The 57,671-nt window shown below is 47.1% G+C and carries 44 protein-coding genes; 28 read left to right on the forward strand and 16 right to left on the reverse strand.

Annotated elements, in window-relative coordinates:
- The first annotated feature begins 78 nt into the window (after positions 1-78).
- The 5 genes from urtA to urtE all read left to right on the forward strand — a co-directional run bounded on the left by urtA (position 79) and on the right by urtE (position 5,696).
- Entirely contained in the window at positions 79-1,344 is a 1,266-nt protein-coding gene (urtA, locus tag MK185_15530) for an urea ABC transporter substrate-binding protein (GenBank protein MCH2042040.1), read from the forward strand.
- 65 nt (positions 1,345-1,409) lie between these two features.
- A complete protein-coding gene (gene urtB / locus MK185_15535) occupies positions 1,410-3,038 on the forward strand; it encodes an urea ABC transporter permease subunit UrtB (GenBank protein MCH2042041.1) in 1,629 nt (542 codons plus the stop codon).
- An 11-nt stretch (positions 3,039-3,049) separates the two neighbouring features.
- Complete coding sequence (gene urtC, locus MK185_15540; GenBank protein MCH2042042.1) at positions 3,050-4,225, forward strand: urea ABC transporter permease subunit UrtC; 1,176 nt, start codon at positions 3,050-3,052, stop codon at positions 4,223-4,225.
- Positions 4,222-4,986, forward strand: coding sequence for an urea ABC transporter ATP-binding protein UrtD (gene urtD, locus MK185_15545; GenBank protein MCH2042043.1), 765 nt, complete (start codon positions 4,222-4,224; stop codon positions 4,984-4,986). Before urtC ends, urtD begins: the two co-directional genes overlap by 4 nt.
- Positions 4,987-4,997: 11 nt before the next feature.
- Positions 4,998-5,696, forward strand: a complete 699-nt coding sequence (gene urtE, locus MK185_15550) for an urea ABC transporter ATP-binding subunit UrtE (GenBank protein MCH2042044.1) — start codon at positions 4,998-5,000, stop codon at positions 5,694-5,696.
- Positions 5,697-5,700: 4 nt separating this feature from the next.
- Here urtE and MK185_15555 read toward each other — a convergent pair whose 3' ends face one another.
- Positions 5,701-5,940: an accessory factor UbiK family protein gene (locus MK185_15555; GenBank protein MCH2042045.1), complete on the reverse strand. Its 240-nt coding sequence runs from the start codon at positions 5,938-5,940 to the stop codon at positions 5,701-5,703.
- A 336-nt stretch (positions 5,941-6,276) separates the two neighbouring features.
- Here MK185_15555 and MK185_15560 point away from each other — a divergent pair, with 336 nt between their 5' ends.
- From MK185_15560 to MK185_15570, 3 genes are all read left to right on the forward strand, one after another.
- Complete coding sequence (locus MK185_15560; protein ID MCH2042046.1) at positions 6,277-6,981, forward strand: TorF family putative porin; 705 nt, start codon at positions 6,277-6,279, stop codon at positions 6,979-6,981.
- A gap of 81 nt (positions 6,982-7,062) precedes the next feature.
- Positions 7,063-7,401, forward strand: a complete 339-nt coding sequence (glnK, locus tag MK185_15565) for a P-II family nitrogen regulator (GenBank protein MCH2042047.1) — start codon at positions 7,063-7,065, stop codon at positions 7,399-7,401.
- A gap of 84 nt (positions 7,402-7,485) precedes the next feature.
- A complete protein-coding gene (locus tag MK185_15570) occupies positions 7,486-8,751 on the forward strand; it encodes an ammonium transporter (protein MCH2042048.1) in 1,266 nt (421 codons plus the stop codon).
- Positions 8,752-9,567: 816 nt separating this feature from the next.
- On the opposite strand, the gene MK185_15575 is transcribed toward MK185_15570, so the two are convergent.
- The gene (locus MK185_15575) at positions 9,568-9,753 is read right to left on the reverse strand and encodes a hypothetical protein (GenBank protein MCH2042049.1); all 186 of its coding nucleotides are present in this window, start codon (positions 9,751-9,753) and stop codon (positions 9,568-9,570) included.
- 272 nt (positions 9,754-10,025) lie between these two features.
- Positions 10,026-10,877 carry an SIS domain-containing protein gene (locus MK185_15580; protein ID MCH2042050.1) on the reverse strand — a complete coding sequence of 284 codons (852 nt, stop codon included), beginning with the start codon at positions 10,875-10,877 and terminating at the stop codon, positions 10,026-10,028.
- Between the two features lie 207 nt (positions 10,878-11,084).
- Between MK185_15580 and uvrD the strand changes: the two genes are divergently transcribed.
- From uvrD to MK185_15605, 5 genes are all read left to right on the forward strand, one after another.
- Entirely contained in the window at positions 11,085-13,316 is a 2,232-nt protein-coding gene (gene uvrD / locus MK185_15585) for a DNA helicase II (protein MCH2042051.1), read from the forward strand.
- 30 nt (positions 13,317-13,346) lie between these two features.
- The gene (locus tag MK185_15590; protein ID MCH2042052.1) at positions 13,347-14,279 is read left to right on the forward strand and encodes a pseudouridine synthase; all 933 of its coding nucleotides are present in this window, start codon (positions 13,347-13,349) and stop codon (positions 14,277-14,279) included.
- Between the two features lie 21 nt (positions 14,280-14,300).
- Positions 14,301-15,422: a TRAP transporter substrate-binding protein gene (locus MK185_15595; GenBank protein ID MCH2042053.1), complete on the forward strand. Its 1,122-nt coding sequence runs from the start codon at positions 14,301-14,303 to the stop codon at positions 15,420-15,422.
- Between the two features lie 53 nt (positions 15,423-15,475).
- Positions 15,476-15,790: a hypothetical protein gene (locus MK185_15600; GenBank protein MCH2042054.1), complete on the forward strand. Its 315-nt coding sequence runs from the start codon at positions 15,476-15,478 to the stop codon at positions 15,788-15,790.
- 459 nt (positions 15,791-16,249) lie between these two features.
- The gene (locus MK185_15605) at positions 16,250-16,573 is read left to right on the forward strand and encodes a hypothetical protein (GenBank protein MCH2042055.1); all 324 of its coding nucleotides are present in this window, start codon (positions 16,250-16,252) and stop codon (positions 16,571-16,573) included.
- Positions 16,574-16,669: 96 nt separating this feature from the next.
- Here the strand turns inward: MK185_15605 and MK185_15610 are convergent, their stop codons facing one another.
- From MK185_15610 to hemB, 3 genes are all read right to left on the reverse strand, one after another.
- A complete protein-coding gene (locus tag MK185_15610; protein ID MCH2042056.1) occupies positions 16,670-19,558 on the reverse strand; it encodes a ricin-type beta-trefoil lectin domain protein in 2,889 nt (962 codons plus the stop codon).
- A gap of 202 nt (positions 19,559-19,760) precedes the next feature.
- Positions 19,761-21,869, reverse strand: a complete 2,109-nt coding sequence (gene ppk1 / locus MK185_15615) for a polyphosphate kinase 1 (GenBank protein ID MCH2042057.1) — start codon at positions 21,867-21,869, stop codon at positions 19,761-19,763.
- 287 nt (positions 21,870-22,156) lie between these two features.
- Positions 22,157-23,167 (reverse strand): porphobilinogen synthase, encoded by a 1,011-nt coding sequence (gene hemB, locus MK185_15620; protein ID MCH2042058.1) that lies wholly within the window; start codon positions 23,165-23,167, stop codon positions 22,157-22,159.
- Positions 23,168-23,581: 414 nt separating this feature from the next.
- Between hemB and MK185_15625 the strand changes: the two genes are divergently transcribed.
- A complete protein-coding gene (locus MK185_15625; protein MCH2042059.1) occupies positions 23,582-24,079 on the forward strand; it encodes a thioesterase family protein in 498 nt (165 codons plus the stop codon).
- 54 nt (positions 24,080-24,133) lie between these two features.
- Here the strand turns inward: MK185_15625 and MK185_15630 are convergent, their stop codons facing one another.
- From MK185_15630 to MK185_15645, 4 genes are all read right to left on the reverse strand, one after another.
- Positions 24,134-24,793: a cupin domain-containing protein gene (locus tag MK185_15630; GenBank protein MCH2042060.1), complete on the reverse strand. Its 660-nt coding sequence runs from the start codon at positions 24,791-24,793 to the stop codon at positions 24,134-24,136.
- A 316-nt stretch (positions 24,794-25,109) separates the two neighbouring features.
- Positions 25,110-25,835: a hypothetical protein gene (locus MK185_15635; GenBank protein ID MCH2042061.1), complete on the reverse strand. Its 726-nt coding sequence runs from the start codon at positions 25,833-25,835 to the stop codon at positions 25,110-25,112.
- A 38-nt stretch (positions 25,836-25,873) separates the two neighbouring features.
- A complete protein-coding gene (locus MK185_15640; GenBank protein ID MCH2042062.1) occupies positions 25,874-26,188 on the reverse strand; it encodes a hypothetical protein in 315 nt (104 codons plus the stop codon).
- Positions 26,189-26,278: 90 nt separating this feature from the next.
- Positions 26,279-27,274 (reverse strand): branched-chain amino acid aminotransferase, encoded by a 996-nt coding sequence (locus MK185_15645; protein ID MCH2042063.1) that lies wholly within the window; start codon positions 27,272-27,274, stop codon positions 26,279-26,281.
- 739 nt (positions 27,275-28,013) lie between these two features.
- Here MK185_15645 and MK185_15650 point away from each other — a divergent pair.
- From MK185_15650 to MK185_15670, 5 genes are all read left to right on the forward strand, one after another.
- Complete coding sequence (locus tag MK185_15650) at positions 28,014-28,625, forward strand: SRPBCC family protein (GenBank protein ID MCH2042064.1); 612 nt, start codon at positions 28,014-28,016, stop codon at positions 28,623-28,625.
- Positions 28,626-28,885: 260 nt separating this feature from the next.
- Positions 28,886-29,182 carry a hypothetical protein gene (locus tag MK185_15655; GenBank protein ID MCH2042065.1) on the forward strand — a complete coding sequence of 99 codons (297 nt, stop codon included), beginning with the start codon at positions 28,886-28,888 and terminating at the stop codon, positions 29,180-29,182.
- 33 nt (positions 29,183-29,215) lie between these two features.
- On the forward strand, positions 29,216-30,046 hold the full coding sequence (locus tag MK185_15660) for an alpha/beta hydrolase fold domain-containing protein (GenBank protein ID MCH2042066.1): 831 nt from the start codon (positions 29,216-29,218) through the stop codon (positions 30,044-30,046).
- A 305-nt stretch (positions 30,047-30,351) separates the two neighbouring features.
- The gene (locus MK185_15665) at positions 30,352-30,687 is read left to right on the forward strand and encodes a hypothetical protein (protein ID MCH2042067.1); all 336 of its coding nucleotides are present in this window, start codon (positions 30,352-30,354) and stop codon (positions 30,685-30,687) included.
- On the forward strand, positions 30,684-38,363 hold the full coding sequence (locus tag MK185_15670) for an FG-GAP-like repeat-containing protein (protein ID MCH2042068.1): 7,680 nt from the start codon (positions 30,684-30,686) through the stop codon (positions 38,361-38,363). The genes MK185_15665 and MK185_15670 overlap by 4 nt, the downstream gene beginning before the upstream one ends.
- 1,007 nt (positions 38,364-39,370) lie before the next feature.
- On the opposite strand, the gene glnE is transcribed toward MK185_15670, so the two are convergent.
- Positions 39,371-42,316, reverse strand: coding sequence for a bifunctional [glutamate--ammonia ligase]-adenylyl-L-tyrosine phosphorylase/[glutamate--ammonia-ligase] adenylyltransferase (glnE, locus tag MK185_15675; protein ID MCH2042069.1), 2,946 nt, complete (start codon positions 42,314-42,316; stop codon positions 39,371-39,373).
- Positions 42,317-42,488: 172 nt separating this feature from the next.
- Here glnE and MK185_15680 point away from each other — a divergent pair, with 172 nt between their 5' ends.
- The 4 genes from MK185_15680 to MK185_15695 all read left to right on the forward strand — a co-directional run bounded on the left by MK185_15680 (position 42,489) and on the right by MK185_15695 (position 48,315).
- Positions 42,489-42,998 (forward strand): hypothetical protein, encoded by a 510-nt coding sequence (locus tag MK185_15680; GenBank protein ID MCH2042070.1) that lies wholly within the window; start codon positions 42,489-42,491, stop codon positions 42,996-42,998.
- Positions 42,999-43,006: 8 nt separating this feature from the next.
- Positions 43,007-45,109 (forward strand): PPC domain-containing protein, encoded by a 2,103-nt coding sequence (locus MK185_15685; protein ID MCH2042071.1) that lies wholly within the window; start codon positions 43,007-43,009, stop codon positions 45,107-45,109.
- A gap of 70 nt (positions 45,110-45,179) precedes the next feature.
- Complete coding sequence (gene mrcB, locus MK185_15690) at positions 45,180-47,549, forward strand: penicillin-binding protein 1B (protein ID MCH2042072.1); 2,370 nt, start codon at positions 45,180-45,182, stop codon at positions 47,547-47,549.
- 220 nt (positions 47,550-47,769) lie between these two features.
- A complete protein-coding gene (locus MK185_15695; protein MCH2042073.1) occupies positions 47,770-48,315 on the forward strand; it encodes a hypothetical protein in 546 nt (181 codons plus the stop codon).
- 15 nt (positions 48,316-48,330) lie between these two features.
- On the opposite strand, the gene MK185_15700 is transcribed toward MK185_15695, so the two are convergent.
- The 5 genes from MK185_15700 to MK185_15720 form a co-directional block, all read right to left on the reverse strand.
- A complete protein-coding gene (locus MK185_15700) occupies positions 48,331-49,818 on the reverse strand; it encodes a methyl-accepting chemotaxis protein (GenBank protein ID MCH2042074.1) in 1,488 nt (495 codons plus the stop codon).
- Positions 49,819-49,901: 83 nt separating this feature from the next.
- Positions 49,902-50,519, reverse strand: a complete 618-nt coding sequence (locus MK185_15705; protein ID MCH2042075.1) for a hypothetical protein — start codon at positions 50,517-50,519, stop codon at positions 49,902-49,904.
- Between the two features lie 17 nt (positions 50,520-50,536).
- On the reverse strand, positions 50,537-51,838 hold the full coding sequence (hemL, locus tag MK185_15710) for a glutamate-1-semialdehyde 2,1-aminomutase (GenBank protein MCH2042076.1): 1,302 nt from the start codon (positions 51,836-51,838) through the stop codon (positions 50,537-50,539).
- Positions 51,839-51,942: 104 nt separating this feature from the next.
- Positions 51,943-52,365 (reverse strand): protoporphyrinogen oxidase HemJ, encoded by a 423-nt coding sequence (gene hemJ, locus MK185_15715; protein ID MCH2042077.1) that lies wholly within the window; start codon positions 52,363-52,365, stop codon positions 51,943-51,945.
- A gap of 47 nt (positions 52,366-52,412) precedes the next feature.
- On the reverse strand, positions 52,413-54,143 hold the full coding sequence (locus MK185_15720) for a chloride channel protein (protein MCH2042078.1): 1,731 nt from the start codon (positions 54,141-54,143) through the stop codon (positions 52,413-52,415).
- A 173-nt stretch (positions 54,144-54,316) separates the two neighbouring features.
- Between MK185_15720 and argC the strand changes: the two genes are divergently transcribed.
- Genes argC through MK185_15745 form a run of 5 tightly spaced genes read left to right on the forward strand, consistent with a single transcriptional unit; the run spans position 54,317 to position 57,542 of the window.
- On the forward strand, positions 54,317-55,348 hold the full coding sequence (gene argC / locus MK185_15725) for an N-acetyl-gamma-glutamyl-phosphate reductase (protein ID MCH2042079.1): 1,032 nt from the start codon (positions 54,317-54,319) through the stop codon (positions 55,346-55,348).
- A gap of 37 nt (positions 55,349-55,385) precedes the next feature.
- Positions 55,386-56,129, forward strand: coding sequence for a hypothetical protein (locus MK185_15730; protein MCH2042080.1), 744 nt, complete (start codon positions 55,386-55,388; stop codon positions 56,127-56,129).
- A 3-nt stretch (positions 56,130-56,132) separates the two neighbouring features.
- Entirely contained in the window at positions 56,133-56,561 is a 429-nt protein-coding gene (locus tag MK185_15735; protein MCH2042081.1) for a polymer-forming cytoskeletal protein, read from the forward strand.
- A gap of 53 nt (positions 56,562-56,614) precedes the next feature.
- On the forward strand, positions 56,615-56,962 hold the full coding sequence (gene erpA, locus MK185_15740; GenBank protein ID MCH2042082.1) for an iron-sulfur cluster insertion protein ErpA: 348 nt from the start codon (positions 56,615-56,617) through the stop codon (positions 56,960-56,962).
- Between the two features lie 22 nt (positions 56,963-56,984).
- Positions 56,985-57,542 carry a hypothetical protein gene (locus MK185_15745; GenBank protein MCH2042083.1) on the forward strand — a complete coding sequence of 186 codons (558 nt, stop codon included), beginning with the start codon at positions 56,985-56,987 and terminating at the stop codon, positions 57,540-57,542.
- Positions 57,543-57,671 lie beyond the last annotated feature (129 nt).

Consider the following 57,671-nt stretch of genomic DNA (forward strand, 5'->3'; position numbering starts at 1 on the left):
ATTTAAATAATCCGCATAAAAGGATGAATGATCATGAAAAAAGCTGGAATGAATATTCTGAAAACTGCTGGAAAAGTAATGGCAATCAGTGCATTGGCTGCAGGTGTAAGTCTGGCCAACGCTGCAGATACGATAAAAGTTGGGGTTCTGCACTCCTTATCTGGAACAATGGCAATTTCTGAAACGACATTAAAAGATACTGTTTTAATGATGGTTGAAGAACAGAATAAGAAAGGCGGATTATTAGGAAAAAAACTGGAAGCTGTTGTGGTTGACCCGGCTTCTAACTGGCCTCTGTTTGCGGAGAAAACCCGTGAGCTGTTAGAGAAAGAAGATGTTGATGTAATTTTTGGTTGTTGGACTTCCGTGTCCCGAAAATCAGTTTTGCCAGTGGTAGAAGAGTTAAATGGCTTATTATTTTACCCGGTTCAATATGAGGGTGAAGAGTCTTCTTATAACGTCTTTTATACCGGTGCAGCGCCAAACCAACAGGCGATACCTGCGGTCGATTACCTGATGGATGAAGTGGGTGCAGAGCGTTGGGTGCTGGCAGGTACCGACTATGTGTATCCACGTACGACCAACAAAATTCTCGAAAGCTATTTGAAATCAAAGGGTGTTGCAGAAAAAGACATCATGGTGAACTACACACCATTCGGTCATAGCGATTGGCAAACGATTGTTTCTGATATCAAAAAATTTGGTAGCGCGGGTAAGAAAACAGCCGTTGTTTCAACAGTAAACGGTGATGCTAATGTGCCTTTCTATAAAGAACTGGCGAACCAGGGCATCAGTGCTGAAGACATTCCAGTCGTTGCTTTCTCTGTGGGTGAAGAAGAATTATCTGGTTTTGATACCTCACCGCTGGTTGGTCATCTGGCCGCCTGGAACTACTTCCAGAGTGCTGATTCGGAAGTGAATGACCAGTTTATTGAGCAGTGGCAGGGCTACACCAAAGACGATGATCGTGTGACCAATGATCCGATGGAAGCCACCTATATTGGTTTTAAAATGTGGGCAAAAGCGGTTGAGAAAGCCAAGAGTGAAGATGTGGATAAAGTTCGTGCCGCTATGTACGGCCTTGAGGTACCTAACCTGACGGGTGGTGTGGCGAAGATGAACGAAAATCATCACCTCTCTAAGCCCGTTCTGATTGGTGAAATTCAGGATGATGGTCAATTTGATATTGTTTGGAAAACCGATGAAGTGGTTAAAGGCGATGCCTGGACCGATTACCTGCCAGAATCTGCCAATCTGATTTCTGATTGGACAGCACCGGTTAGCTGCGGCAACTACAACACAGTGACGAAAACCTGTGGTGGTGGCTCTGTTGCTGCAGAATAAGCGATAGCTTATTGAACTCTATGCCGGGCTGAGTGTTAGCCCGGCGCTTTTACACGGATACTCCCATGCGACACTTCTTTCCTGCCAGAATTTCCCTGGTGCTGGCATTACTATGCTTTTCTGTAGCTCAGGCTTGGGCTATTGATGATTCATTAGAAGCGATTTCACAACAATTGGTAAAAGCCAGTTATAAACAAAAAGCCGGCATTATTGATTCAATATCGGCCTCCGGTGACGAATACAAAGTAACGATATTGAATGCTTTGGTTCGTTCTGATTTATATTACCGAAAATCCGATCAATTACTTGTTTTGGTTGATTCATTCAAATCAGAGAATGGTATTGTTACTGCCTTCGGGAATCAGACTGTTGAAAATACCGGTAAGCGAAAATTCAAAAAAATCGGTGTTAATAATGCTCTGCGTAAAAAAATACGGTCAGCACTCGCACTGGTGCGAATTTCCAGCGGTACGGAACAACAACGCTTTGATGCCGCGCGAGACCTGTTGAAAAATAGCAAAACAGTGAATAGCGAAATACTGCAAAGTCTGATTAATCAGGAAAAATCCAAAGAAATTGTCGACATTCTAAGAATTAATTTAGCGATTAAACAACTGGCCAGCGATAAAGAAGATGTTCGCCTGTCTGCAATCATCGCAATGGAACGATCTTTGTATCCGGAAGTCCGGGTAGCATTGAGTCAGTTTATTAACGAATTCAGCGATGAAGAAAAACAAAGCCGTAGCGCAGAATATGTCTTGGCTGAAAAAACAATCGATAGCATTGATCAGCTGCTGAAGATCAACAGTTATGCTGAAAATCTCTATTTTGGCCTCTCGCTGGGTGCTGTACTGCTGTTAGCCGCAATCGGACTTGCGATTACTTTTGGTGTGATGGGTGTTATTAATATGGCCCATGGCGAAATGATTATGTTGGGCGCTTATACCACTTACGTCATACAGCAACTGATGCCGGAATCAACAGGACTATCCCTGGTGGTTGCTGTGCCTGCGGCGTTTTTGGTGAGCGGATTGGTTGGCGTATTAATCGAGCGTTCGGTTATTCGTCATTTATACGGCCGCCCACTGGAAACGTTATTGGCGACATTTGGTATCAGCCTGGTGTTACAGCAAGCGGTACGCTCTGTTTTTGGCCCGTTAAACCGTGATGTTGTTACACCGGACTGGATGGCAGGCACCTTTATGATAAATCCAGCGCTTGAGCTCACCTACAACCGCTTATACATCATTATTTTCAGTTTGCTGGTGCTCGCGGTGCTTGCTCTGGTGCTGAAACGTACCTTGTTCGGTTTGCAGATGCGTGCCGTCACTATGAATCGTCCAATGGCAAACTCAATGGGAATCCGGACCGGTTGGGTCGATGCACTGACATTTGGTTTGGGATCGGGCATCGCCGGTATTGCTGGTGTTGCTCTGAGTCAGCTGACCAATGTGGGTCCGAATTTAGGTCAGGCCTATATTATCGACTCCTTTATGGTGGTGGTATTTGGTGGCGTTGGTAATTTGTGGGGCACTCTGGTCGCAGCGATGTCACTGGGTGTTGCGAATAAATTCTTCGAACCGATTGCTGGTGCTGTTCTGGCAAAAATCCTGGTACTGGTATTTATAATTTTGTTTATACAAAAGCGACCTCGCGGCTTATTTGCGCTTAAAGGTCGGGCGGTAGAGGGTTAAGTAAGGAGATTATGATGAATACACTAAAACTTGGACCGCTCACCTCTGTGCTGGCAAATGATCCTGCCGGACAACGTCTGGTCAAAGCTATTCTGATACTCGCAGTGATCATTCCATCTTGTAATTTGGTATTTCCGGAAGGATCGCTGTTTCACGTTTCGACTTATACCATGACTTTGTTAGGCAAATATCTGTGTTATGCCTTATTAGCGTTAGCGGTTGATTTAATTTGGGGATATTGCGGAATTCTCAGCCTGGGTCATGGAGCATTTTTCGCGTTAGGTGGTTACGCCATGGGGATGTATTTGATGCGCCAGATTGGTGACCGTGGTGTTTATGGTAACCCCGAACTGCCTGATTTTATGGTGTTCCTTAACTGGACGGAATTACCCTGGTATTGGTTTGGTTTCGATCAGTTCTGGTTTGCCGTCATTATGATGTTGGCCGCTCCCGGTATTCTTGCCTTTGTTTTTGGTGCTCTGGCGTTCCGGTCCCGGGTAACAGGCGTGTATTTGTCGATTATTACTCAAGCGCTGACTTATGCCCTGATGCTGGCGTTCTTTCTCAATGACATGGGATTTGGTGGTAACAACGGTTTAACCGACTTCAAAGATATTCTCGGGTTTGATTTGCAGTCTGATACCACGCGCGCAGCCTTGTTTGTTGCTTCTGCGTTAGCACTGGTCCTGGGATATTTGATCAGTCGTTTTATTGTGGATTCGAAATTGGGCCGGGTGCTGGTTGCGGTTCGCGATGCGGAATCCAGAACACGCTTTATGGGTTACCGTGTTGAAAACTATAAGTTATTCGTATTTGTCGTCTCATCCATGTTGGCCGGCGTCGCAGGTGCGTTGTATGTTCCTCAGGTCGGTATTATTAATCCTGGCGAATTTGCGCCCATTTTCTCGATCGAAATCATTATTTGGGTAGCGGTAGGGGGTCGGGGTTCGTTATACGGAGCTGTGATTGGCGCCTTTCTGGTGAACTACGCCAAGACCTATTTTACCGGTGCTTTTGCAGAGTTGTGGCTATTCCTGCTAGGCGGATTATTTGTATTAACGACGTTATATCTGCCGAAAGGCGTGGTTGGCTTATGGCATCAGTTTAACGAAAAACGCGCTGAAAAAACGATGCCGGATAACGACGATGACACTGTGACCGAATTGGCCAACGGAGGTAAAGCATGAGCTTAGCGACCCAACACATTGAAAATGCATCGGTACTCTATCTTGATGGTGTCAGTGTCAGCTTCGATGGTTTTAAAGCGCTCAATTCTTTATCTCTGTGTATCGAGCCAGGAGAAATGCGCGCCATTATTGGCCCCAACGGTGCAGGGAAGACCACCATGATGGATGTGATTACGGGCAAAACCAAGCCAGATAGCGGCACGTTGCTGTTCAATGATGAATTTGATCTGACTCAGTACGATGAAGCCGCTGTCGCAAACCTTGGAATTGGTCGTAAATTTCAGAAGCCCAGTGTCATCGAAAGTCTGACGATTTTCGAAAACCTGGAAATGTCGTTAAAAGGTGGTCGTTCTGTCTGGCAGGCATTGCGTCATAAGTTATCTTCCAGTCAAAGCAATAAACTGGAGGAAATTCTCGGCATGATTGATCTGGAAAGCCAGGTGCATAATCTGGCGGGGAATTTGTCTCACGGTCAGAAGCAATGGTTAGAAATCGGTATGTTACTCGGTCAGGAGCCAGAGTTACTGTTAATTGACGAACCCGCTGCCGGTATGACGGACGAAGAAACCATGAAAACCGCTGAGCTGTTCAAACAACTAGCGAAAAGCCATTCGTTAATGGTGGTTGAGCACGATATGGACTTTATCGATGCGCTGGATTGCCGCGTCACGGTTCTGAATGAAGGCAGCGTTTTGGCTGAAGGATCGTTAGCCTCAGTAAAAGCGAATGAAGACGTGATTGAAAAGTACTTAGGCAGGTAGGAGCGACGATTATGTTAAGAGTTAATAAATTAAACGTCGCGTACGGTGCCAGCCAGGCATTATATGATGTCTGTTTGCAGGCTGAAATTGGTAAAGTGACCTGTGTTCTTGGTCGCAACGGTGTGGGTAAAACCACATTGATGAAAGCGTTATCTGGTCAGCTGGACAGTATGAGTGGACAGGTTCGATGGCTGGATCAGCCGTTGGATGGTGTTGCACCAGCTGATCGCGCTCGTCAGGGAATTGCGTACGTACCACAGGGGCGGGATATCTTTGCTCAACTGACCGTGGAAGAAAATCTGCAGACGGCCTTTTCCGCATTGCCGCGTAATCAGCGTCGCATCGACCCTGAAGTCTTTGCTTTGTTTCCGGTTCTGCAACAAATGTTGAAACGTCGCGGCGGGGATTTATCCGGTGGCCAGCAACAACAGCTGGCGATTGCCCGGGCATTATTACTAAAACCGAAGCTGTTGATTCTGGACGAACCGACCGAGGGTATTCAGCCTTCGATCATCAAAGACATTCAGCACGTTATCGAATTATTGCGTGATCGCGGCGAAATGGCCATTGTGCTGGTCGAGCAGTATCTGGATTTTGCCGCGGAACTGGCTGACGACTTTATTATCCTTGAGCGCGGCAGAGTGGTTGCTGCGGGTGCAGGTCACGAGCTTAAAACGTCAGAACAAGCCCGGGAACTGCTGGCTATCTGATTACTCAGGCGTCTTTATTTTCTAATTCTACTAAGCGCTGCTCCAGCTCGGCTAACTGGGCCTGGGTGCGGCGCAGTACTTCAAGTTGCACTTCAAACTCTTCGCGAGTGACCAGGTTGGCGTTGGTTAACATGGATTGCAGCTGGCTACGCATTGCTAGCTTCATATCTTCGGGAATGCCAGGCATCGGCAGCTTCTCCAGAAATTCATCGGCCATTTGTTTGATTTGTGCAGGGTTAATCATGGTTGCGGCTCTGTATCAGTGAATTTTGGTGCATATTGTAACAGCGAATTGCATGTTACAGCATCTTGCGCCGTTATGAGTCGCACGCTTTTGGTGCGCTCTGATGTGGTGCGAATCATGTTGGTCGAGTGAACCAAACTGGTGCCTAAAATTGCATTGTGCACCAGTATGGAATCACTTTTCTCATCAAAATTCGCAATCATCGCTGTAAGTGCCTGAATTTATGTACTTTAAAAAAGTTGGCACAACGGCTGCTAAGACCTAAGCACAGAATTAAAACGGTGCGACAGCACTGACTATTAAATAAGTTTGATTTAACTGTGAAGGAAAAGAACTATGAAAAAACTGTCTCAAGCGATTGCTCTGGCTGGTGTTATGACTGCTGCTGCGGTACCTGCAGTACAAGCAGAGGTTGAAGTATCTGCATCGGCAGCTATTGCCAATATGTACCTGTGGCGTGGTCAGGATCTGACTGGTGCTAGCGGTGCTCCGGCGTTCTCTGGTGATTTGTCTGTAAGTTCCAACGGCGCTTACGCAGGTGTTTGGGCTTCAAGTGGTGATTCTACCGGAGGCAACGAATACGATCTTTACCTGGGCTACGGTGGTGAAGCTGGTGATTTCAGCTATGACATCAGCGCCTGGACTTACATATATCCATCAGCTTCTGAAGATTACATTTCCGGCAATGGAAGTAATGCTGATGCACGCAGCACAATTTTCGACTTAGCCGACGTAATTGTTAGCGTTGGTTATGCTGGAGCTTCGTTTTCTTACTATGTTCCTGTTGGTGCTGAAAGTAACGATGACTACTCTTACTTCACCTTGGGGTATGGCATGGGTGATTACTCTGCAACTCTGGGTAAAGCAGATGATGGTGACGAAGATTACACTCACCTGGACGTCAGCTATGCAGCAAACGATAACCTGAGCTTCACTTTGTCTAAAGTTGTTGCTCAAAGTGCTGATCTGGACAAAGGCGAAGCTGGTCAGGATGAAGACCTGAAAGTAGTTGTTTCATACAGCCTGCCTATTGAGCTGTAAAAAGCATACAATAGCCCGTGCCCCCGCATGGGCTATTGAAAATACTGAATATTCTCAAAGCATTTAGACAAGGAGTTTTCTATGAAACTCATTACTGCTGTAGTTAAGCCGTTCAAACTGGACGACGTGCGTGAAGCGCTGTCTGAGATCGGTGTTCAGGGCATCACTGTTACTGAAGTAAAAGGTTTTGGTCGTCAGAAAGGTCACACTGAGCTGTACCGTGGCGCTGAATACGTGGTGGATTTTCTGCCAAAAGTAAAAATCGAGGTAGCGGTTGCTGAAGACCTGGCTGAGAAAGTTATCGAAGCGGTAACCAAGGCAGCAAACACAGGTAAGATCGGTGACGGCAAAATCTTCGTGACCACTCTGGAACAAGTAATTCGTATCCGTACCGGTGAAACCGGCGCAGACGCTATTTAATTTTTGTTCTTCAGCATCGGTTGCTGTTGAACCGATGTGAAAAAGATATCGAATAACATCAAAGCCTAATGCGGGGGGCTTGTTATGGAAAATAATATTTACGAACTTCAATACGCCATGGACACCTTTTATTTTCTGGTGTGTGGCGCATTAGTAATGTGGATGGCGGCTGGTTTCGCCATGCTGGAAGCGGGTCTGGTCCGCTCTAAAAATACCACTGAAATTCTGACCAAAAACGTCGCTTTGTTTGCGATCTCTTGCACCATGTACATGGTGTGTGGTTATCAAATTATGTACGGTGGCGGCTACTTCCTGTCAGGTATTACCGAGGTTGATTCTGCGGCTGTTCTGTCTGACTTTGCTGCTCGCGAAGACGGTTTCCAGGGTGGTTCTATCTACTCCGGTGCTTCTGATTTCTTCTTCCAGGTTGTTTTTGTTGCAACTGCAATGTCGATCGTTTCTGGTGCTGTTGCTGAGCGCATGAAGCTGTGGGCTTTCCTGGCATTTGCTGTGGTTCTGACCGGTGTTATCTACCCACTGGAAGGTGGCTGGACATGGGGCGGCAACGATGTATTTGGCCTGTACAACCTGGGTGACTTAGGTTTCTCTGATTTCGCAGGTTCCGGTATTGTTCACATGGCTGGTGCTGCAGCGGCTCTGGCGGGTGTATTACTGCTGGGTGCACGTAAAGGTAAGTACGGTCCTAATGGTGAAGTTCGCGCTATTCCTGGTGCTAACCTGCCGCTGGCGACTCTGGGTACTTTCATCCTGTGGATGGGTTGGTTCGGCTTCAATGGTGGCTCTGTACTGAAACTGGGTGATATTTCTAATGCTCACTCTGTAGCGGTGGTATTCACAAACACCAATGCTGCTGCGGCTGGTGGTTTAATCGGCGCCCTGATTCTGGCCTTCATCCTGTTCCGTAAAGCTGACCTGACTATGGCTCTGAACGGTGCACTGGCTGGCCTGGTAGCAATTACTGCTGAACCTTCTACGCCGACACCGTTCGAAGCAACTCTGATTGGTGCTGTAGGTGGTCTGATTGTTGTAATGTCTATCCTGACTCTGGATAAACTGAAGATTGATGATCCGGTTGGTGCGATCTCTGTACACGGTGTTGTTGGTCTGTTCGGTCTGATGGTTGTGCCTCTGACAAACGGTGATGTTAGCTTCTCTGGTCAGCTGATCGGTGCAATCACTATCTTCGCTTGGGTATTCGTAGCGTCTCTGATCGTATGGAGTATCATCAAAGTTGTGATGGGTCTGCGTGTAACTGAAGAAGAAGAGTATGAAGGTGTGGATCTGTCTGAGTGTGGTATGGAAGCGTACCCGGAATTCACTACCAAGTAATTCCTGATACGACAGCAACATGCTGATAAAAAAACCGCTCTGAGTAGTCAGAGCGGTTTTTTTGTTTTCTGAATATCAATAACCGGAGGCTGTATTCTTGATTACGGTTATTGAGCCGGATCAAATAAAGCCGAATGCTGTTTTTTTACTGCCTTTACTGCTGTCGTTAGTGAATACAGGTTTTGCTCCGTATGATCCCCCAGAGTGAATAGGCGGGACTGCTTATCACTGGTCAGGTACAACCATTGAACATTATTTAGTTGAATCAAACGATTCCCCGACAAACTCTTGTAGATTTTCTTCTTAACCTCGTCGTTCGTCCTTTCATTGTTAAGATACTCAGTTCGGCAGTGATATTTACACGCACTCATGGCAACTGAGTTATTAAAAGAGCGGTAGGTCAACAGTATCTGGTTTGACTCCTTGCCGAGGTTTGTCGGAAATTTATGGCTACTGTCATATACGCCAGTAATCGGTTGAGCTTGAACTAAGGACGAAAATAAAAGAACAGGAACAGTCTGTAACAGTTTAGAGGACGGCATTTTAAAAACCTTGTATTCGATAAGGTTGCATAGATGATTGATATAGAAATTTTAGCGGATGTGTCTTGTTTATTTAACACCAATTAATACAGATATAGGAAATTAATATTAGATATTAAGGTGGGGAACTAATTAACTTTGAAATTAATAAAATTAGCATTTAATTCTATTAATTATTTTAATATTAATGAAACAAATAATCAGTTTAGGGCTGTTTATTTGTTTCATTAACATGGTTGTTAATAGAAAATTTATTTCGGGCTTTATATCGCTATTACATGTCTTCGAAATAATAATCGTCCAGATCAGACTCCAGGCATTTGCGCTCCCGATGAGCTTCAATGGCTCGTCTCGCCATTAATTTTTTAGACATTTGTGATTCTTTATTGACTACCACATTGCCGTTCTGGTCGAACGATACAACTTCCTCGTGGCCTTCGAACTTGATAGCTGCTTCCATTGTTCTATTCCTTCTGTTTGATCACAGTCAGTGAGGTCTGCTAAACCGGAGCTATGATTTTTCTTGTTATTTGTTTCGCTAGCATGACATCAAAAAAACACAGAGCCAATCATACAAAATACTGAATGAACGTATGATAAATAAACCTAGCCCTTATGATATCTGGGCTGCTGAAAGAGCAGATAAATTGGCGTCCGAATATTGGCTATCAACTGATAAAAAACTAAACGGCATTTCTTAATAATGGCGTATATTGTCCAGCCTGGGGGGGGTTAGTTCTCAATACGCAGCGATTTAATGCTGCGCTTAATGGCATTTAAATGTTCGGCAAACTCCGGACCACGTCGCTGGGTCACGGCGACGGCCAACATATCGATGATCATCAGATGGGCAATGCGGGAAGTCATCGGCGTAAATTGCTCAGTATCTTCCTCAATATTAATGTGAATGGGTAAATCAGCGGCCAGACTCAGCGATGTATTCGCAGGCGCCAGGCTAACCACCTGAGCTCCGTGTTGTTGTGCCAGTTGAACGGTATGCAATAAGTCTTTGGTGCGACCACTTTGAGAAATAGCAACGACCACATCATCTTCACCGAGAGTCACCGCCGACATGGATTGCATGTGCGGGTCACTGTAGGCGGCGGTAGCAACCTGTAAGCGGAAGAATTTGTGTTGCGCGTCGGTAGCAACGGCGCCCGATGCACCAAAGCCGTAAAACTCTACGCGACTGGCAGTGCTGAGGGCGTTGGCTGCCAGGGCAATCTGCTTGGATTTTAACTGAGATTTTACCTGATGCAGTCGCTGGATGGTGGTGTCGGCAATTTTATCGCAGATATCTTCAATGCTATCGTCTTCGACAATGGCGAATTGACCGATGTTGTTTGCGACCGCCATTTCCTGAGCGATGCGTACTTTAAACTCCTGAAAGCCGTTACAGCCAATGCCACGACAAAAACGTACGATGGTTGGCTCGCTGACCTGGGCTTCCTGAGCCAGGTCGACAATACGCATATGCATCACCTGCTCCGGTGCTTTGAGCACGTACTCGGCCACCTTAACCTCAGATTTACGCAGGTTCGGGATTGCAGCCGCAATTTCAGTCAGTACCGGACTTTGTCTCAAATCAGCCTCGCACAGCCAGCAGTGGTTAATTCTTGGTAACTTCCATTGTAGTGAAAGGTCACTAACTTCGCGGATTATAAGTGAATTACGTCGCAGTGCTAGTGATAAAACAGATGGGGTATTGGCCAGTATAGTGCTGGAAATTTATACAGTAAAAGTACACTGAATGTATGAAATTCAGGCAGCGATTCTGATAAACTCGCCTGCATGGATATTTCATTACTGCTCGATAATCTAAACGATGGCCAACGCAACGCGGTGGCTGCCTCTTCCAAACACCAATTGGTACTGGCGGGTGCTGGTTCGGGTAAGACCCGGGTATTGGTGCAGCGTATTGCCTGGTTGTTGAATGTTGAAAATGTGTCGCCGTTTGCGGTGATGGCGGTGACGTTCACCAACAAAGCAGCGAAAGAGATGCGTGGCCGACTGGAGGAGCTGTTAAATGTGCCCGCCAATGGTTTATGGGTCGGCACCTTTCACGGCCTGGCACATCGCTTATTAAAGCAACACTGGCGGGAAGCCAAGCTGCCACAACACTTCCAGATTCTCGACAGCGATGACCAGTTGCGTTTAATCAAACGTCTGATGAAAGCGCACAACATCGACGATAGCCGTTTTCCGCCCAAGCAGATCCAGTGGTTTATTAATGGTCAGAAAGACGAAGGCCGTCGCGCAGCTCATGTGATCCCATCGGCCGATCCGTTTCAGGAAACCCTACGCACGGTCTATTCCATCTACGAAGAAAATTGCCAGCAAAACGGTCTGGTGGATTTTGGTGAGATTCTTCTTCGTGCCCACGAATTGTGGCTGCATAATCCGGAGCTGCTGGAACATTACCAGCAACGCTTCCGCCACATCTTAGTCGACGAATTTCAGGACACCAACAATATCCAATACGCCTGGATTCGCCTGTTAGCGGGCGACAAAGTGTCAGTCATGGCGGTTGGTGACGACGATCAATCGATCTATGGCTGGCGTGGTGCCAATATCGATAATATCCGTAACTTCCAGCAAGACTTCCCTGGTGCAGAGCTGATTAAGCTGGAGCAGAATTATCGCTCCACCGCCAATATTCTTGCCGCCGCCAACGCGGTAATTACCAATAATCAGGGACGGTTGGGTAAAAACCTGATGACCGAAGGGGCTGAAGGCGAACCGATCCGTTTATACAGTGCCTTCAACGAACAGGATGAAGCCCGCTATATCGCCGATCTGGTGGACGAATGGTCACGTGATGGTCGCCAGCGCACTGAAATGGCGGTGTTGTATCGCTCCAATGCCCAATCGCGCACCCTGGAAGAAGCGTTTTTGCGTTCTGGTATTCCCTACCGTATCTATGGCGGGCAGCGTTTTTATGAGCGTCTGGAAATTAAAAATGCATTGTCGTATTTACGTCTGCTGTTAAACCGACAAGACGATGCAGCGATGGAACGGGTCATTAATGTGCCCGCCCGTGCGATTGGTGAAAAGACGGTAGAAATTTTGCGCAGTCATGCGCGTGAGCAGGGCTGTTCTTTATGGCAATCAGCTAACGAGGCCGTCTCATTGGGTCTGTTGCCCAAACGCGCCGGAACAGCCGTGCAGAACTTTGTCGATTTACTCGATGAAATGAGTGTTGGTATCGAAGAGTTAAAGCTGCATGAAATTGTCGATCAGACCATCAGTCAGAGCGGTTTGATCGATCATCACAAAAAAGAGAAAGGTGAAAAAGGTCAGGCGCGCCTCGACAACCTGGAAGAATTAATTAATGCCGCGCGTCAGTTTGAAACCGGCGATTACCTGCCATCCGATGAAGTGGATAGCGCAGCAGAAGAACCGACCAGCCAGCTGGATCTGGCGGTATTTCTCGATAACGCCGCGTTGGATGCCGGCGAGGGTCAGGCAGATGAATACGAAGATGCGGTACAGTTAATGACGCTGCATTCGGCCAAAGGTCTGGAATTTCCGCAAGTGGTATTGGCGGGGATGGAAGAAGGTTTATTCCCGCACAAAATGTCGATGGATGAGGCCGAAGGTCTGGAAGAAGAACGTCGTCTGGCTTACGTTGGCATCACCCGGGCTATGGAGCAGTTAATTGTAACCCATGCTGAAAGTCGCCGTTTGCATGGCCAGGAAAACTTCAGTACGCCATCTCGTTTTATTCGTGAAATTCCCCAGGATCTGATTCAGGAAGTGCGCCTGAAAAACAGCGTGAGTCGGCCATTAACGGCGAAACGTAACGGAGGGTTTGATACTCCGGCACAGCCTGATTTCATCAAACAGGAACAAAGCTCATCCGTACCTTACGATCTTGGTAGCCGGGTTTACCACGAAATGTTTGGTGAAGGGACGGTACTGCAGTTTGAAGGTCAGGGTCCTGGATTACGGGTTCAGGTATTTTTTGATGATGCCGGGCAGAAGTGGCTGGTGGCCAACTTTGCCAAGCTGGAACTGGTATAACGACCAACGTTAACCGAAAAAGAGAAATCTATGGGAATTTCCCACCATCCCTGCAAAGTAACTATGCCGCCAGATCGCAAGGACTGTGCAACGGTGTTGGATTTTCTCATCGTCCGTTTTGCGCGTATCGATGCGGATATCTGGCGTCAGCGCATTGCCGATGGCAAGGTACATTGGGCGGATAAAACGCCGGTCACAGGCGACGATCCCTATGCGCCGAATCAGCAGGTATTTTATTATCGTGAAGTGCAGCAGGAATCAGTCATTCCGTTTCAGGAAGCCATTATTTATCAGGACGATGAAATCCTGGTGGCCTGCAAACCGCATTTTTTACCCGTTACTCCGACCGGCAAATACGTTGAGCAGTGCCTGTTAAACCGATTGCGTCAGCGTACTGGTATCTCGACACTGGCGCCGATGCATCGTATTGATCGTGAAACCGCCGGTATCGTTTTATTCTCGGTTAACCCTGACAACCGTGATCGGTATCATGCGCTATTTCGCGAAACGAAAAATATCCGTAAAACTTATCGCGCAGTCGGTTGGACAAAACCAGCGGGTAAACCGGAAGTGGACCAATGTTGGTCTGTTCACAACCGCCTGGAGCAAGGTGAACCCTGGTTTCGAATGAAATCGGTAGAGGGTGACATCAATGCGCATTCTGAAATAACCTGTTTGGCCGTTAACAGCGATCAGGCACTGTTTGAATTACAGCCCGTTACCGGAAAGACGCATCAGTTGCGGGTGCATATGAACGATCTGGGTTATCCACTGGTGAACGATCAATTTTATCCTGATGTTCAACCGGAGAACTCAGATGATTTTGATAAGCCATTGCAGTTGCTGGCCTGGCGTATGGAATTTATTGACCCGTTAACAGCGCAGAAAAGAACATTCGAAAGTCAGCGTTTACTGGATTTCAATTACGTTGACGATAAAGAACAACAACGAAAAACTGAATAAAAATGCACAGAGGAAATAAGTGTGAAAATTAAAACTCTCGTTAAATCACTGGGACTGGGGGCAATCACAGCCGCTGCGTTGTTCATGACTGGCTGCAATAAAGAGTGTGCCGACCCACAAAATTCGCAAGCGCAGCAAACAGCTCAGGAACAACAAACCTTTAAATGGAAGCTGGTCACTTCCTGGCCAAAAAACTTCCCGGGTTTAGGTACGGCACCAGAACGTTTTGCCGAAATAGTGAATGAAATGTCGGCTGGACGTTTAACCGTTAAAGTTTATGGTGCGGGTGAGCTGGTTCCTGCGTTACAGGTATTTGATGCGGTATCTCAGGGCACTGCAGAGATGGGTCACAGCGGGGCCTATTACTGGAAAGGCAAAACGCCAGCGTCGCAGTTCTTTACGTCGGTTCCGTTTGGTTTAACCGCTCAGGAAATGCACGGCTGGATTCAGTACGGCGGCGGTCAGCAACTGTGGGAAGAAGTGTACGCGCCGTTTAATATCCTGCCGATGCCTGGTGGAAATACCGGTGTGCAAATGGGTGGCTGGTTTAACAAAGAAATTAATAGCGTTGATGATCTGAAAGGTCTGAAAATGCGTATCCCGGGTCTGGGCGGGGAAGTCCTGAAGCGTGCTGGCGGTACCCCCGTCACTCTGCCAGGGGGTGAAATCTTTACCTCGCTGCAAACCGGTGCCATTGATGCAACGGAATGGGTTGGCCCGTATAACGACTTGGCATTTGGTCTGTATAAAGTAGCAAAACACTACTACTATCCAGGCTGGCACGAGCCAGGTTCCATGATGGAATTCACCATTAACAAGCCTGCATTTGATAAGCTGCCTAAAGATCTTCAGGCTATCGTACGTGTTGCCGCTCAGGCGATTAATCAGGACATGCTGAATGAATACACGACCCGCAACCACGCAGCCCTGGTTGAACTGAAAGAAAAACACGGCGTTGATGTACGTGCTTTCCCGCAAGACGTACTGAACAAGTTAAAAGTTCTGTCGGATGAAGTCGTAACTGAAGTTTCTGCCAGTGATGAGCTGACCAAAAAGGTTTATGAGTCGTTTAAAAACTATCGCGACCAGGTTAAGGCTTACCACGCGGTGAGTGAACAGGCGTATATTAACGCGCGAGACTGAGAATTGGATTCCGGATCAAAAATTAACGATGAATAAAATATGAGGGATTAAAAATGAAAGAAATCACGATATTTATATTACTGTCATTATTTTCTATGTTTACTCTGGCTGGTAACACACCTTGCTCTGGAACAGTGACCACTGTTTTAGATTATCCTAAAAAATGTGATGGGAACACTGCATTCAAGATTACAGGTACTAATGGAAAGTGGATATGTCCTGCTTCTGAAAAAGGAAATGCAATAGTTCTCTCTGCACTGGTTGCCCAGAAAAAGTTGCATGTATATATAAATAATAGGGATTCAAGTATCGACTGTACGACTTTTCCAGACTACTATCCCGCAAGCTATATTTTGATTTTCCCGTAGAATAAAGGAACCCGAATCACTTCTGATTCGGGTTTTTTACTCTACGTTATACCGCGATTTATTAGAGGCGAAAGCCAAACCTTAATGGTTAAACGACTAACTCCGCATTGCATCATTATTATCCATCGCTGACATACTGACGTTCGATCTGTTGCCCTTGCTATAGGCGTCTAATGTAACATCATGATTGATACGTAAAGTTTTCTTGTTTGGCTCTACCTATCGATTGAAAATTTCTTGATCCTTTGAAGGGTGTCGATGGGGCTGGATCAAAAAAATAAAGAGTTTCAGAAGTTATCAGCTTAATTCAATATTTAGCTCATCGGTCGATAGCATTGACCTCTATTTCCCAAGTTATTTTTAGTTTATTTCAATGTTAGAAGTCAGCTTTATCAATTGTGATATTTCCAGCAATACTGTATATTATAAATTGTACATTATATCAACAAAGAACAGGTGATGTTGAATTTATATCATGCAACTATTGCATCTTTGGCTTTAACGGTTAGTGGTATGGCTATGTCTGCGACTGATTGCGGTCCCTATAAAGTTAAACATATTCAGGTTGAGGGCGCACATGTTTTATTTCATCCGGATGTTAGTGGCTATTCTTGGAAAACACTAGGAGTTCTGGATGTTCCGGGAACAAAAGAGCGTTTATCCTTACTGTTAACCGCTCATGCTTCCAGAAAAACCGTTACTCTACGGTTTTCTGATGACAACTATCCATGTGCTGACTACGATCTTTCGAAACCAGCATATATGGTGAGAATCAATAGCTAAGCTTTGTATAGTTGACCAATAAAAAGCCGGATCAGAATGACCCGGCTTTTTTGTTTCTGCGTGATATCGCGACTTATTCGAGGCGAAAATCAAACCTTAATGGTTAAACGTCCATTTCTGCATCGCATCGTTATTATCCACAGCTGACATACCAACGTTTGAGCTGTCGCCTGTGCCATAAGCGTCTACCGCAACATTATGGTTGGTACGTGGACGAATGGTATTGCCGACCAAATCCCAACGCATATTATTGTTTTGCTGGCAGGTCCAGATGACCACTTTGCCGCCGTTATTATTCTGACCACCATTATCCAAACAACGATCCCAGTTAACACCGGAGCGCAGGAAACCGGTCGATTTTTCATAGAACCAACGTTGTGCACCAGAGCCATTGCACTGGTAGCTCTGCACATTGGTGCCGTTGAAAATACGGCCACCGGCAACGTCTAAACATTGACCAGAACCCTGGTTAGTCAGCGTCATCCAACCTTCGCCGGTTTTACTGGCTGCACCTTTATCACCCGGGTAACCACCGTGGGTCATAGAGTTAACCAGATAAACCGGGCTCTGCTCGTTATTCACACTTTGAGCAACCGCTTGTTGCAGCGTACTTAACTGAGCGTCGGATAATCCGGCGTTACCATCGATTACCAGCGCGAAGTGATAACTCTGGGCGGTTTCACCACGGTCGGCATCATCCCAAACCAGTACCACATGGCCACTACCGGATTGTTTATTCGGGTCCGTAATCAACGCCACTTCGTTATTCACCTGCGTTAATGCTGCGTTAACTGTCAGATTGTTAAATACACCTTTTTCGGTGATCACGGTTAATTGCGCCGGATTCATATGACGGGGTATATAAATTTCAGTCGGCGCATCACTGGTGCGGCCACGCCATGCCAGAAAAGCAAACTTGTTATCGCGCAGGAACTCACGATCGTTAAACTGATTTGTCAGAGATGCACGAATCGAGTGATAAGACATCACGCTGTTGGCACGGTCCGGTACCAGGCCCTCGTAAGCAAAGTGCATCACTTCACCCTGAACCGCCCGTGGATAGGCACGTTCAACCAGATTGGCTTTGACGTTATAACCCTGACCATAGTTATTAATGACCGAGAAGTTTTCACCGTTCCAGGCATCGTCTTCGGTTTTTAATTTCGCGGGATTGCCGTTTTGCAGCTCGTTGTGATTATCGTAGTAATAATCCCACTGCCACTGAGCACCACTGATTAATGGGGTGTAAAAATCAACGTAGCGATCTTTGCCACTCACCCGATCAGAGGACTCCATACCCTGGTAAGTACCATTTACGACACGTTCAGTATCAGTATGACCGTTACCTTCCAACCACATACCAAATTCCGACAGGAAGGTGGTTAACCCTAAGAAACGCGCTTCATCACGAATTAAATCCAGATTCGGGAAGTGTGCACCGTTGCGGGCGACCGATAAGTCTTCGATACCCATCCGTGCCTGATCATAGAAGTGTGGCGTGAAAACAAAACCATTACCCGGTTTGTAGTCGAGGTGATGACCACCGGTTGCTGGCGCGGTAATACCAGCAATAGAACTCCAGAACACCATTGGCTCAGCGTAGACGGGTTTGTTATTCACACCCTGAGCATCCAGTTCAGCACGAACACGCTCATAGAAGGGCCACAACAGCTGATTATCGAACTCTTTAAAGCTCATCGCACCAACACCGCCATCAAACGGCTCGTTTAATGGCTCAAAACCTAAGACGTGGGAGAACTCGTCGGCGCTCATATTGGCTTTGATGTATTTGGCCACCTGGCCAATCTGCCAGACAAAGGCAGACTGTGCATAAGTCAGATCGGCCCCCAGATCGGAGTTATCAACAACACTACGCAGGCGGAACTGTTGAGCTTGAGTCGTCGCTGAGTCGGTATGAGAACATTCCGCTAATTTCAGGTTGCCACTGTTGTTGGCGATACACTTGTTGAAATCCAGTGCGCTGTGCAAACGACCTTTTTTATCCAGAATAAACTGCTGGGCTTTAGAGCCATTACAGCTGTAAACCTGAATATCGGTACCGTTACCCGTGCGTGCTCCGGCTACATCTAAACACTGATTCTGATTCTTGACCGAATGCAGGGTGCCGTCTTTTTTATACAGCCATTGCTGGTGTGGCTGACTGCTGCATTGCCAGGACAATACGGTAGTGGAGTTCGACACATTGCCGCCCTGAATATCGGCACAGGTGTTACTGGCAGGCAGGTAAAGCTCAGCAGCTGCAAGATCTGTATCCATGATCCAGTGGTCGTACCAGAATGACTTCATGGCGTTGCGTACGGCGCTGTCAGACAACTTGTGTGCTGACCAGGTGATATCACAGGGAAGACCACAATCGTCTTTGCCATTTACCGGATGAACGGCCCAGTCCGGCGCACCGTTGCCAGTGTCTTTGGAATCAAGCTGGAAGGTATGGCGACTGTACAAATCGGAGTGGTAATCCACCAACACATACATGCCGTTACGGATCGCCTCTTTCATATAGGCGATGGCATTATCGAGGTAGGTGTAATCGATGGTGTTCGGGCCGGTATGAATACCCTCCCAGGCCACCGTATAACGCACCATGTTGCTACCGGTTTGTTTGCCGAGAATATCGAAACTGGCCTTAGCGTCGTTCATGTTAGCGAAGGGTTGGAAACCGTATTCCGCCAGTTTTACCTCACCTGAAACATTAAAACCACGCAGGCTGACTTCACGGCCCAGGCCATCGATGTAAACCTGATCGTGCTGATTTTTATAATGTTTACTGCGGACTGATAATTGTCTTACGGCGGCAGTCGCTGCCGGTACGGTATGCGCGCTGTGGCTGTTGGCTTGGCCGGCAGGCTGGTCTGCTGGCGGAGCTGCTGCCGCCGGCTGTGGTGTTCCACTCATTGCCCACGTGATGGGAGTCACAAGAAGCGGTAGGGTAAGTGCCAGCAAAGGCTTGCCTGATCTGAACATGTGGTTTCCTTGTTGTTATATTTTTGTACTAACGTACACAAATATAAGGAAGGTCAACCTTTGTGCTTATGACGTCACAGGCCAGATGCCGTGTTCAGGCAGCAGATTTTAAGAATTGATTAGTGATTTCAGCTTTTGCACAGCGTGGAATGATCATTTACAGCGAGTTCGCCAGCAGCGAACCCACCTATCGGATTATTTATCAGGCCGAAGTCGCCAGATTCTCCAGCATAATGGCCTGTGCCTTAATCAGTTCTTCACCATCGGCGGGTTGCTGGCGTAAATAGCGGCCATCGCTCTGTAACACCCATGCCTGGCAGTTATCCAGCGTATAAGCTTCCAGCTCGCGTTTCATCCGTTCTTTGAGCTTATTCATTTCAATCGGGAAGCAGGTTTCTACCCGATTCAGTAAGTTGCGCTCCATCAGGTCGGCACTGGCCGCGTATATTTCGTCCTTACCATTATTCTGGAAATAATAGACCCGTGTGTGTTCAAGGAATCGACCAATAATCGAGCGCACTGAAATATTGTCAGACACTCCCTTGATACCGGGACGCAAACAGCACATGCCACGAATAATTAACTCAACTTTTACACCGGCTTGAGACGCTTTGTATAAGGCGCGAATTAATTTAGGTTCGGTCAAACCGTTTGCTTTCATGCGAATTAAAGCTGGCTTGCCAGCCTCTGCATGAACACGCTCACGATCAATCAGCTCGATCATTTTTTTGTGCAAAGTAAATGGAGCATGAAATAACTTCTTGATGCGTAATGCTTCGCCCATACCAGTCAGCTGCATAAAGACTTTATGCACATCCTCACCAATGGAGTCATCACAGGTCATAAAGCTGTAGTCGGTATAAACCCTGGCGTTACCTGCATGGTAGTTACCGGTTCCCATGTGCACATAGCGCTTAAACTTATCGCCCTCTTTACGTACGATCAGCATGACTTTGGCATGGGTTTTATAACCCACCACGCCATACACCACCACGGCCCCCGCTTCCTGTAAGCGGTTGGCCAGATAGAGGTTATCCTCTTCGTCGAAGCGGGCACGCAGCTCGATCACCACGGTCACTTCTTTACCGTTACGTGCGGCATCGACTAAGGCATTTACAATTTCAGATTTGGCACCGGTACGGTACAGTGTTTGTTTGATTGCTCTGACCGCCGGATCTTTAGCCGCTTCGCGCAACATATCAACAACCGGCGTAAACGACTCAAACGGGTGTAGCATCAACGCGTCTTTCTCGCGAATACTCTCTAAGATACTTTTTTTGAAATTAATATTTTTTGGTAAGCCTGGAGTAAACGGTGCGTACTGCAGGTCTGGACGATTAATCTGGAAAATAGCCTCCATCATGCGTGACAGGTTGACTGGCCCGTTGACTTTAAACAGGTCGTTTTCATCCAGATTAAACTGAGTCAGCAGGAAATTAACCAATTCGTCCGGACAGTTGTCTGCCACTTCCAAACGCATTTCTTCACCGAAGTTACGTGAGTGAAGTTCATCCTCCAGTGCGGACGCTAAATCGGCCGTATCGTCGTGGTCAATTTCTAAGTCAGCGTTACGGGTTACACGGAACTGATAACAGCCATTAATGGACATACCCGGGAACAATTCATCGGCGTATTCATGAATGACCGAGGATAGGAAAATAAAGTTGTCACCCTTGCGTGTGCCGTTCGGGCATAACTCATCTGGCAGACGAATAATACGCGGTAACGAACGTGGTGCCGGGATAATGGCCAAACCCGTTTCGCGACCGAAAGCATCTTTACCATCCAGTGCAACAATGAAGTTCAGACTTTTATTAACCAGGCGCGGGAACGGGTGAGACGGATCAAGACCAATCGGACTGACCAAGGGTTGTACGCTTTTCTCGAAATAGGCACGAATCCATTCACGCTGTTCTTCATTCCAGTCAGCACGGCGAAGGAAGCGAATATTTTCCCGCTCCAGTGCAGGTAATAACGTATCGTTAAGAATGTCGTACTGACGCTCAACCGTCTGGCTACACAGTTGGTGAATTTCATCCAGAACTTGTTGTGGGTGCATACCATCGGCACCCGCTTGCTCCCGGCGGAAGGCTAATTGTTGGGTTAGGTTAGCAACCCGAACTTCATAAAATTCGTCGAGGTTTTTGCTGAAAATACACAGGAAAAATAAACGATCGAGTAACGGGTGGCTTTCGTCCAGTGCCTGTTCTAAAACACGAATATTAAACTGCAGGTGGCTGAGTTCACGATTGATGTAATATTCGCTGCTGTGTAGATCGATGGGTGTTTCCGTTACTTCTGCTTCGCTCATTCGTTTTTCCCTTTCGCTTATAACAAATCAGGTAAGCTTTAAGCCGCTGCCCCGAAGGGCCATCCCTGGCCCTGCCGGGCGGACGTGATATCCATATCACTGCTATTTAAAGCTTACCCGATTCGTTATTTCGCTAAATCTGATGTATTTGGCACCAGTGCTTTAGTTATCAGAATTGTTTTTCTGAACAGGGACAGGATGTCCCGCTAGCACCAAGGGACAGGGACGTCGCACTGATGCGGTGGGGAAAAATAATTCCGATGAATAAAGCACACAGTGTTTAAAGTTTATCGATTCAGCCACTCCGCATACTGCTTCGCGTAATACGTCAGGATGCCATCGGCTCCCGCACGTTTAATGCTCAGCAGCGACTCATGCATCACGGCTTCATCATCTAACCAACCATTTTGTGCCGCCGCTTTATGCATGGCGTATTCACCGCTTACCTGGTACACAAAGGTGGGTGCTTTTAATTCGTCTTTAATTCGGCGCACGATATCCAGGTACGGCATACCCGGTTTTACCATCACCATGTCAGCGCCTTCGGATAAATCCAGCGCAACTTCATGCAGCGCTTCATCGCTGTTCGCCGGATCCATCTGATAGGTCTTTTTATCTGCTTTCCCCAGATTAGCTGCTGAACCAACAGCATCACGGAACGGGCCGTAATAAGCCGACGCGTATTTTGCTGAATACGCCATGATGCGGGTGTTCACAAACGCTTCTTCTTCCAGCGCATCGCGGATATCACCAATACGACCATCCATCATGTCGGATGGTGCAACGATGTCGGCACCGGCATCCGCATGGGATAATGCCTGCTGCACCAGCGTGTCGACGGTGCGATCGTTTAATACATAACCGTCGGCGTCGATAATGCCGTCCTGACCGTGAGTGGTGAACGGATCGAGTGCTACGTCGGTCATCACACCCATCTCCGGCACGGCATCTTTAATCGCACGAACGGCACGTTGTGCCAGACCATTCGGGTTAAACGCTTCTTCCGCCAGCTCCGATTTTGCCTCTAACGGCGTAACCGGGAACAGTGCTACCGCGGGAATGCCCAGTTTGGCCAGGTGGCGAACTTCCTCAACCATCAGGTCGATGGATAAGCGCTCAATGCCCGGCATGGATGGAATCGCCTCACGTTCCTGATGGCCTTCCAATACAAACATTGGGTAAATCAGGCTATTGACTGTCAGCTGAGTCTCACGCATTAAACGACGAGAAAAATCGTCGCGGCGCATGCGGCGCAGTCGGGTCTCAGGGAACATGCGTTGGGCATCGCTAAAAGCCATGGAATCTCTCCGGAGGTATGAACTGATAAGTATGCCGATTGTAGCTCTAAGGGCCTGCTAACTCTATTGATCATAATTGAGTTCTCGGACCAGAGCCTGATATACCGCAAAGAATGGTTAGGTCGGCTACTTTATGACACCAATGTTACCGTTTTATGCCAGCCAGAGATGTTCGCATGAGGCTTGAGCAAGACTTGATCAATATCAGAGCTGACGGTTTTGCATTGGCGACTGAGCGAATTGGACAGGCCCGGGCGTCGTATCGGCAATTTACTCATAGCCGATTTCTGTATCACAATGCTGTCGTTGGCAATAACTATAATCGACATCGACTGATTCGCTGGTGACACCCCATTGATGTGCGCAAACGCGCAGCGGCTCGATGTTACACAACCGGAAGTTCAGGGTGACAATATGACTGACTACACCGAGCTCGATGAAGTTCAGGCGGAAGGGTTTACCAAAACAGAGCTGAATCTGACGATGAATTTTCTCGACCAGATTCCGTTTAATAAGTTACTCGGGCTGAAACCGAAACTACTGAGCGATGACCGCTGTGAGTTCAGTATGAGTATGCGTGATGACCTGGTTGGTAATTGGTTGCAAGGTATCTTACACGGCGGCGCTATTTCCACCGCATTGGATGTAACCGGCGGGGCGATGGCATTGATCGCCACCTGGCAACGTATGAATCGCCACGAAATTCCAAAGGAACAGCGTCCTCAGCAACTCTCAAAACTTGGTACGATCGATATGCGAGTGGATTTCTTACACCCGGGAAAAGGCAAAGAATTTGTTGCTAGTGCAACATTGCTCCGTATTGGTAATAAAGTGGCGGTCACGCGGATGGAATTCCACAACGAAGAGGGCAAGTTAATAGCGGTGGGTACGGGCACGTATCTCTGTGGCTAATGGGCCTTCGTGATGGCCCGGACGATACCAACTGAATACATTTTATCAGACCGATTATCCGTGTTGGTCGGGTAAGTGACCCACCTTGACCAGAATTAGCGTATCCTGCTCGACGTAAGGGAAATGCTTGCTGAGATGTGGGCTACGCAGCCAGCTGCCTGCCGGATAGCGACCGTGCTCATCAATAAATTCACCGGAAATCACCAGAATTTCCTCACCACCAAAATGCGTATGCGGCTGAAACTTTTCACCCGCTGGCCAGAACACCAAAGCGGTTGATTCGCCATTATGTTGGTGCAGCGGTAAGACTTTTAAACCGCCGATGCCCGGCAGAAACTCGGCGTTGCGGGTATCAACACGTATGGTCTCAGTATCGTCGGCCTGAAACTGATGTAATTTCACAAAAAGAGTGCAGCCCTCCTTGCTGAACGGCGCGTGCATAAAACCTTCCGGATTACGGATGTAACTGCCCGCCGGGTAGTCACCGCTTTCATCAGAAAATACGCCGTCCAATACAAAGATTTCTTCGCCAAGCGGATGTGGGTGGGCCTTGAAGCTGGAGCCCGGCATGTATTTTACAATGCTGGTGGCGTGGCCTCGCTCTGCTTCTTCTCGCGCCAGACGTTTGCGTAATACACCGGGCATCGGACTTTGTGACCATTCCATCTCGTTGCTGTTGATCGCCACACGTTGGCTGAAATCGAGGTTAAGCATGTGTTTTGCTCGGTTGTATTTTTGATTAGAGACAGCATACCGGAATCTGGCTAGTAGATAGTGCTGGTTTTCACAGTTGCAGAGGCTCCACAGTAGGCAGACATAGCAGCTGGCTGGATAAGATTGCATGATTAACCCGTTTTTAGGTCTGGGAAAACCTCATAGCTCTGGACGCAGCTTTAATAAAATAGTGTGTAGATTTGACATGTTTTTTATGAGGCGAACTCCACATATGACATCTGTAGATATGATCCCAGTGGTCAGTGGTCAGTGGTCAGTGGTCAGTGGTCAGTGGTCAGTGGTCAGTGGTCAGTGGTCAGTGGTCAGTGGTCAGATAAAAGTTTTGAGCGGCTAGTTTTTTCATCGTATCTGAGAACTCATAGAAAGATACTTCATAGTTTCCATCCTTCCATCCCTCTGCAGGTTTAAAACTGACCCAATTGTTATCCGCTGTGGGAATAATTGAACTTCTCTCAAAGAACAGTACTTCGTTGGTATCGAGGTTCACCCAACGACTCATAATTTTTGCCGAACCTGCAGCGATACCGCCGCCAAAGTTAACGTGGGCATAGACCGAATTGTTTTTATCCAGATTGAGCAACGAGCTGTGCTCGACGTGAGCAGAAGATAAAGAAACCTTAATCGTTGTCGTGCTAGATGGATCAGATTCGGTTGCCATCAACGTGATTTCTTCGGCATAACGCCGTGCAAACATGTTTATATCTGATATCTCAGCCAGTTCTCCTTCATCCAAAAAGTATGACATAACATCTTTTACTGCTTGCTGTGGTGCCGCCTGAATGATCGCGGGCAGCACATTGGGCATTAGCGCTAATGACGATTCTTCTTCTGCGTTTGACAGCCCTGATACCTTAGAACGGTTGTTGTCTGAGGTCTGTGGCGTCATTACTGGTGTCGTCGCTATTGCTGCTGGAGAAGGCTGAGAAATATTAATCAAAGATTGGGGTGCAGTGTCTGGAGTGGTGTATCGACCGGTCAGGAAGCCAAGAAAGAAAATAACGAAGAGAAGAGTGACTTTCATAAGAAGAGAAATGGCCAGCGTATGCTGGCCATGCCTGATTACTTACAAGAAATAGCAAGTCCGTTAACGTTTACAGTTTCTGCTGTCAGGCCGGTTGTGACGATTTTACCACCAGTACAGCTGACTTCGCCGTTAAAAAATAAGCGATACGTAGTTACGGTGTCTGCACTCAAAGTACAGCTTTTACCTTCTGTAATTTCAATTTTATTCGCGTTCACCTGGCAGACAGAAGAATCGTCAACCTGGCCACTGCTTTGTGATTGATCGTTTTTATCACCGCTGCTTGAGCTACTGGAACCACCACCACAGGCAATTAAGAAAGCCGATGCGAAAACGATAGATACGAACTTCATGAGAAAATCCTTTTGTTAGTGTTTTACAGTTTAAAAAGGTCGGCAATCCTAGCACGACAAAGCTCATAACAGGTAGAGCTGATTGCTAGGTTAAACCTTCTGCAACCAGCCAAACTTGTCTTCAGCTTTGCCCCATTGAATTGCATTGAGCGCCTGGCGCAGTTTCTGAGTCGTTTCACCTGGTTCACCAGTACCTACGGTGATTTCTTCGCCGTTGTGAATCAGGGTTCCGACTGAGGTTAATACCGCAGCGGTACCGGACAGTGCCGCTTCCGTGCCTGGCTTGCTGGCACGTTCGATCAGTTCATCAACGGTGAAGTCACGCTCGCTGACGGTCATCCCCATATCACGCGCCAGCGTCAGAATCGAATCACGGGTAATGCCGTGTAAGAAGCTACTGTCTAACGCCTTGGTGATGATCTCGTTACCATCGATCAGGATAAAGTTCGCTGCACCGGTTTCCTGCACGTCACCGTTCGGGCAAAACAGAATCTGGTCGGCATTGTGTTCTTTACGTGCCTGCAGAATCGGGCCTAACGCGCTGGCGTAGTTGCCGCCACTTTTGATCATGCCCATGTGTGGCGCACAGCGCATACCGTCTTGTTCTAACAGCAGACGTAATGGCTTAGCGCCACTCTTAAAGTAATCGCCTACCGGAGAAATCAGCACGTACATCATGGAAGACTCAGAGGGCGCCGCCGCTTTACCAATGGCAGCTTCGGTACCGATATGAGTTGGGCGAATGTACATAGAACCCGGTGGTGCCGGTACTTCGTCGGCATACAGTGCGACGATGTCTTTAATCATCTGACCGAGTTGGGCTTTATCAACTTCTGGCAGATACAGCAGTTCACTGCTTTGTGCCATACGATTGATGTTGGCATCCATACGGAAGACGTTGACGCTGCCGTCTTCGTGTCTAAAGGCTTTTAAACCTTCAAAACAGGTGCTCGAATAGTGTAAGACATGAGCGCCCGGATGAAATTCTAATTTGTCGGAAGGGACGATGCTTGATGCTGTCCAGGAATTATCTTCGAAAGTTGCCAGTGCCATTTTCGGCATGAAAACTGTTCCAAATGCGGCCATTTCTATTCCTAACCTCAGATGGGAGCCTGAATGGGCTGCCCTACTCAATAATCTGTCAAAGCCAAACTGAAGCGCTGAACCGCTTCAATCGTACATCTTGTTTTTGTGGTGTGCGCTTATGAGTTTAAACGCTGATAGGCCAGGTCGGTTTCCTGGAGGGTCTGACAGTCTTGTGAACTTATCAGGCCACAACGGCAGGAGCACTCAGTCAAGGGTTGGGACTGCGCCACTGCAGGGATGTGATCAAGCCAACACACCCGATACCACATAAATCCGACTCGTGTACGTCACCGGCACTCAATCAACGGTTGAAGTCAAGACGGTCTGAATTTATGGAGCCGGGATTATCCCTCATTTTTACCATGATCGCTCGTCTTTCTTCGATGATGTGGCGTATTTTATCCGCAATCTGAGACGACTGACTGTGATTCACCAGCGTCTTGCCCATCAATTGCAGGATCAACTGACCCAATTGAGCTGGCCTCTTGGGACCTGAACCGCTCCAGCATCCATAAAGTCGTGGCTTTGATCGCCTTCGGTAGCAGCGTTGAGCTTGTCGGCAGGCCAATCGTTATACCCTCATGACAGGCCAGGTTATGTGTTCAGCGATGTTGATAAATGGTTGGATTCTTTCCTGAACAATAGCACTTGATTGTGGCGATAAAAGATCAGACTATGCTTGCCTCAAAAAATAATTAATCACTACTGAATCAAGACGTGTAGTCAAGGAGCATACAAAATGAAAAGGGCATTTCTCGGCGTCTTCGCCATTCTGGTTTTATCCGTTGTTCTTCTGGTTGTTCAGGCACAGCGACATGTTGTTACTAGTTATAGTGTTGTTATTAATGCGCCGGTAGAAAAAGTATGGGATTTCTTATCGGATAATCGTAATGCCAAAGGCTGGTCGGTCATTTTTGATCATATCTCGCCGATGGCCAGTTCGCCGGTTCCGGAAGGTCAGATTGGTGCATTGCGTCGTTGCTTCCGCAACGTGAACGAACAAGGTTTTTTCTGGGACGAGCGTACATTGTCGTCAGAGCCATATATCGAACGTACACTGCGCACTTATAACGTATCGAACACCAGCTGGGATCTATTTGAGAAGTTTCAGTTTACCGCTTACCAAAAGTACGAAGATCTGGGCAATGGCCAGACGCGTTTAACCTTCGAAGGCGACCTGGACGATTACACCAAGTACAACACATTTGAACGCTTTATTTTTTGGGTGAGCCAGCATGAGGGCGAACGGGTGTTCCGTCTGAATCTGGAAAATATCAAAGCCATGTTGGAGCAGGGTGAGAACTACCAGCGACCACACCCGTGGGAAGAACAAAGTCCGTTTGATGCCTGATGGCGTGATACATAGCGTTGGGTGCTTGGTTAGCACCCGATGAAGGCGGCTATCAAGCCGCCTTTTTTGTACCTGCCTTCAGGGTCAGTACTCGTCTTTATTGATTTGAGTGTTTGCCACCCAGCAGGAGTAAAAGAAAAAATTGATCGTGCATGTCAACCAATTCGGTGTTCAGGCGTTGTGATAGATAGATGGAGTGTGCTGTCAGTACATAGCTGACAACAATCCCATTTGATACTGAAACCTGGAGATTTGAAGTTATGCTGTATAGAACCCTGTATGCGCGTGTATTTTTCCTTCTGTCGCTACTGTTAACCGGCTGTGGTGGAGTAAGTGATGATGAAGTGTCTTCTGGAGAAATATCAGATAAAGACACACCCGTCGTGAAGGCTGAACCCTCTTACACGGTTGTAAAAGAACAAGATATTACCTATGCGACTGGTCTGAGCCATGACGAAACCAGTACCACTTCTTTCGCAGTACCCCTGAAATTAGATGTTTATTATCCCGACAATGAGGCTACCAGCCGGCCGGTCTTCATGTTTATTCATGGATGAGGATTTACGGGTGGGGTAAAAGATGGTCCTGAAATGGTAGAAATGGCAAATTACTATGCTTCAAGAGGCTGGGTTTTCGTCTCGGTAGATTACAGAACAACAGAGGAACTGTGCAACGCAAAAGTTTCGGCATCGTGCAAAGAAAAAGTCCAAGATATGTTAAAAAACGATGCCATGTTTGGGACTAACGAAGTCGTAAACTTTTACAAAGGGATTGCACCAAAGGAATGGATTGAACATGCAATGCCATTGATAGAAACGCCAAAAGATCTGCAGGTCACCATTGCTATGTATGCTGCTCAACGAGATGCGAAAGCTGCGCTTCGTTGGATTATGGCTAACTCCGAAACCTATAATATAGATAGCGACTATGTCACCGTAGGTGGAAATTCGGCTGGTGCTGGTACCGCGATCGCGTTAGGAATTTCAAATCCAGCGGACTTCAGAGATGAAATTTCCGTCATCGATGATGCCACGCTTTCAACCACAAATTTAGACCAAAGTTACGACGTAAAAAGTATCGTTCATTTCTGGGGATCGAACGGAAAACTGGATTTTTTTGAAGGCGTTTACAATTTACAGTTGCACGATCGATATGATGAAAACGACCCCGAGTTATTTATGGGGCATGGCGAAGGGGAAGATCCACAAACTCCCTATACCGAAGCCCTTGAATTACAGAGCATCTATAACTCACTAGGGCTGTACAGTGAACTCAAGACTCTGATGGTACCGAGTGAATCTGATCCATCGGTACTGGTTCCTGGAGGGCATGGCGCCTGGAATGGCGAGGTAGATGGTAAGGGCCTGTTTGAAATGTCTTTCGATTTTCTGGCTGCGAGACAACAATTGACTTTAGAATAGAAATACAATTACAGCATTACTGATTTTAATTGGAGTTGACGAAAATAGAATCAGCAAAAGGAATGAATGGGGTGGTGTGAAATTTAATAAAAAATGAAGTGAAGTACAGAAGGTAAAAGAGCTTGTATTAAGTTATAGGAGCGAAATTTCGTCTTGTATACGAAATTATTCTCCGTAGATACTTAAGGTATATTTAGGTTATTCCAAGACATTCTGATTAGCATGTCTAAAACGCCAAAATATATCTTGTTGAATATAGTCGTTCATTGATGTATCTTGCGCGGAAAATAGGGAGATCTCGGTTTATGTCTGTGAAGAAAATACTACTTTCTGCAGTTCTTGTATCGTTCATAAGTGTTTCTGGGTTTGTTATCTGGGCTCTGTATGAATATCAGCAGCAGGTTGAAGAGCAGGCCTATTCTGAAAAGCAACATCAGCAAAAAATTGAAGAATACGATCGTTTCCTGCAGCAACAGCAGGACGAGCTGGACGTACTCAATGCGGAAAGTGACAGGTTGATGGAGTCCGATAGACTATTGGACGAAAAAATCCGTCAGCTTGATCTTCAATTGTTATCTACCCAGCGCGCTTCTGCACCATCACAAAGCTCTGCCTCAGATTTAAATGGAGTTTCACAATGATTCGTTACATCTTGTCATCACTTATTGCCTTTTCTGCCGTTTCATCCGCAGACGTTGTGGAAAATCTGAGTGGCTCACCTGTTAATTCGCAAGGCAAGCTGAGCTATACCGTGCCTCTCGACATTCCTGCTTCGCTTAACAGCTTGAAGCCAGACTTATCAGTGAAATACTCTCAGGGTAGCGGCAAAGGGACTCTGGGGGCTGGCTTCCATTTATCTGTTGGCTCATCCATTAGCCGATGTGCACCAAAGAAGAATAATGGAGATATTCAAGGGGGGATAACAACGAATACCAGTGCGACTTATTGCCTGGATGGAGCGCAGTTAGTCCAGCACTCTGGTAATGAATATCGTACCTATATAAACAGTAAAAATAAGATCGTTTCTTCAGGAGGTATCGCATCACCAAATCATTGGACTGTATACGCCGCGGACGGCTTTATCTATCGCTATGATCTGCCTGTCTCAAGTAATGTTTCTGAGCACAATAAGGTTTGGCAGCTAACCAGTAAAAAGGACAGATTTAATAACCAGATCACCTATATATACAACAACTCCGGAGACCGTCTGAATACGATCCAGTATCCTGGGTTCGAAATCTCTCTGAACTATAAAGCCAGTACAGCAACTCAAAAGTTATACAGCAACGGAAAGGTTAAAACGATAGGTAAGTTACTGGACTACCTACTGGTAAAAAAAGGTAACTCGAACCTGTATAAATATAACTTTCGTTATCAGAGCTATCAAGGCTACCAGGCGGTAGCGACAGATCGATTGATGGGGATAAAAAAATGTTATCTGGTTGGCACTGAGGAGTGTACACGAGAACTAACGTTTGAATATAAGCAAGTGGACGGTTCTTTCATCAATGAAAACCCGGCAGGCTCAGATGTAACCAATATACTAACAGCAGCTGACTTAAGAAAACACTACCCTGCTGACTCTAAAGAAGGGATGGCTGCTTACCATACAGTTGATCTGGACAATAAATATGGTGAGGACATCTGCTTTTATTCCGATCAAGACACCTTAGTATGCTCAATGGCTCAGGGGAATGGAATGTTTGCCTTTGATGAGGATATGTCTGATGCTTTTGGCTATAACAAAAGCCACTTCGATTACTACAGTGCTTTGAACTTCAGTGATATTAATGGTGATGGGTACGCAGACTTATGTATCGCTGACGATAGCGGTATCAAATGTGCGATTAATAATAAATCTGGCAAACTTAAAGCTCCTGCCTACATTTCAACCGGGCTTAATCACGAAACTGGTTATCAGTTGGCTGATGTAAACAGAGATGGTTTGGCTGACTTATGTGGTGCATCTGAAACAGAGTTCTTCTGTTACGCCAACAATGGTGGAGGTAGCTACTCGTCAACCAAAATAGTGTTGTCTTCTTCATCCTTTGCTAAAGAGTATCAGGTTTATACACCTTACTTGGACGAAGATGAGAGAAAGTTCAAATATATCGCTCCATCTCTTATGGACATGAATGGTGACCAGATTCCAGATTTATGTAGTGTCTCGAATAGCCAGTTCCAGTGTCGGGCTGGTCAGTACTCTTCCACAAATCAGCTATTGATAGCAACGTCGCCAGCGCAGTCTGTGTCGATATATCGAGTTATTCCTGATGAATTTGATACTAAATTTACTAGCGTAGATTTAGATGTACGCAGCCCTAATGGGAAGTACTTTCTGGCAAAAGAGATTAGCAATAAGTTCCCTGCCTATAGAAAAACAAATGAACGTATTACACTGACGACCCGTTTTCAGGATGTGAATTCAGATGGTCTGGTTGATTTGTGTTATGACTACGATGGTGAATTCTCATGTCATTTGAATACTGAGACAGGTTTTACCGAAAAAAAATATAAAACCACTTATTCCAGTCTTATCGCTGGACTGGATCGAAATACTACTTTATCGATCATAAGTTCTCTGAACTTTTCTGATATTAATACCGATGGTTATCCCGATCTGTGTTTAATGAAACAGGATAGACAGTATTGCTCATATAACAACGGTTCTGACTTTAGTGAGTTTGCAGTTCGATTAAGGATAGTATCCGATGCAGCTGTAATCACCTCGAACACGGAAGTATTTCAGAATTATATTCGGGCTCGATTAAATAATCACACACGCTTTATTAATAACAACGCAGTTAATGTATACGGTCGAGCGTTCTATCGTGCCGATGTTGGTACAGACGGGCGAAACGAAATGTGTATGAGGACTATTAACGGCATCGATTGTCATACTAATGAACAACAAAGCTATAATGGACTACTTGAAAAAGTAACAGATGCTTTTGGTAACCAAACTCGGTTTGAATACAAAAATGCTCGTCAGGGAATTTATTCTGAAAGTTCTGATTCTTTAGACGATTATATTCGGATTTATCCTCAGGGTTTATTGTTATCTGCTATGCAAATAGATTCTGGTGTCGGCGCTCCTGACAATAACTGGGAAACAGTGAGCTATAACTATAAAGACTTTGCATACAACCCGAAAACGTACGAATCTGGATTCAAATATATTTCCCAGAGCTCGGATTTGAAGAAGAAGTCTCAGACAACCGAGTTATACCTAAAGCAACACTTGGTTGGAAAAACTAGGAAAGTCACTGAATATCTGAATGATGTAAAAATTCAGGAAGTTCAACATGACTTTGTTGCCTCAGCGTTTAGTAAAGGGGTTGATACACGCCTTCTTTCAACAACAACAGTAAACTATGACCCTGAAAGCCCAAGCACGATAATACGAACTTCAACCCGTACTTTCTCTGAATTTGATGGCTACGGCTATGCTAAGGAAATCACCGAAATAAAAGCAGCCGCGAACCAGGTTAAGAAAGAAACAACCAGTATTGTATTTGATCACGATTCTGAGAATTGGATATTGGGAAAACCAGAAAGCCAAACCGTAACTCATGAATTAACTGGCGCAACGAATCAAACTAAAAAAGTTAACTTCGAATACTACCCCAGCACAATGGCTCTGCATAAGCAGATCTTCGAGAAAGATACTGACTACGAGAAAGAAATTGAATTTGAGTATTATTCGAATGGTTTAGTGAAAAATGAAAGAATAACTGGCCTAGTTAACGATACGGATAAGCAAACCCGTACCAGTAGTTATACTTATTCTACGATTGGTCAGAAGTTAACTGTGACGAATCCCTTAAATCAAACTGTTCGCTCTGAATATCATGCAATGTGTATGGCAGTAGAAAAGGAATACGATATCAATGATCGCCTTCTGGTAACTCACAAATATGATAACCACTGTCGTCGTTATGAAAGTATCCTATTGTCAGGTGATACCGTTTACTATGGCTTAAGCTGGGATCATGGTGTTACTGAGCGCCCGGCCAGTGCGATTTATACCAACAATATTATTTTAGTTGCCTCTGAGAGTACGGCATCAGGTAAATACAAAGCAGTTTATAAAGATCGCACCGGTCGTACGGTCAAGGAGATTTCGACCGTTGCTAAAACATCTTCTACTACAACTCAGTCTGCGACTTACAACTACTTCAATAATAAAGGTCAGTTGGTAGCGAATTCTCTTCCTGTAAAAATAGTGTCTGGTAGCAGTGAGCACGTTAATTGGGTTACCCATGGCTACGATGACTTTTTACGTCAAACGACTGTCACCGCAAAAGCCCCAGACAAACGCGATGCTACTCGAACAACGGATTATCATGGCTTAAAGACAACAGTTACGTTTAACGGTAAAACCAAGAAGTCCTCTGTTGGTGTGCTAGGCAAAGCGATATCCAAAACAGAGTTTGGAAAAACTGTCCATTTTTCTTATACCGCGATGGGAGAGTTATCCGATACAGTACAAAACAACGACGAAAATACCCGAATCACTATTCAATATGATGAATATGGATTCAAGACTAAGCAGATAGACCCAAGTGCCGGAACCTGGGAATATAAATACAACGCTTTCGGTGAACTTTATTGGCAAAAAGACGCTGAAGCCAATATTACCGTTAACGAATACGATGTTGCTGGTCGTCTGCATAAACGAACCACCAAAGAAGGTGTTTCGAACTGGGTTTTCCATGACAGCGGTAATGGCAATGGTGAATTAGACTACACAAATGCACCTGATGGCGTGAAGCGTTCTTACACTTATGATGCTAAAGGTCGTGTATCTGACGAATACTTATATCTTAATAATAAAGAAAAAAATCGTACTCATTATGTGTACGATAATTATAGTCGATTGATTACATCTGAATACAACAAGAATTCAGAAAAATCTGAGATGATCACACCGGTTAAAAAGAATTACGATTTGGCTGGCCGTATTTCTCAAGTTCTAATGCCAGCGAATAAGTTGAAAAGTTATGACTATAAAGCGATAGAAAATCAGTATGTAAGTGTGATAAATCAAATCGCGGACATTGACAGGAAAATATCTTCAATCGAGTATCGGATTAAATATCACGCCCAGGCTATTACAAAATACTCAAGTAAAGTATCTGAATATAAGAGGCTAACTATTTCAGTTCAGCCAAATTTGAAGCCTATACAAGATTTAATTGATAGACACAAAAATACACTAGATCGATATAGTAGAACCTTAGAAGATATCATGGAAAAGGTCGGACGCTATGGTGGTTTGAGTTCAGATAAAAAATATGAATACCAGGGATACAACTCTTCTAGTCAAACTCATACTTTTGCATATAGAGAATGTGCAAAAACAGTTGTTCGTGCCTTCTTCTTTAAACGTTGCAGTCGATACGAGTCGGGAGCATTTGGTATATCTCGTGACGATTTCAAGGTACTGGATTCAAACTCTCTCTATGGGCCCGACGCTTGCCAAACTAGAAAGTCGCGTTGGAGCTTATCTAGAAAAATTCTTGATAGATATGACTATTATCATGTCAGACGAGGTGTAGTTCCTGGTGGGCGTAGTGGGCCGCAAAATGGTCTAATATACACAGTATGCAATAAGACAAAATTGAAGTTTAATGTAGCTGATATTTTCCTAAAGATGGCACAGCATTACAGGACTTTAGTAACCAATGAAACCAATATGATTAGGCATTTGGAAGATACTAAGTCAAAGGTTTCAAAAGATAAACTGACTGTACTAAAAGAAACTGTCAAATATAGAGATTCCTGGGCTCCTGTCTCCATCTCTCCGTTAGTTCTGGTGCCGGTAAAAGTTCCATATGATGCAAGAGAAGCAGTCATTATGGAGCGCCAGGAAGCACTAGAGTACTATCAAGGCCGTATTGCACACTATGAGGCCTTAGCGAAACCTCATACTGATACAAAGATAGAGCTAAGTGCAGAAAAAGCGATTACCGAGGCCAGTGCCAAAACACTAAAAGATGCTAAAAAAGCACTGCTGAAAAATATCGAGTCTTTTACTTCCCTCGCTCTATTGAAGGATGGTGCTGAAAAACAGCAACAACTCAGTGATTCAGACTTAGTTGTTTGGGCAGCATTGAACTATGATGCACAAGGTCGTTTGAAAGACGAGTTATTTGGTAATGGCCTAATTACACGTCGTGCCGTTAACTCTGAAACCACAATGGTCGACACCATTACCACGGCTAAGGTTGATGGCACAAAATTAAGTGAACTGGATTACGCTTATACCACTGAAGGCAATCTGGACGAAAAAACAGATAACATTCGTAACCTGACCGAGAGTTATACCTACAGTGATAACCAGCTGGATACCTGGACTATCTCGTTAAATAACTCACAGATCATGAGTCGTGATTACGACTACGATAGTTTGGGTAATATTACTCAGAAGTCCTCCTCGCTCAATAGTTACGTTTACGAAACGAGTGGTAAACCTTATCGCCTATCGTCCTTTGGCAATAAAACTGTTTCCTACGATAACAAAGGTTTTATCACCTCGGGTAACGGCCGTAGTTATAGCTGGACAAGTTTTGGTAAACCGTTAAGTATCAGCTACCAGGGCAAAATAACGGCATTTAAGTACGATTCCGGGAACAGCCGTACGGTGAAAACCGATTCTCAGGGAACAACTTATTACATTTCTTCAGGTTATGAGCAGCTGCATAAACCCAATGGTGATATCGTTCATCGCTATCACATTAAGAATGGTTATCAAACGGTTTCTACCATTGAGCGGTTTGAATACGCAGAAGCTGTAAAAGCTGGAGAAGCTGATACTCGTCAGCAGGATAAGGTGTCCTATTATGCACGAGATATCCTCGGTTCAGGTGTGCTGATTACAGGCTCTCGTGGTGAGGTTCTGAAACATCGCCAATACACGCCGTATGGTGAGGCGGTCGATATTTCCAGTCTAAACTCACGCCAGACTTTAGAGACTGATTCGGCAGTCACCGAGTTTCTTAACTCGCAGCAAGATGCAGTCGCGCTGGCCGAGCAAGAGCTGAACGTTGATGCAAAGTTGCTGGGGCGGGTTTTGAGTGTTACCAGCGTAAAAGATCAGCTCAAGGGGTTTACGGCTCATGAAGAGTTGGCTGATGTTGGTCTAGTGCATATGAATGCCCGTTTGTATGACCCTGTGCTTGGACGTTTTGTTAGCCCGGATAGTGTTATCCCGGATGCTGGTAAACCGCTGGCGTATAACCGCTATGCGTATGTATATAATAATCCGGCGCTGGCGTCAGATCCCAGTGGGCATTTTCCTTGGGCAGTGATAGGAGCAGCTATGTATTTTACCGCTTCTCATGCGTATTCAGATAGCCCTGTTCACCATATTGCTTCTACCGTTTTACTCGCTATTGCTATAGGTAAGTGGGATGCGCTTGTTGGCTACAGTCCAGGTTTAATTGCAGGAGGGACTACGCTAGTAACCAGCGCAGCGGTTAGCGGTCGTATAGGCCCGGCTGAAATGCGCTCAGCCGCGTTTTCTGCGATAGGGGCAGAGCTGACTAAAGGAATTGGCCACGGTGGAACAAATGGCGGTCCGTTATTTGGAGAAGGTAACTGGCATATAACGGCGCTCGCACACGGTGTTGCTCAGGGGACGCTTGGGTGGATCTCAAACGATAATTTCTGGACGGGATTTGTATCGGGTGTGGCTAGTCATGTGTCGGGCCATTTTGCTGGTCAATACATTGGCGGAAATGATGTAGGAAATTATTTCGCTCGCTCAGCTGTTGCGGTAACAACTTCTGCCTTGTTATCAGGGGCTACTGGCGGAGATGCCATGCAAGCTGCAATGACTGCCACGCTTGTGCATTTGTTTAACTATGAAGGGAAAGGTTGTGGTCAAATGTGCAGAAAAAGGCGTCACCCTAAAGAAGATAGGCTTGTTATTCTTACTGTAGAGGGAGATATTCCTGGCACTGCGATTTTCAACCTTCTATTTAAACCGGAAACTCCTTTGCCGACCGGAGGTGAATATGCAGTTGGTGTGCTGGAGTATGCCGAGGGGGGAGCAAAACCTTATGAAAAGCCTAATATCGAGTATGATTTTGGAGGTGGTGGTGCTAGGGGGTTAATTGCTTTCGATATTAAGTCGCCAGACTCAGCATTAACTACGAATTTCGTTTATGGATTGGGCTTCAGGCTTCACCATGATAGTAGTGGTGCTATTTCAGGGGTTGGGTTTGCAGTAGGTTTTTCTGGGAAATCTGGATTTTTTCCTAGTCAATATAATAAGTTAGAAATTAGTCATGGCGCTACGGTACTAGAGTGATGGATCTTATAAATTCAGAAGTTTTTTTTAGCCTATTTATTGTGTCGTCTGTAGTAATGAACTTCTTGATCAAGAACGAGGAGGATGATGGGCCAATACACTTATTAGGCTTATTCGCTTACTTCTTTGACACATCAAATTTAACTAAACTTGGTCTCATTTTTAGGTGGATAGCGCTGATATCAGGGGTATTGGCACTCCTGACATATTTCTTTTTTGAAATATAGTGTACAGATTGGTTAATTGTATCCGACTTTTTAAACTAGCTTCGAAGATTATCCGTGATTGATGTTTCTTTTCAGGATCAATATTGCTTAAGTGATGTTAAGCCTTTCAATCAATAGATATTCTTCTGCAATATTAGTCTATTTACTACCTATAATTAAAGCTAGCGCTCTTAAAAAAATTCAGCATTTGGAAATTAATTTGATCTGATTTGGATAGGAATTATTAAAATTAATGATTGATTTTTTTGGGGCGCAAACTTTCAAAAAAGAATTTTGTTGCATCATTTCATTAATAGCTGACTGCTATAATCATTGTTCCATTATTTTTATTTTTGCAGGGTTGTTAAGGTCAGGGTGTATTGTGAAAAAATATTTTTATTGATTGTTCTTATTCTTTCATCAGTTTGTTCTGCTGGATCCATTCAATGTAATGGCCATGTAGATAAGATCGGGTTCCACGCTAATAATAAGCTAATGCTGAAAATCAGCAGTATGAATAAGGCTGTTTTGATTTGCGATACTGAATCAAAATGGACAGTAAATGGAACAGGCTATAAAACTGGCCCTGAAATATGTAAGGCTATGTTGTCAATGCTAATACATGCGAAGGCAACGAAGGCTGATATTGAGTGCTCAGCTGACCGGTAAGAAAGTTAGGGTTCGTTATGAAACTCAAGATAATTGTCAATTTGGCAAGGTAACATCAGCATATATCATCAAATAGCGACTTTGATGAAGGCTACCAATTTTTTATAAATGAGTTATTAATAACCGGCTGGATTACTCCAGCCACTTATCCCATAAACGAATCACTTCCGCCTTCTGCTCAGCAATATTCAACTGTTGCTGAGCGTCCACATCCAACACCAACTTCTCTTTCTGCAACGCGCGACGGTGCGACTCCGCTCGGTAATTCAGATAAATCCCCTGTAGCTTCTCAGTATCCTCCACCGCCATTAAACCGGTCTCAGCAAAGCCATCGAGAATGCGCATATTATCGGTATAAGTCAGTAGCGACGGATGCTGCTGTACATTCGCCAGCACGCCATACTGCACAATAAACTCGATATCAACAATGCCGCCTTTATCCTGCTTCAGATGATATTTACCTTCGGCCTGAGAGTTTTTAGCGTCTTCGCCCCCTTTCTCAACACCTAAGTGGTCGCGCATTTTCTGACGCATGTCGCGTACGTCTTTCTGTAGTGTTTCCAGTTCGCGTGGCTGGGATAAAATCTGCTGACGAATTTCCTGATACTGATGAATAGTATCGTCGCTGCCGCACACCGCACGGGCACGAACCAGCGCCTGATGCTCCCAGGTCCAGGCATGCTTCTGCTGGTATTCATCAAAGGCTTTCATCGACGCCACAATCATGCCGGAGTTACCGGACGGACGCAGGCGCATATCCACTTCGTACAAATCACCGGAGCGGGTTTGTGTGGTCATGATATGAATCATGCGCTGACCCATGCGGGTGTAAAACACACCGTTATCCTGGCTGCGATCACCATTGGTATAACGGTTTGGCGTAGAACTGTGTAAGAAAACCAGATCGAGATCGGAGCTGTAACTCAGCTCTAAACCACCGACTTTACCGTAACCAATCACGGCAAATTCCGGCTCGGTAACCGGCTCTTTATCAGCGTTGGTTGGATAACCGTATTTGGCGACCATCTGTTGCCACGACAACCACATGACTTTATTCACAACCACTTCCGCTAAATAAGTCAGATAATCACTGACCTTCATTAACGGCAGAGCGTCCATCACTTCACAGGCCGCCGCACGTAATTTATGTGCGCGCACAAACTGACGCAGCTGTTCCATTTGTTGTTCAAGGTCGTCTTCGTCGATGCGTAATAAACGCAGATCCAATTCTTCCGCCAGTTCTTTTTTTTCTGGCAGACGATACAGACTTTCCGGAACCAATAATTCATCCAGAAGCAGCGGTGTTTTAGCAATATATTCCGCCACCCAAACCGACGCGCCGCACAGCTTAACCAGCTGAGTTAATGCCTGAGGGTTTTCTTTTAATAACACCAGGTACGCAGTTCGACGTAATACCGCTTCCAGCAGAGGAATAACACGCTCTAATGTGTTCACTGGATTTTTATTCGACCACAGTTCTTTTAATAACAATGGCATTAATGCATCAAGGCGCTCGCGGCCAATTTGTTGCATCATTGCGACGGCTTTGGAATCCCGGAATTGGCTTAATCGTTCGCAAACGGCATCCGAGTTGATACAGGGGTGCTGCTGTAAAAACGCTTCTTCAGCACTGCCGTGTAATTCGCCGTGCCATAAATCCAGCCAGGTATGTTCTTCCTGTTGGGATTGTTCGTCTTCTTCCTCGGCGGCAACAATTTGCGCAAAGTGAAACTTTACCTTCTCCCGATGAGCATCCAGAGCAACAATATAATTTGACCAGTCATCAAACCCGAGCGACCAGGCAACCCTAAGCTGATTAATATCATCGACCGGTAGTTGCTGAGTTTGTTCATCGTTTAATGCCTGAATGGCGTGTTCGCTGTCACGCAGGAAGACATACGCTTTTTTCAGTTCGTCGCAGGCGCCAGCTGGTAAGTAACCATCGGCGGCAAGAATATCCAGAACCTTTAATAACTCGCGGGTTTGCAGTTGATCGTCCTGACCACCGCGAATTAACTGGAACGCCTGCACGATAAATTCGACTTCACGAATGCCGCCCGGACCAAGTTTGACGTTCATCTCTAAACCACGACGACGCACCTCAGCGTTGATCATGGCTTTCATAGAACGTAATGACTCAAACGCGCTGTAGTCGATGTAAGCGCGGTAGGTAAACGGACGCAGAATGTTCAACAGTTCCTGAGCGTGCTCGTTAGTTTCGCCGGTCATAACCCGAGCTTTGACCATGGCGTACCTTTCCCAGTCACGGCCTTGATTCTGGTAGTACTCTTCCATCGAAGCGAAGTTCATCACCAGTGGACCACTCTGACCATAAGGCCGCAGGCGCATATCGGTGCGGAACACAAAACCGTCGATGGTGGTTTTATCCAGCGCCAGAATCAGTTTCTGGCCGAGCTTAATAAAATATTCCTGATTGGTGATCACCTTCGGGCCGGTGGTGTCGCCACTTTGTGGATAAGTAAAAATCAGGTCAATGTCGGAACTCAGATTTAATTCATACGCTCCGAGTTTACCCATGCCGAGTACAAGCAGTTGTTGTTCCTCGCCGCTGGTTTTACCGATCGGTGCGCCGTGGCGTTGCTGCAATAGCTGGCCAATAAAGTCGATGGAGCGTGATACACATTCATCCGCCAGATCGGACAACGCCCGGGTGGTTTGCAGGGTGGAGGCTAAGCGCAGCTGATCGCGCCAGATAATCTGCACCATGGCACGGCGACGTAATTTACGCAGAGCGACATGCCACAATTCTTCTTTTTTCGAAGTGGGTGTGTCGTCGCTGTTGGCTTCGGTGGCCAGTTCATCCAGCCAGGCGCTGATCTGAGCCCGGCTCAGTGGCTGACTGATGGCATCGCTGCGAATAATATCAGTAAAAAAAGCCGCGTCTTTTGGCAGAGACTCGGCCACAAACGAACTGAGGGTGAGTACCCGCTGCGCCTGTTGCTGCTGAGTTTCCGACAACTCGTCCCACAGTCCGGGCCAATCAAGGCCAAAGCGTGCACCAATATCAGTGAGCTGGGCTTGTTGGGTTTGCCAGAGGGGAAGCAGCAGATCATTCATAGTGTTATTTGTTTCCTTAACGGAGGCGGCGCTTTGCTATCATTGATTGAAAAGTCATTTAGATGAAGACGAGATCTCTTTTATGCTACACTGCGCCGCCGCAAGGAGGCGTAGCATGCGATCAATGTATTCAATATCGGCGCGACAGCATATCAGAAGTATCAGTATAGCAATGGTAACCCTGTTGCTATCTGCATGTATGGTGTCATCCGGTGCCAGTCAACAACTTGATACTGAGCAAGATAGTTCTGCATCCGCCTCTTTACGTATCGATCAGTTTCATTGGCGTTCTCAATCGTCATCGGCGTTATGGCAGATTTCCGACAGCAGTGCCGAAGCAGCACTCAGCCTGGGAAGTCGAACGACTGGTTCGCTGCGTATTACGCCAGTAAATCTGTCGCCAAACCGGTTATTCAAATATCGTCAGATTGAACTCAGTTTAAAGCTGGCAAAGTCACGTTTTGGTCAGGCAAAACCAGAACAGATCCTCTTTTGTGGTATTCCACTTAGCTCGCTGGGGAAATTTCGGTTGAAATGGAATGCGAGTATGTCAATTAAGATACCTACTCAAAAATTACCTGAAACCTGCCAGGCTGATCTGGAGTTGATCTTTCAGCTGAAGGCATTTGATCAGCCGGTAAGTATTACTATTTCAAATATTACATTTTTTGTTACACCGTAAGGAATTTTATGAACAGGATTGTTAGCCTGCTTGCAATGGGTTTGTCAGCAAGTGTGATGGCATCAGATAAAACAGAAATTAAAGCTGCCAATCCATACCTGGCATTTTTACCATCCACTGTTGAGCCAGACTATAAATATTGGAAAAAAAGAACAGCTGAGCAAGGGCAGGCGCGTGCTTCTTCAATGAAGTCATTATATAAATTTTCGCTACCAGCAACCTACAAAGCATCGGGTAATAATGTATCGTTTGAAAGTGCTGATGTATTGACTGGGTTTTCAACGGATGAAAATAATTTTGCCTTAATTTCTGGAACTCTGAAGCAGCCACCCGAGGATCAGGGTCCGGACGATGATAACCCGCCACAATCTACACAAATCGTCTCGGAAGAAGAAAATGGCAGTACTTTACTTGCTCAGGTTGTTCCTGTTCCAGCAATAGGTGGTCTGACCTCTATTTCCGGTGAAATTGGTGACGGGGTTTATGGTCGTACCGGAACCGGTGACTTCGATTTTTATCGCTTGGATAATGTTGCTGCTGATATTACTCTGACGTTTGATATCGACGCTGAAAATATTGGAAGCGGGCTCGATTCCTACCTTGCTTTATATAACGCCAACGGCCAGTCGATCGCTACTAATGATGATTTCAGTGGTTTCGATAGCCGGATTCAATATACCTTTACCGAGGATGGCACGTATTATGTTCAAGTTCGATCTTACGATAGTTCACAGCGAGATATTACGGATCCGTCATCCGGGAACGGTGTTAGGTCTGAAGGCCTGTATCAGTTGAATATCACCCAGGGTGATCTAGTTATCGATGATGGTGACAGTAACCTCGGTACTCTGAAGCAATATTTCGCTATTGATCTAAAAGCGGGTGATGTGTTGGAAATTGCGGCTAGCCGGCCAGAATTTTCAGATTCTTTTGCTCAGAAGTTAAGAACTCGTCTTTACAATGCAGAAGAAGAAGTTCTGCTTGAACCTGAATTGAATATGGCAGCTTTTTTACCTGCTTTTTCCCCAGTTGGTGTTTTATATGGTGATACGGGTTTTGCTTATGTTGCCACAGAAAATGGCCGCTATTATGTAAGTATTGAATACACTCAACCAGCGCCTGTGAAATATCAGGCTTCTGCGGTGGTATACCGGCCTAAGCTGGGGAGAAACTTTGATGAAGAGCAGATCCTTTTCGTGGATTTTGATGGCGAGACGATTAACAGCCAAGCTCTATTTGATGGTTCTGCTGAAGAAGCGGCGCTATCTGCGTTGCGTAATTTCCTGCCAGCGTGGGGATTAGGAGCTGAGCATGAAAACTCCGTCATTGATGCCATTCTGGCGGTTATGGAACAGCAACTGAATACTGACCTTAAAGAGCATGGTAATAATCCAAAGACATCAATAAAAATACTCAACAGTCGTGATCATGACGATTCGTTTGGAGATGAAAACGTATCGAGAATTATCATCGGGGGCACAGTCGCAGAGTTGACTGTCGAAACTATTGGTATCGCTCAATCTATCGATCCGGGCAACTTTATTACCAATGAAACTGCTGTGGTATTACTCGATACGCTGAGTGAGCCGGCTAATGGTTACCCGGATTCGATTAACGCTTTTCCAACCGATGGAACTATTACCAGTAAAATTGATTTGATTGGCCGAATGGTTGGCAGCGTTGCCTCTCATGAAGCAGGCCACTTTTTGGCTAATTTTCATACGGAGAATAGCAATGACGTTGTCAGTGTGATGGATCAGGGTGGTAATCTGAGTCAATTGGTGGGTTTAACGGGGGACCAGGTCTACAGCGTGGGCGCGACACCATTGCCGGCTTTTGTTAAGGATGTTCGTGCTGCCAACGAAGGCCTGGGTGGGTTATCAGACTCGCTGAATACGATGGCATTTGGACTTACGAAAGGAGACCCTTACATTGCACCGAATCCAGAGCCTACACCCGAGCCTACACCAGAGCCTACGCCTGATCCCGGCGACTCTGTGTCTGATAAGGATGGAGCGGTAGCAACTGGGTCTTCAGGTTCGGGAGGCTCAGGCGGTGCTGTATTCTGGTTGTTGCTGCTTATCCCGCTTATTTTGCGCCGAGCAAACTGATTTTTGTTTCTACTTATCCGGCAGCTGATATTATTCGCAGATCGTTTTCATTGTGGATTGCAGCTGTCGGATGTCCGCCAAAAATTCCCCTTCTTCAGATAATAAACGCAAACCTGCGAAATCTCGTGCGAAGTCTGCTCAGACACGCTCTGAACCTCAACGTAAATTCGCTAAACAGCCCTTTTCATTCTGGCGCTGGTTCTGGCGCTTGACCTTGATCGTGGTTGTTGGGCTGGCGGCTTATATGGTGTACCTCGATGCCCAGGTTCGTGCTCAGTTCGATGGCAAAAAGTGGAATCTGCCAGCCAAAGTTTATGCCCGGCCACTGGTGTTGTATCCGGGTTTAGAACTGAATAAAGGCCAATTGTTAGCGGAATTAAAATGGGCTGATTACAAGCAGTCAGCGGATGCTGCTGTGCCGGGCACGTTCGCTCGCCGCGGTGATGACTGGATTATTCACCGCCGCGCTTTTCCGTTCTGGGATGGCTCGCAGCCGTCGCAGCATGTTCGGGTTGCGTTTGAGGATCAGCAGGTTGAACACATTCGTTCAATGACCGGCGATGACATTGCGCTGATGCGCCTCGAGCCACAATACATCGGCGGGATTTTTCCGGCGCACAACGAAGATCGTGAACTGGTCACTCTCGATGATGTGCCACCAACATTAATTGCCGCGTTAATTGTCACCGAGGATAAAGCCTTTTTTGAACATTGGGGCGTTTCTTTCCGGGGTATTATCCGGGCAATGCTGGCGAATGTCCGGGCTGGCGGTTTTGTTCAGGGTGGTTCTACGCTGACTCAGCAGTTAATTAAAAACTTCTTTTTAACCAGCGAGCGCACGCTGAAGCGCAAAGCTCAGGAAGCACTTATGGCGCTACTACTGGAGCTGCATTACTCCAAAGAAGAAATTCTCCAGGCTTACTTAAATGAGGTCTATTTGGGTCAGGCCGGGCGCCGGGCGATTCATGGCTTCGGTTTAGCCGCGCGTTTTTATTTCGGAAAATCGGTGCGCGAATTAAATCTTGCGGAAATTGCCACGTTGGTTGGTCTGGTAAAGGGAGCGTCGTATTACAACCCGAAGCGTAATCCTAATCGTGCCCGTGACCGACGCGATTTAATTCTGGGGTTAATGGCTGAAAACGGCATTATTTCAGAGAAACAACGCATTTTGGCTCAGGGGCAGCCGTTACAAACCGCCAATTCCCGGCGAGCCGGGCAGCGAGAATATCCTGCCTTTCTTGAGTTGGCGAAGAAACAATTACAGCGCGATTATCGTTTGGAGGATCTGCAGAACGAAGGTTTACGGATTTTCACCACGCTCGACCCATGGGTGCAGCACTCGCTGGAGAAAGCTGCACTCGGGCATCTGAAGAGTCTCGAACGCTGGCAGCCCAGACAAAAAGGGCAGCTTGAGACGGCAGCCGTGATCACCAGTGTGGATGGTGGCGAAGTAAGGGCATTATTAGGTTCCCGACGCACCGAGTTTTTCGGCTATAACCGTGCGGTGAGCATGCAACGCTCGATTGGCTCGCTGGCGAAACCGGCGGTGTATTTAACCGCACTGAATTCCGGCCAGTATCACTGGGGCAGCCCGGTGAGTGATGCCCCGGTGAGTGTCGCCGGACCGGGTGATCAGGTATGGCAACCGAAAAACTACGATCGCAAAAGTCATGGCACCTTGCCGATGGCCGATGCACTGGCGCGTTCTCTTAACCAGTCAACCGCAAGGTTGGGCATGAAAGTGGGTCTGGAAAATGTGGTAAATACCTTTCAGCAGCTGGGTCTGAAAAAAGAAATTCCACCATATCCATCGATTTTACTAGGGGCCGTTGATGCATCGCCGCTGGAAGTGGCGAGCATGTATCAAACCATTGCTTCGCAAGGTTTCGCCACGCCGTTGCGTGCCATTGAAGCGGTTACCACGGCACGCGGTAGTACGTTATCTTCTTACGCAATTGAAGGTGAACAACGATTCGATCCACAAAAAATATCCTGGCTGAGGTACGGCATGGAGCAGGTGGCGCTGAGAGGCACGGCCAAGCGACTGGATAAAGAACTGGGTGGACCACTGGCGGCGAAAACCGGCACCAGTGATGATCAGCGCGATGCCTGGTTCGCGGGGTTCGATAATCGTTACTTAGGCGTGATGTGGGTTGGTCGAGATGATAATCAACCAATGCCGTTTGCAGGCAGCAGTGCCGCATTACCGATATGGCTGAGTACTTTCAAGCAGGTTGGTGTTGAGCCATTGCAACCAGACAGTGAATTAATCTGGCTACCGGTTGATAAGCAGGGCAATCAACTACAGGACGGTTGTTCCGGCAAGTTGTACCCTTTTGTCAGTGAGCGGGTCCAGGTGCAGCGTAATGGTTGTCGTGCGCCGAAGGCCGTGCCACGGCCAGAACAGGAAAAGTCTGGCTGGCTGGATTGGTTGTTCTGAGACAATAGAGAGATCAATCATACCTATCATAGGTTACGGCAGATCCAGTGGGTTTAGCAGGGCGATAATCGGGTGATAATAGGGCGATAGTGCAGCACTGTCGCGTTGCCACGATGTCATTCTGTACTTTATTTCTACCACCCTTCATCATGGCGCTTTGATCTGGACCCGGGCTTGAAATAAGCGATGGTCTGCTGTTTCTTTTAGGAAGGTTGTTCTCTTGATTGGTCATTACGCTCCGCCTGCTGTTTCTGCCTTTAAACCCTTGCTTATGTGTCTGGGGGTTGTGGCGTTAATCGCTTGTTCTGCACCACCGAAACAACCGGACGATTATGAAGTCAGCTCGGCATCATTACCGGATGTCAGTCGTCAGGCGACACCCTCTGTGACTCGCAATGATTCGGTGAGCCGTGAGTCTCTGTTGTTGGCATCGCTGGAACAGGGAAATCATCATCCGGCGATTGCGGCTCTGTTTCATCAGGCGGAGCAGGCGCGACAGAAACGTCAATGGCGTAAAGCACTGAAATACCTTGATCAGGCACGACAGATTCAGCCGCGGAATGCAGCGGTGTTGTATCGTCAGGCTTGGGTGAATCTGCGTCTGGGTCAGGCAAGCCAGGCAGAGCAGTTGCTGTTACGAGCGAAGGTGTTTTCCACTCAGGATCAGAATCTGACGCGACGGCTGAACTGGTTGTTGGCGGATGCGCTGGATGCACAAGGAAAAGGGCAAAAGGCCCGGGAAGCACGTGCCCGTGCTACCCGGTAACTGTGTTGTCGGTAATCAGACCCGGAACTGTGTCAGCAGGCCACGCAGATCCGATGCCATAGTCACTAGCTGACCGGCGCTGCGATTGGCATCGCTGGCCTGTTCTGAGGTTGTTTCGCTAATATCCCGAATGGTGCTGAGATTGCCGTTTACTTCGCCAATGGCAGAGTTTTGCTCTTCCAGTGCGCGGGCAATCTGCTGATTCATATGATAAATATCGCTGACGGCCTGCTTCATACTTGCCAGTCGCTCACTGGTCAGTGTGATTTGATCGACGCTGGAATGTACCCCGGATTTACTGGTGTCCATGGCCCCAACGGCTTCGCTTGACCCTTTTTGTAAGCGTTCGATCATACGCTGAATTTCTTCAGTACTCTCGTGAGTGCGGGAGGCCAGTGTTCTCACTTCGTCTGCCACGACGGCAAAGCCACGGCCTTGCTCGCCGGCACGGGCGGCTTCAATTGCTGCGTTTAATGCCAGCAAGTTGGTTTGTTCAGCAATGCCCTGAATGACCGATAACACTGAACCAATGTTGTTGCTTTCGCTATCGAGGTTCTGAATCACTTCGTTAGCACGATCAATATTGTTGGCCAGGTCCTCAATGGTGTTGCGCGCAGCGCTGATGCCTTTTTCACTTTCGATGGATACATCATTGGCTTGCTGAGCCGCCTCGGCCGCCTGACGAGAGTGGTTGTTGATTTCACTCATCGAAGTCGTCATCTCAGTGGTTGCAGTTGCGATCAGGTCCGTTTCACTGTGTTGGGTGTTGGCACCTTCACTCATGGTTTGTGTGGTGCGGGAGAAGTCTTCGCCAACATCGTTAATTTTCATCGACAGCTGATTGGCCTGACTCACCAGGTCGTTCATTAGCATAAAAAACTCGTTAAACGAGCGGGTAAACGGGCCTTGCGGGTCCTCAACCTGGAAGGTCAGATCGATCTCGCCATGTTTGCTGATGTGCTCACCAATTTCCGCCAGTTCAGCATTCTGCTGAAATTCGTCCCAGCTTTTGCGCGCCAGATAAATTAACGCACCGGATTCAACGACCACGAACAGCGCATGCAATAGCACGATATTGATGCCGCTGCGGTTTTCAAACACCCAAACATTGGCACCGCTTTCCTGTAAGTAATTAAACAGCAGATGATGCACGGCGATGGTGCCAGTAGCCGCCAGGATGGGCAGCATATCACGGTAGTAAAGCAACATTGCCAGCAGCACAAAGATGCCGAAATGCATTTCCAGCATGCCATGCGCCTGGTGAATCTGCAGTGCCGCAAAAATCATCAGGGATACGCCAAAGGCAATCCGTGACCAGCGACTGCATGGCGCCGCTTTACTGATGGCGATGGGGATCAATAGTGCTGGCAGACCAATTAACAGGGCTTCACTCCAGGTGTTGTACCAGCTGGCCAACAGAAGTGATATCACAAACAAAGCGGCAGTTATTACCGTAAAGAAGGCATCAGCCTGGCGATAGAAATTCTGATAGATTTGGCTCACAGTGAAATCCTGATCCTGAAGTTTGAATCGATGTCACAAAGCGACAATTACTACTCAAAGTGTAGGTCAGGAATTATATTCTGCTATCGAGAATCGGTAAGAGATAACCAACGATCACTACAAATTACATAAGGCAGTAAAGTCAGCCCCAGCCAACTCCAATGCTGGCCCGGATCCCCCAGAGACGAGCGCAGATCCAGCCCGAAATAACTGAGGCACAGGGCCAACCAAAACAGCAGGATCGCACTGAAGGTCCAATCTTTTCGTTTGAGGATGGGCAGCGCAAATGTAATCACGCCAACAGCCAGCACAACCATTAGCCAGTATTCGAGCCACTCTGTGGTGCGGGTGAGGGCAAACATGGCACATATCGCCAATAAAATGCGGCCCCAGATGCCACGATCCCAGTCATAGCCTATTGCTTTGGCTAAACCGTTTATCACCATCAGGGGTAACGCAGCGTAAACTGCCAGCTGCTCCATTAACCCGACCAGCTGGTTGAAGTCTTTATTCGCCGCTATGCCGGGAGCTGATTCATTGATAATGACAAGCGTCGCCGCCAGCAGAAACATCAAGCTGCTGGCGAACAAGGCCGCGCGATTTCCGTTACCAGGGAGGTGATCCTGGTCGGCCGGCTGTAAGCGGTTCTGCCATAACAACACCGCTGCTGTAATCAACAATATAAAAGGATGGATGCTCACCAGGTTATCCCGCTCCGTTAGCCTTTCAGGTTCGTCATGACATGTTCTGCTGCGGCAATGGTTGCTTCGATGTCTTGTTCGCTGTGCGCGATCGACATAAAGCCGGCTTCGAACGAACTCGGTGCCAGATACACACCCTGTTGCAGCATGCCATGGAAGAATTGGTTGAACCGTTCGCCATCACATTGCTCGGCCACATCTTTAAAGCAGGTCACTTCATCCAATTCGGTGAAGAACAAACCGAACATCGATCCTGCGGAGTTGCTGGAGAACGGAATCCCTCGTTTATCGGCGGCTGCCTGGAAACCATCCAGCATTTGTTTAACACGTGCCTCCAGTTGCGGGTAGAACCCCGGCTGCTGAATGGCTTTCAGCATCGCCAGGCCAGCTGCCATCGCCAATGGATTACCAGACAGAGTGCCTGCTTGATAAACCGGGCCTAATGGCGCCAGATATTCCATGATTTCGCGTTTGCCACCAAAAGCGCCTACCGGCAGACCACCACCAATCACTTTACCCAGACAGGTCATATCAGGAGTAACGCCGTACCACTGCTGCGCACCACCGAGAGACACACGGAAGCCACTCATGACTTCATCAAAAATCAGCACAATACCGTGTACGTCGCACAATTCGCGCAGACCCAGCAGGAAGGATTTACTCGGTGGAATGCAGTTCATGTTGCCAGCAACCGGTTCGATGATGACACAGGCAACCTGATCGCCGATCTGTGCAAAGCATTCTTTGACCGAATCCAGGTCGTTGTAGTTCAGGGTCACCGTGTTCTCCGCTACCGCGGCGGGTACTCCGGGAGAGGTTGGTACGCCAAGCGTTAGCATGCCGGAACCGGCTTTGACCAACAGGGAATCTGCGTGGCCGTGATAACAACCTTCAAACTTCACCAGTTTGTCGCGACCGGTAAAGCCACGAGCCAGTCGAATTGCACTCATGGTCGCTTCGGTACCTGAGTTCACCATGCGCACCATATCCATCGATGGGATCAGTTTGCAGACTTCGCTGGCCATGGTGGTTTCAATGCCGGTTGGGGCGCCAAAGCTCAGGCCGTTAACCATTTGTGCCTGAACCGCTTCGATGATGACCGGTGCGCTGTGGCCCAGAATCATTGGTCCCCACGAACCAACGTAGTCGATGTATTGATTGCCGTCGGCATCGTGAACGTAAGCGCCCTTAGCGTGATCGAAGAAGATTGGAGTGCCGCCCACACCTTTAAAAGCACGAACCGGGGAATTCACGCCACCCGGAATATGCTTCTGAGCCTGTGCAAAAAGTTGTTCAGATTGTGAGATGGAGTAGGACATAAATTTCTCGATTCTGTTTTCAATGCTTTAAAAAATGTTGGGTGTAGCTCTTATTAGTGGTGAGACCGCGACCCTGTGTGTCGTTCGTTATGCCAGCAGCGGGTTTAAAACGGTTTAACCACCACCATGATGACAATAAACACCAGCAGAAATACCGGCACTTCGTTAAACCAGCGGTAAAATACATGAGTGCGCTGGTTTAAATCATCACGGAAAACCTTCACCAGATGGCCGCAATAAAAATGGTAAACCAGCAAGAGTGCGACGGCTGTCAGCTTGGCGTGCATCCAGCCGCTGGAAAAATAATAAGACGCGTTAAACGTGAGTAACCAGATACCCAATGCCACGACGATAACCATCGAGGGCATCATAATACCGCGATACAGTTTACGCTCCATAATCTTGAACCGTTCCTGAGAAACGGCGTCGTCAGCGCTGGCATGGTAAACAAATAAGCGAGGCAGATAAAAAATGGCGGCGAACCAGGTCACTACCGCAATAATATGGAAGGCTTTCACCCACAGCATCAGGTTGCTCCGTTACGCAGACCTGTTTACCGGTCTGTCGTTGTTTTCTAATTCGGTTGGTAACGATAAAAGTGCTCAATGCGCTCGCGTGATACCACACCCACGCATCGCTGCTCACCGGTATCACGATATACCGCCAACCATTGTAATTGACTCGCCTGCATCTGGTCTAAGGCATCTTGTAAATTTGCCTTGAGAGAGATGCGGCCTACTTCTTCACGATCACCGGGCATAGCAATCAGATCGAGTGTTGGCGGGCGCTCGTGTTCGGCGTCATACACCATGGCCAACGCCAGGTCGGCGGTGGATAACAGCAGATTCTCATTTTCGATCAGTAGCCATTCTGGCCGCTCACGGAGAATCATCTCTGCGTTGTCGTGATGAATATGACGGTCGACACAAGAGATATCGCGGCTCATGGCCTGCGCCACCCAGGTATTGCGTAACATTTGTTGCACTGGCGAGGGTGTTTGCGCCAGAGGGCTGCTGCCCATCAGTACCTGGAATACCGACGGTAGACGAAATACTTCGCTCACCACCAGGCTTGCCACAACAATTGCCAGCATCCCTGGCATGATGATGTTGGGGTTTGCAGTCAGCTCCAGTAAAGCAACCAGTGCAGCCAACGGTGCGCGCAGGGTTGCCCCCATCATGGCGCACATTCCCAACATCGCGTAAAAACCGACTGACACCGGATACTCGGGTAGCCACCAGGCCGATAATTGTCCGAGGATGCCACCAAGAGCAGCACCGATGAATAAACTCGGCCCGATCAATCCCCCCGGAAAGCCCGTTGCTGCGGCCCATGCTGCCAGCAACAGTTTGCCAGCCAGTAAGGCAAACAAAGTGATCACCACTACCTTACCTGCCAGAGCATGGTTGACTGTGTCGTAGCCGATACTCATTAGCTGCGGCAGCCACAGGCTGGCGATTGCCGTGGTGCAGGTTAAGCCCCCCCATTTCACCCACAGAGGTAGATGGTTTAATTTCTGAAACAGTTTGATCGAGTTAATAAAGGCTGCAGCTGTAAGACCAGCCATCAAACCCAGTGCGAGAATGTAAGGAATTTCCAGCAGCGATTTCATATCGAAAGCGGGGACTACAAAGGCGGTTTCTGTACCGAACACTGCTTCACTCACAATCGCACCGGCAACCGAGGCCAGAATAATCGGAATAAATCCGCGGATACTGTATTCCAGCAGTACCACTTCCATGGCGAAGATAACACCTGCCATTGGAGTATTGAACGAGGCCGAAATAGCACTGGCAACGCCACAACCGGCAAGAATCCGCAGTCGATGATGAGCCTGGTGAAAATGTTGCCCGATCTGACTGGCAGTACCTGCACCCAAATGGACCGCTGGCCCTTCGCGGCCAACACTATGACCACTCAATAATGCAATAACGGCAGCGATCCATTGCAGTAACAGATTGGGTAGTGGCATATAACCCTGGTGCCGTTCCATCCGCAGCAATACGTGGCCAACACCAAGAGAACGTAACTCGGTTGATAGAGGTGTGAAGATAGCAATCAACAAACCACCGCCAGCCAGTAGCAGGGCAACACGCAGATAAGGCGCCAGCGCTTCGTAATCCTCTTCGCTGGTCATCGGCAGGAATTCCACCAGAGGCAGCTCGATAGCAAACCGGAATAAGGTAATAACGCCAGCACTGGCCAATCCCACCAATAATGACAGCAACGCCAGACCAATCTGGTTATTCGATAGGCTGATATGGGTCAACCAACGTTGTTGCAAAAGCTGTCTGATAGCGCTCACTGAGTTATCCGTTGCTCATAAGAATTTGATTCTGTTAAGTAATCCTGTGTTTGGCGGGTGCCGTTATTCGCCAGAATCAGTATTATAAGCTCCTTTTTCCATCGACGGCTGCCCCTGATCAACGCAATTACAGGAGCGTTGGTCGAACAAGGCCAAAAATGTGAGGTTTCACTGTGATTAAAGTCGGTATTGTTGGCGGCACGGGTTACACCGGTGTCGAGCTGCTCAGAATTCTGGTTAACCACCCGGGCGTTGAACTCAGCGTTATCACGTCCCGAAGCGAGGAAGGTATGCCGGTAGCGGACATGTTCCCGAATCTGCGTGGCCACACTGACTTGCGATTCTCTGTACCTAATGCCGAAACACTGGGTGCCTGTGATGTGGTGTTTTTCGCGACCCCGCATGGTGTTGCTCATGCGCTTGCCGAGGAGGTCTTGGATGCGGGGGCCAAAGTTATCGATCTGTCTGCCGATTTCCGTTTACAAGATGCCGTGGAGTGGGAAAAGTGGTACAACCAGCCGCATGGCGCTGTAAACCTGTTGCCAGAAGCAGTGTATGGTTTACCAGAAGTGAATCGTGAAGCGATCAAAGAGGCCCGCTTAATTGCTGTGCCGGGTTGTTATCCAACGTCTGTTCAGTTGGCATTGATTCCATTATTGGAAAAAGGCCTGTTGCCGAAACAAACCCTGATCGCCGATTGTAAGTCCGGTGTGAGTGGTGCTGGTCGTGGTGCGAAGGTAGGCTCGTTACTGTGCGAAAGCTCCGAATCAATGATGGCCTACGCTGTTGCGGGTCATCGTCACCTGCCAGAAATCAAGCAGGGCCTGTCTCGTGCTGCGGGTGATGAGGTTGCGCTGACGTTCGTTCCCCATCTGACACCCATGATTCGTGGAATTCATTCTACACTGTATGCGCAAGCGCCTGATTTAACAGAAGATTTACAAGCATTGTTTGAAGCACGTTACGCCGCTGAGCCATTTGTAGATGTGATGCCAGCGGGTAGTCATCCTGCGACGCGCAGTGTTAAAGGCAGCAATATGTGTCGATTGTCGATTCATTATAATCAGCAAAGCGGCCAGATAGTGGTGTTATCTGTGATCGACAATCTGGTAAAAGGTGCATCCGGTCAGGCGGTTCAGAATATGAACATCATGTTTGGCCTGGATGAAGATGCCGGTTTAAAGCAGGTTGCTCTGCTTCCGTGAGTAAGAACAGCAAAGAGAAAAATTAAAGGAACCCCAGATGGCAGTGGTAAAAGGTAGCCAACAGGAACAGCTGGTTATTCGTCATTACAAACCCGGGCAGCGCTTGCGACAGTGGTTATTTACTTTGCTGTTGCTGGTGGCGATTGGTGGTGGCGGCTATTTGGGTGGCGTCTTCGACAGCATGTCTTCGATTCAGCAACTGACGCTGGAGCGCGACTCTTTGCAGAATGAGCTGGTGGACGGTGAGCGAGAGATTTCCCGCCTCAGTCAGCGTGTCGGTGTGCTGGAAAAAGGTGGCGAAGTGGATCGCAAAGCCAATGAAGGTATTCGCCAGACGGTTAAAGAGCTGAAAGCTCAGATCTCCAATCTTGAAGAGGAGGTGTCATTCTACAAGGGCATTATGGCGCCGAGCAGCAAAGATAAAGGTCTGCGCATCAGTAAAATTACGATTCAACCTGCAGATTCGCCTGGCCAGTTTAAGTATTCCATTATGATGACTCAGGTGGCTGACAACAGCAGTTTTATAGCCGGACTTGCCGCTGTGAACTTCGTTGGTAATCAAGCTGGCGAAAAAGTAATACTGCCTCTTCGTGATCTCGATACCAAAGTCAGTGATCTGGGGGTGAAGTTCCGTTTCCGTTACTTCCAGGAAGTGACTGGCAGCCTGACCTTACCGCAGCAATTTTTACCTGAACAGGTTCAGGTGGTACTTCAGTCCACTGGTAGCAAAGCACAACGTGTAGAACAATCGATTGAATGGCCCGAAACAGGAGAGGCTTAATTAATGTTTAGCAGCAAAGACAAGGGTGCTAATACCCATTACGACACACTGATTTCGTCAAAAACTGAAATCGTAGGTGATGTGAAATTCACCGGTGGGCTGCATGTTGATGGCGTCATCAAAGGCAATTTGTTCGCTGAAGCCGGCAGCGGCGCAGTCGTGCGTGTCAGCGATAAAGGTCGTGTGGAAGGCCACATTTCAGCGCCGAACATCGTGATCAACGGCAAAGTCATAGGTGATGTGCATGCGGTTGATTATATCGAGCTGGCGCAGAAAGCTCAGGTATCTGGTGATGTGCACTACAAGGCTATGGAAATGGTTCTGGGTGCTCAGGTTAATGGCAAATTGAACCACCAGGCGAAAGGTACGCAGCCTAAGAAGGCGGTGGAAATCGCTAAAGAACAGTCTGGTGCTGAGGCGAAAGTTGACTGAAACACTGGGTAAAGTCGATAATTTCGACGTCTGAAACCAGCTCTGGAATGTATATGAGTGCCGTACAACAAGCCACACCCTTCGAGTTAAGTGCAGCTGCTGAAGGTAAAATCCGTGAGTTACTGCTGGAAGAGGCTGATGACGAGTTATGTCTGAGAGTATTCGTTACCGGTGGCGGTTGTTCAGGGTTCCAGTATGGTTTTACCTTTGATGATGAACGCGCAGACGATGACTTTGCCGTGGAATATGATGGTGTGCGGGTATTAGTTGATTCGCTCAGCTACGGATATCTGGTAGGCTCAGTGCTTGACTATAAGGAAGGCCTCGAAGGATCGCGCTTTACCGTGGATAATCCGGGTGCAACATCGACCTGTGGCTGCGGTTCGTCTTTCTCGATCTGATCATTTTTTGCGGAGTAATTTTATGCCTACGACCGGTTCTTCACTATTCAAAGCTACCGTTCGGGGCCTCTTGTTATTCTCTGTATGCGTTAGTGCACAAGCGCAGCTGAAGCCGATTATGGCTGAGGAAAAGCCTGGTCCGGTTGTACCGCGCAGTGAACTTCCTCAGGAGATGATTAAGTCTCCCAGCGTTGCCAATGCGGCACCGAAACAACAGATCCCTCAACGGCTGCAGGCACTGGTAAAGTTACACACCGCTGAAGAGCTGCGTTCCTTATTAACTCGGGCTGAGCAAATCGCTAATGGAGCAGATGAATACAGCACCAGAGACCCGATAGCATTGGTGCTGCATGGTGCAGAAATCGCCATCTTCAAACGCAGTAATTACCGCGACAACAAAGAGCTGGTTGATCTGGCCGCTCGTCTGGATGCTTTCAACGTGGTTGACCTGAAAGTCTGCCGCCGCTGGATGGGCGATAACAATCTCACGGAAGGTGACTTGCCTCCGTTTCTCGAAGCGGTGCCATTCGGCGGTGATGAGGTTCAGCGCTTAAATGGAGCCGGCTACGCATACTTCTGATGTGTGCCAACCGGTTATTTATTTTTACCGGTATTAAATCCCACAGTAGCAACGGATCGCTGCATCTGTATTTGGCGGTGGTGATGTTGCACAGATGTGGTGGCTGAAAATCAATACCGCCTTAAACCG

The sequence above is a fragment of the Saccharospirillaceae bacterium genome (genome assembly GCA_022448365.1).
In the GTDB taxonomy this organism is placed as follows: domain Bacteria; phylum Pseudomonadota; class Gammaproteobacteria; order Pseudomonadales; family Oceanobacteraceae; genus Bacterioplanoides.

What these genes read in the sequence shown, in the direction of transcription:
- urtA (MCH2042040.1), top strand. Translation starts at nt 79, where the DNA reads ATGGCAATCAGTGCATTGGCTGCAGGTGTAAGTCTGGCCAACGCTGCA.
- urtB (MCH2042041.1), top strand. Translation starts at nt 1,410, where the DNA reads ATGCGACACTTCTTTCCTGCCAGAATTTCCCTGGTGCTGGCATTACTA.
- urtC (MCH2042042.1), top strand. Translation starts at nt 3,050, where the DNA reads ATGATGAATACACTAAAACTTGGACCGCTCACCTCTGTGCTGGCAAAT.
- urtD (MCH2042043.1), top strand. Translation starts at nt 4,222, where the DNA reads ATGAGCTTAGCGACCCAACACATTGAAAATGCATCGGTACTCTATCTT.
- urtE (MCH2042044.1), top strand. Translation starts at nt 4,998, where the DNA reads ATGTTAAGAGTTAATAAATTAAACGTCGCGTACGGTGCCAGCCAGGCA.
- MK185_15555 (MCH2042045.1), bottom strand. Translation starts at nt 5,940, where the DNA reads ATGATTAACCCTGCACAAATCAAACAAATGGCCGATGAATTTCTGGAG.
- MK185_15560 (MCH2042046.1), top strand. Translation starts at nt 6,277, where the DNA reads ATGAAAAAACTGTCTCAAGCGATTGCTCTGGCTGGTGTTATGACTGCT.
- glnK (MCH2042047.1), top strand. Translation starts at nt 7,063, where the DNA reads ATGAAACTCATTACTGCTGTAGTTAAGCCGTTCAAACTGGACGACGTG.
- MK185_15570 (MCH2042048.1), top strand. Translation starts at nt 7,486, where the DNA reads ATGGAAAATAATATTTACGAACTTCAATACGCCATGGACACCTTTTAT.
- MK185_15575 (MCH2042049.1), bottom strand. Translation starts at nt 9,753, where the DNA reads ATGGAAGCAGCTATCAAGTTCGAAGGCCACGAGGAAGTTGTATCGTTC.
- uvrD (MCH2042051.1), top strand. Translation starts at nt 11,085, where the DNA reads ATGGATATTTCATTACTGCTCGATAATCTAAACGATGGCCAACGCAAC.
- MK185_15590 (MCH2042052.1), top strand. Translation starts at nt 13,347, where the DNA reads ATGGGAATTTCCCACCATCCCTGCAAAGTAACTATGCCGCCAGATCGC.
- MK185_15600 (MCH2042054.1), top strand. Translation starts at nt 15,476, where the DNA reads ATGAAAGAAATCACGATATTTATATTACTGTCATTATTTTCTATGTTT.
- MK185_15605 (MCH2042055.1), top strand. Translation starts at nt 16,250, where the DNA reads ATGTTGAATTTATATCATGCAACTATTGCATCTTTGGCTTTAACGGTT.
- MK185_15610 (MCH2042056.1), bottom strand. Translation starts at nt 19,558, where the DNA reads ATGTTCAGATCAGGCAAGCCTTTGCTGGCACTTACCCTACCGCTTCTT.
- ppk1 (MCH2042057.1), bottom strand. Translation starts at nt 21,869, where the DNA reads ATGAGCGAAGCAGAAGTAACGGAAACACCCATCGATCTACACAGCAGC.
- hemB (MCH2042058.1), bottom strand. Translation starts at nt 23,167, where the DNA reads ATGGCTTTTAGCGATGCCCAACGCATGTTCCCTGAGACCCGACTGCGC.
- MK185_15625 (MCH2042059.1), top strand. Translation starts at nt 23,582, where the DNA reads ATGACTGACTACACCGAGCTCGATGAAGTTCAGGCGGAAGGGTTTACC.
- MK185_15630 (MCH2042060.1), bottom strand. Translation starts at nt 24,793, where the DNA reads ATGCTTAACCTCGATTTCAGCCAACGTGTGGCGATCAACAGCAACGAG.
- MK185_15635 (MCH2042061.1), bottom strand. Translation starts at nt 25,835, where the DNA reads ATGAAAGTCACTCTTCTCTTCGTTATTTTCTTTCTTGGCTTCCTGACC.
- MK185_15640 (MCH2042062.1), bottom strand. Translation starts at nt 26,188, where the DNA reads ATGAAGTTCGTATCTATCGTTTTCGCATCGGCTTTCTTAATTGCCTGT.
- MK185_15645 (MCH2042063.1), bottom strand. Translation starts at nt 27,274, where the DNA reads ATGGCCGCATTTGGAACAGTTTTCATGCCGAAAATGGCACTGGCAACT.
- MK185_15650 (MCH2042064.1), top strand. Translation starts at nt 28,014, where the DNA reads ATGAAAAGGGCATTTCTCGGCGTCTTCGCCATTCTGGTTTTATCCGTT.
- MK185_15655 (MCH2042065.1), top strand. Translation starts at nt 28,886, where the DNA reads ATGCTGTATAGAACCCTGTATGCGCGTGTATTTTTCCTTCTGTCGCTA.
- MK185_15660 (MCH2042066.1), top strand. Translation starts at nt 29,216, where the DNA reads ATGGTAGAAATGGCAAATTACTATGCTTCAAGAGGCTGGGTTTTCGTC.
- MK185_15665 (MCH2042067.1), top strand. Translation starts at nt 30,352, where the DNA reads ATGTCTGTGAAGAAAATACTACTTTCTGCAGTTCTTGTATCGTTCATA.
- MK185_15670 (MCH2042068.1), top strand. Translation starts at nt 30,684, where the DNA reads ATGATTCGTTACATCTTGTCATCACTTATTGCCTTTTCTGCCGTTTCA.
- glnE (MCH2042069.1), bottom strand. Translation starts at nt 42,316, where the DNA reads ATGAATGATCTGCTGCTTCCCCTCTGGCAAACCCAACAAGCCCAGCTC.
- MK185_15680 (MCH2042070.1), top strand. Translation starts at nt 42,489, where the DNA reads ATGGTAACCCTGTTGCTATCTGCATGTATGGTGTCATCCGGTGCCAGT.
- MK185_15685 (MCH2042071.1), top strand. Translation starts at nt 43,007, where the DNA reads ATGAACAGGATTGTTAGCCTGCTTGCAATGGGTTTGTCAGCAAGTGTG.
- mrcB (MCH2042072.1), top strand. Translation starts at nt 45,180, where the DNA reads ATGTCCGCCAAAAATTCCCCTTCTTCAGATAATAAACGCAAACCTGCG.
- hemL (MCH2042076.1), bottom strand. Translation starts at nt 51,838, where the DNA reads ATGTCCTACTCCATCTCACAATCTGAACAACTTTTTGCACAGGCTCAG.
- hemJ (MCH2042077.1), bottom strand. Translation starts at nt 52,365, where the DNA reads ATGCTGTGGGTGAAAGCCTTCCATATTATTGCGGTAGTGACCTGGTTC.
- MK185_15730 (MCH2042080.1), top strand. Translation starts at nt 55,386, where the DNA reads ATGGCAGTGGTAAAAGGTAGCCAACAGGAACAGCTGGTTATTCGTCAT.
- MK185_15735 (MCH2042081.1), top strand. Translation starts at nt 56,133, where the DNA reads ATGTTTAGCAGCAAAGACAAGGGTGCTAATACCCATTACGACACACTG.
- erpA (MCH2042082.1), top strand. Translation starts at nt 56,615, where the DNA reads ATGAGTGCCGTACAACAAGCCACACCCTTCGAGTTAAGTGCAGCTGCT.
- MK185_15745 (MCH2042083.1), top strand. Translation starts at nt 56,985, where the DNA reads ATGCCTACGACCGGTTCTTCACTATTCAAAGCTACCGTTCGGGGCCTC.